The organism is Bacillus sp. 196mf (assembly GCF_003217275.1).
Lineage (GTDB): Bacteria > Bacillota > Bacilli > Bacillales > Bacillaceae_G > Bacillus_A > Bacillus_A thuringiensis_S.
The window spans coordinates 69,133-126,803 of sequence record NZ_QJTG01000008.1 but is presented as its reverse complement, the minus strand read 5'-3'; the positions used below and the strand labels follow the sequence as shown (position 1 = coordinate 126,803).

Here is a 57,671-nt window from a genome sequence, read left to right as displayed (position 1 = left end):
AATGAAAGCTTATCATTTAGAACATAACCCAGTTCTTAAATAATTTTAACAGCCAGCCTACTATCATTTAATTTGATAGTAGGCTGTTTCCATCTTCGAAATACGCTGTAGCAACTTCTTCAGGATTACGATTATTTCCACATGCTGCAAGTGCTGTAACAAATAAAGCCATTACAACTATTAACATGATTATTCCAGTTTTGAGGGGAATTAGTTAACAAAGACCAGGTATTATTTGCAACAGAACGGTCCCTCTGTACCCCTTGTTTCGTCATTTTTCTACGCCATCCAACTTGACAAATGTTTTTTTATCAAACTACAATGAAAATCATTATCAATAATATAGGGAGGATACTTTTGTCAATAAATGAAAAACAATATATTTATAGGTTAATAACCAGATCTTGTTAAGTCGTATGTACTATTTTTAGTTTAGCGTTGCCCAGAATGTACACCAATTAATCTCGCGAATTACAAGAAAACTATTATTGAAATGAGGCGTGCATTGTGAAGTTGGACGTGAATGAGTTAGCAGAGTATCTTGCCAATAATCCTTTCCGAGTAGAAGGAGTATATCGTTATGCTAAAAATCCAGGTGTGCCTTGTGCTGAGTCTACAGATTCTTTCCCAGGATTTGTATTTCCACTTACAGGGAAGACGCAATTTCAATTTAATGGTACGCCGTATATCCTTTCCCCAGGAAAAGTTATACATGGGGGTGCAAAAATGACATTAGCCCATAAAATGCTTGGTGAAATAAACTGGGAATATATTCTTGTTTTATATCAGATAAGCAATTCAGAACGAGAAGACTCTGACTTTACTCATCAGCATTTTGAATTATTAACAGGACAATCTCCTCGTCTTGTCGAATTACTTATGCGTCTTTGGGATGTGTATAATCAGCGTGGAGGCATTTCGATGCTTCAGACCGAAATGCTGTTTCGCGAAGCGTTGAATGAAGCTTTATTAAGTGTTGTCAATAGAGAAAACAACTATGAGTCGCATACTTTATTCGAACGAATATCTAGTTACGTTCGTAAATGCTATTATAAAGATATTACAATACATACGCTTACAGAACAAAATAATGTTAATCGAAATCGTCTTTCTTACGTGTTTAGAAAGCATGCAGGTATGGGGCCAGCAGAATATGTATTGAACTATCGTATAAAGATGGCTCAAAAAATGTTATGTACAAGTGGTGTGCCTGTACAACAAATTGCGCAGGCTGTTGGAATCGCAGACCCTTTTTATTTTAGTAGAGTTTTCAAGAAGCGAGTTGGCATTTCGCCTACTAAATATCGCGAGAAGTTCATCAATAATCCATACTAATGTCAACAGGGGTCCATTCTTATTTGAAAATCACTGTTCTATACTTATGGAGAGTTAAAGGAAACATTGGATTGAAAGAACTTTCATTGAAATCACTCCTTTGTACTATCTGAATGAAAAGTTCTGGCCGGAGCATTTTCTTTTTAAGCGTAATGACGACTTTTTTACTTAGATTATTGTAATATAGTGGAAGTTAAAAATGAGGAGGGATTATTATCCATTACCAACCTATTAAACTAAATGACGAGTTATCTAAAATTAACGATTATTGGTATCCATGAGTGATTGGTGAAATGAATGATGATCAAATTCAGCTTTTTAAAGCTAATGGAGATTTTATATGGCATGAGCATCCTAATACGGATAAGCTATTTATTGTGCTTGAAGGGGAGATGTTCATCGATTTCCGTGATGGACAGGTGAAAATTTCTAAGGGCGAGATGTTTATTGTCCCGAGAGGCGTTGAGCATAAACCTTTCACTGAAAAGGAATCCCACATCATGTTGGTAGAGCCTAAAAGGGAAATGGATTGATAATCGTAAAAAGATAAAAAAGGAGCGGAAATCCGTTCCTTTTTTATTTATCTTACTATTTTTAGGAGCTTAGTATGAGTAAGATGTGAATAAAGGATGAATAGCATTTTTATCAATAAAAATTTATTGGATTTTTTGTGGAATATATATGAAACGTTGTATAAAATAATCAAGAAAGCCAAAAATTATAGGGGGAAAGTTGTGAAGAAAAATAAGAGTTTAATAAGTTTTTTAGGAGTGTTTATTATGTTGTTTTCTTTTTGTTTTCAAGGAAATGTACAGGCAGATGTAAATACTGTTCAATCTGGAAAAATCAAATCAGGAAACGTAACAGTATGGGAAGTTGGAAATGTAGCGAAAGTATTAGCGGATGTGGAGCGCTTAAATTTAAATACAGTAAATGTACCGATTCAAGTGGATATCCCGAATGTGACTTCTACGAATATGGTAATTAATCAAGCGCAAAAGCAACAAGCTATTATTTTAATTCAAGAATTATTAAAGCGTAATATTCAAGTTATAGTGGAACCGTTCCCGTATATTCAGCAGGGGAATGTTGGAGAGACAGAATGGAACCCAAGTAACATTAATGATTTCTTCTGGAATTGGAAGACGGTTATTCTGCAAGATATTTTTAATTCCATTACAAGTAAATACAATGTGTATGGACTAAAGATTGCTTCTAATTTCGTGAATATGGAGTATGCAGAAGGATACTGGAGCGATACAATTAATTTTGTTCGTAATCAGTATAAAGGAAATGTTTTGTATCAAATGAACTGGTGGTTAACAGCAAGTTGGGACTCTTCTTATGAAGCGAAGTTTAAAGAAAAAATCAATCGCCCGTATTTAAAAAAGGTGGATATTGTTAGCATAGATAGTTGGTTTGAAGTTTCAGGAAAAAGGAATCCAACATATGAAGAAGTGAAACAAAGTTTATTTGCGACAAAAGTATATAATCGTGGGCAAAATGTTGTTCAGCAATTGGAACAATTACATAATGCAACAGGAAAGCCAGTTTACTTCGGTGGATTTAACGTTCCAGCACGTGAACTTGGATTACAAAATCCATGGAATCCAGATGTTTCAAATGTGTTTTCGAAAGATGTACAATTAAATGGATGGCGTGCTTACCGCGATGTATTAGAACCGAAACCATATTTTAAAGGTTTTTCAATTTGGTTTATTGGCTCTAATGATAGTACACATCCGTATCAAATACATAGTAAAGAAGCAGAGGCAGTTATTAACGGGTGGTACCGAAAATAAATTTTATAAAATAGGTAAGTTTTAAAGTTTACTACATATATTTCTAGTGAAAGGCCTTTCACCATCTTATCACCTAGGGGGCAATCATAATGAAATTTTTGTCTTACCTTACAGTAATTTTGGTGATTCTTGGCGGTTTGAATTGGTTATTTGTAGCGTTAGATTACAATGTAGTTGAGAAATGGTTTGGTTCTATGCCGGCGCTTGTGGACACTATTTATTGGCTCATTGGTCTCTCTGCTATTTATCAAATTTTTGATCGGTTCTTTACGAACGATTAGCTATTATTCTTTCATTATTAGAGTGTTAAGTACGATTATGTACTTAACACTTTTTTATATGTTCATAAAAAAGTCTGCACTTGCAAGCGATTCCATCGCGTCTTGCGCCGTAATAATAGAAAACAAATTGACCACATATTATATCTTGGGTTATAATTCAGAAAGTTTAAAAAATAATCCGATGAGAAATAGGGAGGTTATGAGGGTAATGGAGAGAGTCTATAATTTTTCAGCAGGACCATCAATACTCCCTTTGCCAGTTTTAGAGAAAGTGCAAAAGGAGCTATTAAATTATAACGGGACAGGCATGTCTATTATGGAAATGAGTCATCGATCTTCTTATTTTCAAAGTATTATAGAGGAAGCGAGTAACTTACTTCGTGAATTAATGAGCATCCCTGATGAGTATGATATTTTATTTTTACAAGGCGGTGCGTCATTACAATTCTCTATGATACCGTTGAACTTAATGAATACGTATAAAAAAGCTGGATACGTACTAACTGGCTCATGGTCTAAAAAGGCATTGCAAGAAGCCGAAAAAGTTGGGGAAGTACAAGTGATTGCTTCTTCCGAGCAAGAGAAGTTTACTACGATTCCTAAACTGGACGGTTTATTAAGTGATGAAAAACTAGATTATGTACATATTACAACGAATAATACAATTGAGGGGACAAAATATGTGGAAATTCCACATGTAGAAAGAGTGCCGCTCGTTGCGGATATGTCCTCAAATATTTTATCAGAGAGATATGATGTTTCGAAGTTTGGTCTTATATATGCGGGGGCGCAAAAGAATTTAGGACCTGCGGGTTTAACGATTGCTATTATAAAAAGAGATTTAATTGGGGGAGCAGATCGCTCTTGTCCGACAATGTTAAATTATGAAACTTACAGTAAAAATAACTCCTTATATAATACACCGCCATCCTTTAGTATTTACGTAACAAAACTTGTACTAGAGTGGTTGAAAGAGCAAGGCGGAGTATCTGCGATTGAAGAACAAAATAAAATGAAATCTTCACTTATTTATCATTTTTTAGATGAATCTAAATTGTTTACTTCACCAGTTGACCCTGCGTATCGATCACTTATGAACATTCCATTTACAACACCGTCAGAAGAACTTAATAATGAGTTTTTACAAAAGGCGAAGGAACGCGGTTTCGTTACGCTAAAAGGACATCGCTCAGTCGGCGGTATGCGTGCAAGTATTTATAATGCGATGCCAGCACACGGCGTACAACAATTAGTAGATTATATGAAGGAATTTGAGCTTGAGAATAGATAGGGAGATGGGGATATGTTTCGTGTTCAAACGTTAAATCAAATTGCAGAAAAAGGTTTACAAGTTTTTACTGAAGAACGTTATGAAGTAGGGGATAAAATCAATCACCCAGATGGGATTTTGCTTCGTAGCTACTCTTTACATCAAGAAGAGTTTTCAAAAGACTTAAAGGCGATTGCAAGAGCTGGCGCTGGTGTAAATAATATTCCTGTCGAGCGATGTACAGAAAAAGGAATTGTAGTATTTAACACGCCGGGGGCAAATGCAAACGCTGTAAAGGAACTCATTATTGCCAGTCTTATTATGTCTTCACGTAACATTATTAATGGTGTAAGTTGGACGAAAAACTTAGAGGGTGAAGAAGTACCACAGCTTGTTGAATCAGGAAAAAAACAATTTGTTGGATCAGAAATTGCAGGGAAACGTCTAGGTGTTATCGGACTTGGCGCAATTGGTGCTTTAGTTGCGAACGATGCGTTAGCATTAGGGATGGATGTTATCGGATATGATCCTTATATTTCAGTTGAAACAGCTTGGCGTCTTTCTACACATGTGCAAAGAGCATTTAGCCTTGATGAAATTTTTGCAACGTGTGATTATATTACACTGCATATTCCTCTTACGAATCAAACGAAGGGGATTATTGGGGAACACGCTGTAGAGAAGATGAAAAGAGGGATGCGTCTATTTAATTTCTCTAGAGGAGAACTTGTAGATGAAAAGGTTCTTCAAAAAGCATTAGAAGAAGATATTATTACACATTACGTAACGGACTTCCCAAATGAAAATGTAATAAAGATGAAAAATGTAACAGCGACGCCTCACCTTGGTGCATCTACGTCTGAATCAGAAGAAAATTGTGCAGTAATGGCAGCACGTCAATTACGTGAATATTTAGAGACAGGAAATATTCGTAATTCAGTAAACTATCCAAACGTAGAATTGCCGTATATCGGAAAGAAACGAATTACAATTATGCATCAAAACGTTCCAAACATGGTAGGACAAATTACAGGATGTTTAGCAGAACATCATATTAATATTGCCGATATGATTAATCGTAGTAAACATTCTTGGGCATACACAATGATTGATATCGATAACGGAATTGATGATATAATAAAAGAGAATATTGTAGAAAATATAAGCAAAATTACAGGTGTTGTAGCCGTTCGAATGATTGTGTAAAGGAGAGAGGAATGTGGCAAAAATACGACCGTTTCGGGCCATTCGTCCAGTAGAGGAAAAAGCGGCACAAGTGGCAGCTTTACCGTATGACGTATTAAATAGTGAAGAGGCAAGGGAAGTTGTAAAAGGGAATCCATATTCTTTCTTGCATGTTGATAAAGCAGAAATTGATTTAGATCCTGAACTGTCACCGTATGATGATCGCGTGTATGAAAAAGCGGGCGACAATTTAAAGCAATTTATACGAGAAGAAGTGTTCATACAAGATGAAGAGCCAGCGCTATATATTTATGAACTGACGATGCAAGGAAGAACGCAGTCAGGCCTTGTCGTTTGTACATCTATTGATGAGTATGAAGATGATACAATTAAAAAACATGAAAGAACACGTCATGAAAAAGAGCTAGATCGTATTCGCCACGTAGATGTGTGTGACGCAAATACAGGTCCGATTTTTTTAACGTACCGTACAAAAGATGAAGTAAAGCATTTAATTAGGAGCTGGAAAGAAGAACATACGCCAATTTATACATTTACAGCAGAAGACGGTGTTAAGCATGTTGTGTGGAAGATTGTAGATGAAGATGTAATTACGACTTTAGTAAACGCATTTGAAGATATTCCTAATCTTTATATTGCAGACGGGCATCACCGTTCTGCATCAGCTGCAAAAGTAGGACTTATGCGAAGAGAACAATATCCAAATTACACAGGAGAAGAGGAATTTAATTTCTTCTTATCGGTTCTATTCCCTCATGATGAATTATCGATTTGGGATTATAACCGAGTTGTGAAAGATTTAAATGGCTTATCAGAGGAACAGTTTTTAAATCAAATTACGCAGTACTTTTATGTAGAAGAAGCAACTGTTTCTCCGTATAAACCAAATGAGCCCAAATCATTTGGTATGTATGTAAATGAGAAGTGGTATAAGCTTACTGTGAAAGAGGAAACGTTTGATGCGAATGATCTTGTTAGAGGTTTAGATGTATCTATCCTGCAAGATCATTTATTAAGCCAAGTGCTTGAAATACATGATCCGCGATCTGATTCACGCATCGACTTTGTCGGAGGAATCCGTGGATTAGAAGAACTAGAACGTCTTGTAAATAGCGGTGAATATAAAGTGGCGTTTTCACTATATCCGACATCAATGGAAGCTTTATTAGCAATCGCAGATGCCGGAGAAGTCATGCCGCCAAAATCAACGTGGTTTGAACCGAAACTGCGTAGCGGGTTGTTTGTACATTCTTTAAAATAAATAGACTTCTTTAGTTAGAAAAACCGAAATGATTTTTAGTTTCGGTTTTTCTTATTTTACAAGTGTTTTTGAGGAGGGGTATGGATGAAATTGCAAGTAGGCGAAAAAATCACCTTTGAACGAACTTTTACGAAAGAGGATGTTGCGTTATTTACAGAAGTATCGAAAGATGAAGGCGTTCATCATGTTACACCAGATGAGCAGGGAAGATTTGTTGTACAAGGGCTGTTAACATCAACATTGCCTACAAAAATTGGCGGTGATTATAACGTACTAGCTCGCAAAATGGGTTTTGAATTTTTACGTCCTGTTTTTAGTGGTGATACCATTCGTTGTGACGTAACTATTGAACAATTTGAGCCTGATGAAAAAAATCGTACAAAAATTATTGCGACGTTTATATGTAGGAATCAACTTGAAAAGGAAGTTATGAAGGGGAGTTTTTCGGGGATTATTCTTTAATTAGTAAGAAAAGAAATGAATAGGTGGGGGCATGATGTCTCTAGGGTGTAGATTTTTAATTCCCCCATGAAGAAATTTTATACATTGCTGAATACTGATAATATACTCTGTTCATTTTTAACTTGAATAAACTCGTCAACAAAAAGGACATTCCTAGTATTACAAGAAATGTCCTTTCCACTAAATTATAAGGTATTTTGCTGAAATTCAAACTCTAAAATTAGTTTACTAGTTTGACCTGTAAACTGATAATTATAGGATCCTCTCAGGTTTTCTAAGTTACCGGTAGCTTTAATAATTGTTCCTGGGGAATCTAAATTTCCTTTATCAAATATTCCTTGCTCTAGAGCTGTAAATGTCCCTTGTTGCCCCTTATAAATCCCTTCAAAGTGTAAAAATCCAGAAATTTTAGCAGTAGCTAAGTGACCATCATTTATATTTGAGTCTAAATAATATAATAAGTATTCAACAAAAGCCTTTCCTTTTAATTCCCCATCAATATCATATTCGACATGAGCAATATTAAAAGGGAAATCTTTTCTAGTATCATCAATTGGTTTTTCATCCCATTTACTTACTGTAAATGTTACTTCCATACACGTAATCTCCCTCCAATTATATACTTTTAAAAAGTACCAATTCACAGACATATCTCATAGGAGTGTTTTTATTCATTCCACGCCACTTTCCAAAATAGAGAAAGATTCATTTTCACAATTAATTTCTGCCATTGCACCGTAAGGTAAAATAAACTTCGGTTCAGTATGGCCAAAATTTAAATTATAAAGAATCGGCAAATCTTCTAAGTTATGTTCCTTCATAACCTGCAATATTTCCTGTTTATATTCTTCATAGTATTGTTCATCTTTCGGTTTACCAAAAATGATTCCTTTTGCTTTTTGCAGAATACCTTGTGCTGCATAATTTCGTAACCAATATTTTATATAACTTGGTTCTGGATGATCTTCAGAAGTTTCAAAGAAGAGAATACTATTCTCCCAATGTTTTTTCTCAGGCCAAAGTTCCGTTCCTTTTGCAAATTCCAATACTTCAATACAACCACCAATTAAGCGCCCCTGTACAGTGGTAGAGCCTTGAAGTAGCTCATATCCATTGTTTTGCTGCATCGTACGTCTTGTATCCTTATTTATTTCAATCCATTCTAAATGCTCACTTGTCCATTCATAAGCTGGTTGAATCTCTCCAATCGTTTCATTTGAAAAGAGAGTACGATTTACCATTTCAATTGTATATGGATCCATCTCTACATTTTCGGCAAAGTCGGTCAAAATTGCTGGACCGTATAAAGAGGAAAGCCCTGCTTTATGGCAAAATAAATGTGAAATAGTAACGTCAGAGTACCCCATAAAAATTTTCGGGTTTTCGCGTATCACATTAAAATCTATATAGGGAAGTAACCGGATGCTATCTTCACCGCCAATATTCGCGATAATTGCTTTCACGCGTGTATCTTTAAATGCTGTCATTATATCTTCCGCACGATCCTCTGGATTGTTATAAAGGTATTCGCTACCTTTTAAGCTATTTGGCATTGGGATAACCGTAAGACTAAAAACTTCTTCTAATCTTTTTACTCCTTGTTCATATCGCCATCTTATTTCAGAATCACCTGCACCGCCCCATGAAGGACTTACTGTTGCTACGATATCTCCTGGCTGTAATCTCTTTGGCTTTATTAACATATGAATCCCGCTCCTATATAATTTAATGAACTACGGCTATACAAACCGTAGAGTTGAAGAACATTGTACATGACATTAGTTTCTCCGCCTTCAATAAGTTCACCTGCTGTAATTTGAGAATTTAGTATTAGTGCTGAATATAGGAATAATTTACAAATATTTTTTGCTAAAATTTATATTTGAAAATCACAGTATGTATCATTGCATGAGGAAAACGGTTGTTATTTTTACAACCTGTAACTATAATGATTACAGGTTGGTCGATACCAATCAAAAAAAATAAAATTATCATGAATGGAGATGTTACATATGGGTATGAAAAAAATAATTTTAGCAGGTGCTATAGGGATCGCAGCATTATCAGGAACAAATGTACCAGGATTAGAACTAACAAAAGCGAGTGCAGCTTCTATTGAATCGAATTTCTCGACGTTAGAAGGACGAGTAGTAGAAGTAGATAACGGTGTGATTGTTGTAAAATCTAAGCAATATGAGGAACCTGTTAGTGTGTATATTGATTCACTTTCAAACGTGAAAGTAGGAGATGAAGTAAAAGCTACTGGATCTATGATGCGTAATTTTACAGAATACATGGTTGCAACTGCAGTTGAAAATACAACAAACAAGTTAGGTATGCACATGAAAGAAGATGGCTCGCCCGATTATGTAATTGGAGAAGTATCAAAAGTAGGAACGATGGAAGATGAGGGAGACGGTGCTACTAAATATGTTGTAGTTGAGTATCCATCGCTAAACGGGAAGAAAGATATTATTGATGTTTTCTTAACAAAGGGACAAGTATTTAATATGGGTGAGAAAGTGAAAATTGATATGAAGTATGTAGGGTGGGGCGGAAGTTCTATTAACTGGAACACAGTTGACCATATTGAAAAAGTTCATGAAGCAAAGACGAACGTTGAAAATAATGATGATGTATGGATTTGGTCTTAATAAGGCGAGTATAAGTCGTTATTTGCAATTTTCTCCAAACAATACATGTAAAAACTAAATGTATCATGCAGTACCCATCTAATTATCATTGCGTATGACAATTAGGTGGGTACTTTTTTATTTGAAATTTGTGCAAGTCAATGTTCAGCATTTCTTTTTAAGAGTAAATTACGGGTGAAATCAAAACTTTATTTGCAGTACATAATAAATAATGTTGATTTTTTATCTTATATTAAAATAAAAACAAACCACTGTTCGATTTGAATATTCCACGATATAATGGTGAGAGTTTATGACAGAATAAATATTTACATAAGAAGTGAGGTACTGTATGAAAAAAAGAACGACAGACATTATTTTTATTATTATCGGTGCATTTCTTTTTGCGTTAGGTGTCAATTTGTTTGTTATCCCGAATGAGTTTGGTGAGGGCGGGGTAACAGGTATCACGATTATTACGTACTATTTATTTGAATGGTCACCGGGTTTAGTTAACTTAATTTTAAATGCGATTTTGTTAATAGCCGGTTATAAATTTTTAAATAAGATTACAACAATTTATACAATCATTGCTGTAGTTACAAACTCACTATTTCTTCATTTGACAGAAGGTTGGACGATCGCTTCGGATGAAATGCTCGTAAATGCCATTTTCGGAGGAATATTTATTGGATGCGGGATTGGTCTAATCATTCGTGTTGGCGGAACAACTGCAGGTACTACCATCTTAGCAAGGATGACACATAAATATTTAGGATGGAGCATTAGCTACGGTCTACTGTTCTTCGATTTAATTGTTGCGTTTTCATCGTATTTCATCATTGGTGCAGAAAAACTGATGATAACAATTATTATGTTATATGTAGCAACGAAAGTGATGGAGTTTGTAATTGAAGGTTTAAATCCGAAGAAAGCCATTACGATTATTTCTGATAATCCGAATGAAATTGCCGGGAAGGTAACTACCTTAATGGGCAGAGGGGTTACTGTGTACTCAGGTCATGGCTATTACACGAAAACTCCGAAGGAAATTCTTTATGTTGTTATTAATAAGCAAGAAGTAGTGAAGCTAAAACGGATTGTTCAAACTACAGATCCGGCTGCGTTCATCGCTATACACGATGTTCGTGACGTATTTGGAGAAGGATTCGTTGATATTTCTAAAGCATAGAAATTATTTTTCATTAAAATAATCTTAATACTAAAACGTAAGAATCTATTTTGAATAATCTTTTTTCAAAATAGATTCTTTTTCTTTTTCTTGCAAAAAATTCAATTGTTTCTTAATGTAGTGATGTAGAAGGATGAACGAGAGAGGGTTTAATGAAGATGATACATATTTTATTAGCTGATGACGATAAACATATTAGAGAGTTGTTGCATTATCATTTACAAAAAGAGGGATTTCAAGTTTTTGAGGCGGAAGATGGAAAGGTAGCGCAAGACGTATTAGAGAAGGAAAATATTCATCTTGCGATCGTAGACATTATGATGCCATTTGTTGATGGCTATACGTTATGTGAAGAAATACGGAAGTATCATGATATTCCTGTTATTTTATTAACTGCGAAAGACCAGTTAGTGGATAAAGAAAAAGGCTTCATTTCTGGTACAGACGATTATATTGTGAAACCATTTGAACCAGCTGAAGTGATTTTTCGTATGAAAGCTTTATTACGTCGTTATCAAATGCTGAGTGCAGATATTATTACGTTGCACGGAACGACAATTGATCGAAAAGGTGTGGAAGTAAACTGTAACGGTCAAACAATTTTGCTTCCTTTAAAGGAATTTGAGCTATTATCACAACTTGCTAGTTATCCTGGAAGAACATTTTCAAGAGAAGAATTAATTGAATTAGTATGGGGAATGGATTTTGAAGGAGATGAACGAACAGTTGATGTTCATGTGAAGCGACTACGAGATCGTTTCTCAAAACGAACGGATGATTTTCAAATTACGACAGTGCGCGGCCTCGGGTATAAGTTGGAGTTGAAATAAGATGAAATCACTATATTCTAGATTTGTATTTATGACGGTCGGCATTATGCTACTTAGTAGTATTATCGGCTTTTTATTAACGAACGTATATTATCAAGTGAAGTTAAAACCGTATAACAGTGAAAAGATTTTAAAGTATACTGAAGAAGTTAAATCGTTATATGAAAAGCAAAGTGAAGAAAATCAAGAGGCGTACTTACATTCTATCGCAAAGTTAGGGTATGAAATTTATATTGTCGATGATCAAAAGAATGGAAAGCGTATTGGCAATGCGTTTCGTAAGACGTCTATTAGCGATGCTACTGTTCATAAAGTATTGCAAGGAGAAACGTTTAATGGTGTTTCCACCTATCCAACTCGTCTCTTTATTACAGGGTTTTTCGATAATGAATTAATTAATAGCGTCGGTGTACCAGTGCAACACGGTGATAAACAGTACGCTTTATTTATTCGTCCTGACATTCAGAACCAATTTGGCGAAATGCGAATTTTCTTAGCGGTATTACTTGGGTTTATCGTACTATTAAGTATTATTTTTATAGCGATTGCAGCAGGTTATATCGTTCGCCCAATCCGTAAATTTACGAAGGCTACGCAAAAAATTGCGAGTGGGGAATATAAAATTGAATTAGACGTAAAACGAAAAGATGAAATAGGAACGTTATCTACGAGCTTCCAAAAGATGACGAAAAGTATTAAAGAACTAGATGAAATGAGACAAGAATTCGTTTCGAACGTTTCACATGAATTTCAGTCGCCGCTTTCTTCTATACAAGGTTTTTCGAAGACGTTGCAAACAGAAAAGATGAGCGTGGAAGAAAGAAACCATTACTTACAAATTATTGAGGGTGAAAGTAAGCGAATGTCTAGTTTATGTAAACAGTTACTCACGCTTGCATCACTAGATAAAGAAGAGAAAGTTCTACAAATAAAAGAATTCAATTTGCAGAAGCAAATTAAAGACGTCATTTTTATGCTTGAGTGGAAATGGCGTGAGAAAGATATCGCTGTTGAGTTTGATGTGCCGGACATTACAATTAAAGGTGATGAAAACTTGCTTCATCAAGTGTGGAGTAATATTTTTACGAATAGTATTAAGTTTTCAAACGATGCTGGAACGATTGAGTTTTTCGTGGAAGAGTTAGAGTCTAGTGTCATTATCTCTATATCCGATAACGGAATCGGAATGGAAAAAGAAGAGATGGAACGTATTTTTGATCGTTTTTACAAAGTAGATACAGCAAGGGCAAGAAACGTAGAAGGTAGCGGTTTAGGATTATCAATCGTGCAGAAGATTGTTGAACTGCATAAAGGGACCGTTTCGGTATATAGCACGAAAGGGGAAGGGACGACTGTTCGGGTGGAGCTTCCTAAATAGATAGAAGAGGCTGTTTGGGAACAGCCTCTTCTTTTTTTGTCGCTAGTATACGTGTAAAATGAAAAAATATGAGTCATTTTAATTGCATAATCGGATGAGTTTATGGAGTGGGATTAGGAGGAAGTTTATTTAAAAATGTAGAATCTCTACAGAGTTAGAGGGAGTGTATTAAAACTTGAACTGTGTAGGGAGGAAATTACTTTGAAACGAATTGACTTGTTATTAAACGTACTAGATTCAACATTCGATAAAGAGAGTTGGTATGCACCGTTTAAACATGCTATAGAAGGACTTACAGCCGAACAGGCTATGTGGAAACCAGCTGGAGAGACAACAAATACCATTTGGGAGAATGTTAATCATCTCACTTATTACAAAGAAAGACTTGCTGCAAACTTGGAAGGACGTGAATGGACACATAATCTTGACGGTAATGACACCTTTTATCTTACTAAGCAATCTAATAATGATACGGAATGGAAGGAAGTCGTTGAACGCTCTGAAAATGCTCAGCGTAATTTAAGACAGGTGTTAAGTGCAATTTCTGAAAGAGAGCTTGAACAAAATTCACTTGAAGGTAAATTACTGGACATCATGCTTCATGATGCTTATCATACAGGCCAAATTATTCAATTAAGGAAAATGCAGGGGGCATGGCCATCAAAGCGTTAACGGAACCTTTTAGTTGGTGCTATTGTTGAATAAATTTTAGATATTCAAACGACTTTATTGTTATATTTTTAGTGAAGTATTTTACATCCAAAATGAAATAATTATATTTTTAACCCCGTCCCTAATTTAGAACGGGGTTATGTTTGGTTTGCTATAAAGCCGCACCTTTCCCGTGTTCTTCCTTAAATCGAAGCTCAAAAGTATCCGCTGTAATTTCATCAGCTTTTGGAAAAGCCCGTAATTTCGGATGAAGTAGCCATACGAGGGAAATGAATAAAATCCCAATGCTAGCAAGCGCGAAAATGAGTTGGCTACTATATACATTCGCAGTGTATCCGCCAATTAAAGAGCCGAGTGGCATAGCAATTGTGCCCATGCTTCGTGTGACTGAATTGATACGCCCAAGATATTGGTTTGGAATTACAATTTGACCAATAGTCGCAAATAATATGTTGGTCGCACCAATTGGTATCCAAGCTAAGCCGAATAAAAAAATGGATAGCCATTGAAATGGTACAACCGTTGAGAGAAACCAAAAGAAAGCGCCAGTCGCAAAGCTAATAATGGAGACACGGCCAACATTATGTTTACCAACCCATGAACTGAATAGTGCTCCAATTAAACAACCGGCGGATATAGCGGCTAAAAAGAAACCATATAATTTTACACCACCTAAAGAATCAGCGAAAGAAGGGAGTATTGCCATCGTCATACCGATTGAAAAATTAGCGACAACGGAACCGATTAAGAAGACGCCCATTAAGGAACGAAATACGATTGAAAACCCTTCTTTTAAATCAGTAAAATATTGTTTAGTTGAAAGTGTTGTGTCTGCTTCAGTTTGTTTTGGCATTTTTAATGAAAAGAACAAAAGGGCAGTAATCGCGAATGTAAAGGAGTCGATTACATATAAAGTAATGGTGCCAAATAGTGCTACTAATATTCCAGAAAGAGTCGTACAAATTAAATCAATGCCTTGATATGCAAATGAGAAGAGTGAATTTCCTTTTAATAATTGTGTTTTATGCAGTAGAAGTGGTAAAGCTTTTGATTGTGCGGGATAGGCGAATTGTTCAATAAAGGCTACGATTGGCATGATGATGAGTAGTAGGTGGACTGTTAGTAGGTCGAAGTAGTGTGTAATAGGAATGATTAAAATAAGAATGCATTGCAAAACTTGTGTGATGACGAGGGTGTTTTTTATTGACCATCTATCAACGAATGGACCAGTAAGAAATTGTAATGCAGAAGGTAATAACGTAAGGGAACCAGCCAATCCAGAATAAAAAGGATTACCACTTAATTTGTATACGAGCCACATTGCGGCTACATAATACAAACTATCTCCTATGTTGGTGAAAATTCTTCCTAAAAATAATAAGAGGAAATTCCGGTTTTTTAATATGTCCACTTTATCTACTCCTTTATAATAAATTTATTCGGTAAAATAAATTTGACCGTTTATGTAAAAAAAATCGTATTACGATTTTTCTTCTTTTTTAATAAATTGCTGCATTGTTCTCTCAGCGATTTGAAGTGCAGTAGTAGAAATATAATAAGGTTTACTATTCGGATCTTTATCTGCACCTTTTGTAATTTCGTTTAATTCAGCCATCAATTGATGAAACTTTTTCACCCACACTTGAAATTGTTCTGGCGTAGCATCAAATTCCCAGCAGGATGAAACGTAATTCCACTTAGCTGGATCTTCACTTGCATTTCGTAATGTAAAAGCTTCTTCTGGTGCAGCGAGAATTTGGCTTTTCGTTCTTTCTATCATTTGTAAAAAGATTTGGCGACCTGATTCGCTTAATATTTCTAAATGAGGTAATAGATCTGTAGCAGGGGTGAAGCCTTTAGCGACAGATTGATAAAACTTTTGAACAATCCCATTCTTTTCTTCTGTATAAACGATCTCTATAAGACCATTCTTTTCTAATTCTTTTAAATGATAATGAATTTTCGCCCTTGAAATGCCGAATTTCTCAGATAGTAATTGTCCAGTATAAGGACGTTCGCATAGACGTATCATCATTTCGGCACGTAATGGATCGCTTAATGCTTTTAGTTGGCTATAAGTAGTTAGTGTTAATACGGGCTTCAACATGATCAACTCCTTGAATTAAATTACTCGGTCAATATTATTTGACTGAATTGTATCAAGGATTCTATTTATTTTCAATACTTTCAGAAAATTTATTTTTTTACTCTGTAATCTTCTGTTCATATTCCGTTCATATTTCTTTTTTATGATTAGTGCATAGAAAGAAAGAGGAAGGAGCGAGCGAAATGTTTTTAGCTCTGCGCGAATTGAAACAATCAAAATTAAGATACGGATTAATCGGACTCATTATGGTGTTACTATCATTTTTAGTCCTTGTTATTTCAGGATTAGCAAATGGATTATCATATGATAATGCTTCATCGATTCAAAATATGGAGGCAAATAAGTTCGTTTTAGCAGATGATGCGGAAAATAAATTACTTCGTTCACAAATTAAGAAAGACGATGTAGATAATGTAGTAAGTCAAGTAGGCGAGAAAGAGGCAGTTCCGTTTCGTGTGAAAGTTTCAACATATGAAAAGAAAGATAGTTCGAAAAAGGTTGATATCGCTATTTTCTCAAGTGAACGCGATACATTTTTAGAACCGAACATTGTAAAAGGTGAGAAGTTAGGTACAGCAAACAACGAAATGGTTGCTGATGAATCAATTAAAGAAAAAGGAATCGATATTGGGGATACAATTATCGATCCTGTTTCAAAGAAAGAATTTAAAATCGTCGGATTTACGAAAGATCAAATGTTTAGCCATACACCAGTCGTTTATGTAAATGAAGACGTATGGGGCGCTATTTCACAACCAAACCAAAAAGATTATAGTGCAATCGCACTTAACACAGATAAAGAAATTAAAAATGCTCACGTTATCGATAAAAAAGAAGTACTGCAAAGTATTCCAGGATTTAAAGAAGAGCAAGGAACGTTAACGATGATTATTGCGTTCTTACTTGTAATCGCTGCATTACTAATTGGTGTATTCTTCTACGTCATTACACTGCAAAAAACACAGCAACTAGGTGTATTAAAAGCAATTGGTACGAAGAACTCGTATTTAGCAAATAGCTTAGTCGTACAGGCGTTATTCTTATCAGTCGTTGCGATGGTAATTAGTATCGTTCTTGTACAAGGGTTAGAACAAATTTTACCAGCGGGTATGCCGTTCTTATTAACAACACCGATGATTGCACAATACGCAGCAATTTTTATCGTAATTAGTATTTTAGGAACACTTATTTCGTTATACCAAGTATTAAAAGTTGATGCATTAGAAGCAATTGGAGGCGGGATGTAATGACTTCATTATTAAAATTAGACAAAGTAAGTAAAGTGTATGGAGAAGGAAATACGGAAGTAACAGCCCTTCATCCGATGTCGCTTGATGTGAAAGCTGGAGAATTTATCGGAATCGTTGGCCCTTCTGGATCAGGGAAAAGTACGTTATTATCGATCGCGGGTGCTTTATTATCACCGTCAAAAGGAGATATTTACATTCGTGAGCAAAATATTACGAAGCTATCAGAAAAGGAAATGACAGACATTCGTTTGAAAAAAATTGGATTCATTTTCCAGTTTGCAAACCTTGTTCCATATTTAAATGTGAAAGAACAGTTACTTTACATTGCAAAGCTAAAAAAAGAAAGTAAACAAGAATCCGAAAAGCGTGCAGATCATTTATTAGCGGCATTTGGATTAGGAGAAAGAAAGAATCATTATCCAAATCAACTATCTGGCGGGGAAAAACAAAGGGTAGCAATTGCTCGTGCGTTCATGAACAACCCAGATTTAATATTAGCGGATGAGCCAACGGCAAGCTTAGACTCAAAACGCGCACGTGAAGTTGTTGAAATGATGAAACGTGAAGTGAAAGAGAGCCAAAAAGCAGCAATTATGATTACACATGATGAAAGAATGCTTGATGTATGTGATCGTATATTGACGCTTCGAGATGGACAGTTAATATAAAAAAAGGAAAACCGTACCTGTATGTGCGGTTTTCCTTTTTTTAATGGATTTATTTAGAGAATAACGTTTTAATTTTATTACGAGTAAGTAATAAAATCCCGCCTAATACAGATAGCATTCCTAGAGCCATATTGTTTGATTGCTCGCTACCAGCGTTAGGAAGTTCTTTAGCGTTATTGCTTTTAGTACCATTATCTGTTTGCGTTTGTTTAGACTGTGATACTTCATTAATCTTGTTATCAACATTTTGCTTCGTTGTATGTAACTCAGCTAATTTGTCGTCAATTTTTTTCTCAGTATGCTTAAAGTCGTTGATTTTAATATCTAAGTCTTGTTTTTTCTTTGTTAAATCGTCTGAAACAGTTTGTTTCGATTGTTTAATTTCGTTAATTTTATTTAGTAAATCTTCTCTAGCCTTTTGTAATTCAGCTAGTTTGTTTTTTACATCTTGTTTAGCTAGTTCTAAGTTAGCGGAAAGACTGTCTAAATTGCCTTTAATTTTCTTAAGTTCCTCTAACGTGTTACCAGTATTCGGCTTGTTTTCTTTTAGTTCAGCGAGTTTGTCTTCAGCAGTTTGTTTCGCTTTCTTTAACTCAGCTAATTTTTCATCTACTTGTTTTTTAACTTCCTTAAGTTCATTAACCTTTTGATCAATGTTCTCTTTATGTTGCTTCATTTCATTCACTTTTTCATCGACAGTTTGTTTATGTTCTTTAATCTCATTAACTTTGTTATCGATATTTTGCTTATGCTCTTTTACTTCAGCAACTTTATCTTCTACTTGTTTTTTATGCTCTTTAATTTCAGCAATTTTATCTTCGGCGATTTGTTTGTCTTGCTGAAGTTTTGCATCTAGTTCTTGTTTATGCTGTTTAACTTCGTTAATCTTTTCATCAGCAACTTGTTTACGTTCATGTAGTTCATTCACCTTAGTATCAACATTTTCCTTAACTTTGTTAAGTTCATTTAATGTTTGATCCACGTTTTCTTTGTGTTGCTGTAATTTCGCATCTAACTCTTGTTTATGTTGCTTAATTTCAGCTAATCGATCTCCCGTACTTTGCTGAGGAGTAGCATCATTTACTTCTGCATGAGCAGAGTTTGCGCCAGCAATCATTGCTAAAGCTAGTGTAGACGCAGCGATTGTTTGTTTTGTTTTCATATTTTTGTACCTCTTTTCTTTCATATGCATGAGCTGTTTTGTGTAAAAATGAGCATATAGAAGTAGATTCTTCCATCATTATATACCATCTGCGCCGTCTAGAGGAAGTATTTGCATAATAATCTATGATTATGTAATTTTTATAGTCTCTTATTTTGGAGTAGGGGAGAACTCTTTAGCAAGATGGACAATTTTTAATATAGTAGAGTTTACATCCTTACTGTTACGAATAACAAACAAATAATCAGCTCCATTTTCTATAGGATCTACTACGTCTTCATGTAGTGATTTAACTTGTTGGCGGTGGAGGACTTCTTTGAAACTGGAATAGTTTCCCCTAAAAATATTTGTACTTCGTTTACTAAGGCCTACTCTTTCATAAAGTACATCATCTGGAATGGCAAAATGAACGAGTATGCGTATATATTCATTTTGTGGAAATACTTCGTTTAGTAAATAGAATCTTCCGTTTTTACTGCGATTGGAGTTACAAATAATAAGGTGTAAATTTGTATGTTCTTTCGCATAATCAACAATGAATTTTGAAAGACCGTGCTTTAGTATATTTGAACCTTCTGTCGGCTGTAATTTTTCATAATGTGTGTTAATAAATTCAGCTTGGTTGTCCTGGTCCATAATAAAAGAATTAGGTAACTCTTTTTCTAGCTCTTTTGCAAATGTAGTTTTTCCACTGTGTGTTTTCCCTACTGTAATGATGACTAATCTTTTCATGACGCCCTCCATTTGTGTTGTTATAAACTGGAATATTCGGTGTAGATCGAAGTCTTCCTGCTAGAGATTACACAAATTGTTGGAGCGTTAGTAGGTTGAAAACTTGACAAAAAAACTTATTTATGCTATAATTTACCAATATAAAAATAAGGTGTATAATAGGGTTCTCCTGGCCAGGGGAACCCTATTTTTGTTGTGAAAATGAAGGAGAGTGTATGTGCGTGAAACAAGGTGAAGCAAGTGTAACGTCGTTAGTATCAGCTTTCGGAAGGGCGTATCATAGTGAATTTGATAATCCTAAAATCTTTGATGATTATGTAGCTAAAGATTTCATTTCACAAAAAGAACGCAACAATATTGAAACGAACATGGTTCAAGGGATTCACTTTTTCAATAAAGACATTGCAGAGCAGTTTCAAGACAATCCAAAAGAAATATTAAAATGGATTACGCAAGTTCAGTTATCACCAACACCTTTAGCACGTGCTGCATATTGTGAAAGAGTATTCTTACATGAAATTACATTAGGAGCGAAACAATACGTCATACTCGGTGCAGGCTTAGATACGTTCAGTTTTAGACACCGAGAATTAGAAAATAAAATAGAAATATTTGAAGTGGATCATCCTTCTACGCAGGCGTTTAAGAAGGAAAGAATAAAAGAAGTAGAAATTGAAGTTCCAAATAACCTTCATTTTGTTTCAATGGATTTTACGAAAGGATTTTCCTATGAACAGTTACGCAATGAAGGATTTGAAAATAAAAAGACTTTCTTTAGCCTTTTAGGTGTTACGTACTATTTAACGAAAGAGGAACTTGCTAGTTTATTAGAATGTTTATTCGAGATGGTTCCGGCAGGTAGTTCTATCGTTTTTGATTATCCCGATGAAAATTTGTTTACGGAAAAGGGACTGTCCAATCGAGTTGAAAATATGGTGAAAATGGCTGCGGTAGGCGGAGAACCAATGAAATCATGTTTTTCTTATGCCGAAATGGAAGCACTGTTAGAGAAGGCGGGCTTACTTATTTATGAGCATTTATCGCCAGAAGACATAAATACATTATATTTTGAAGGACGAAACGATTATTTGAAAGCTTTTGAGACGGTGCATTATGTGCATGCGGTGAAGAAATAGATGATTTGTGGGCATAGGGAGGAATCTCTGTGTCTTTTTTTATAAAAAAAGGAAATGAGCTGTAGTGGTGGAAAATATAATTATAAATATATAATATCTATAAATTAATGTTTTGTAGAAACTAAAGGAAAGGGGAAATAGAAGATGTTGAAATTACAAGGGAAATACAATGAAGCAAAAGTGTTTACTACGAATGTAGAAAAAACTGCAGCAGGTCAAATTATTGATCTTTGTAACCAACAATTCGTAAAGGATAGCAAGATCCGTATTATGCCAGATACACATGCGGGCGCAGGTTGTACGGTTGGGACAACAATGACAATTCAAGATAAGATTGTTCCTAATTTAGTCGGGGTTAACTAATCGGCTCAGACTTTAAACTACTCACTCAATTGACTGGGAACCCTAACGATAAAAGGCGAGGGCAATCAGCAGCCAGTGGTTATGGTGACATAATCGAATGGTTCAGAGACTTGTACCATGTTAGCAGACTAAGGTACAGAATTATTCCTCATCCATTTTGAATTGAAGAGGAATAATTAATACGGTGAGCCTACAGTAGAGACTGCATATCTCGATGACTGTAGAGAAGGTATAGTCCACTCTTTCAGGAAACTGAGAGGTAAGTACGATATTGGTTGTGGCATGGAAGTTGTTATGATTAATAAGAAAAAAGAGGAAATCAACTTCGATCACTTAGACGAAACGATACGTAAATTTGTCCCAAGTGGTTTTCGTATTCGAGATAAGGAACATAGATTTTCAAAAATGATTGATTTTGATAGTGTAAGAGCCCCGTTTACATTGCAACGTGCTCAAAAAAGTATTGGTACACTTGGCGGGGGCAATCATTTTGTCGAACTGAATGAGGATGATAAAGGAAATGTATACATTGTCATTCATAGTGGTTCGCGTAATTTAGGGAAACAGGTAGCAGAGTATTATCAAAACTTTGCTTACGAGCAACTTATAAACGTTAAATCTATTAAAGAAGAAATCATTGAACGTTTAACGAAAGAAGGTAGACAACAAGAAATACATGAAGCTTTACGTGAAATTAAGAAACCGGTGATTCGCAAAGAATTAGCTTATTTAGAAGGACAAGGATTTAAAGATTACATGAATGATATGAAAATTGCTCAAAAATATGCGGAGTTAAATCGTAAAGCAATGATTGATGAAATCGTCACTAAAATGGATTGGAATGTAACCGATCAATTCACTACAATTCATAACTACATCGATATGGAAAATATGATTCTACGAAAAGGTGCTATTTCAGCTCAGAAAGATGAACGAGTAATCATTCCAATTAATATGAGAGACGGTTCTATCATTGCATTTGGTAAAGGAAATCCAGATTGGAACTTTTCTGGCCCTCATGGAGCAGGACGTATTATGAGCCGTAAGAAGGCGAAAGAAGTACTTAACTTAGAGGATTTTCAAAATACAATGACAGAGGTTTGGACTACATCTGTTGCAGAAAGTACTTTAGATGAAGCACCAATGGTATATAAGCCAATGGATGAAATTATTAAGAATACAAAAGAAACAATTGATATTAAACATATTATTAAGCCGATTTATAATTTTAAAGCGAACTAGAAGGGGAGTAACGTTTATTAAATGAAGAGAACTTGAAAAGAGAGCGTATTTTGTGGCGGTTATATAACAAAGATTAAAAAGACAACATATCAAACGAAGAGATTCATCATATTCATTTACATTTATGTAATGTTAAAGACTAGAAAGCTAGATTGGCGCGAATTACTAATTGTGGAGTGTGAAAAAAAGACAAAATCTCTTAAAAAACACTTAATTTTTTATTCCATCTATCTTTACAATCCCTCCTTATAATGTGAATTGGACAAGCACCTAAGAGAAAGCAGAACATGTCAGTTTGTACATTCTATTATTAGGGGGAGAATTTGTATGAAAAAGACAGTTGCTTCGTTAGCAGTTATGGCGGCATTATTACCGACGTTTTCAGTGCATGCGGAAGGGAAAGAGCAAGCGCGAAAATCAGCTACAACTTTTAATGTTATTAGTGATATTCAAGGTGATTTAGGGGATTTTGATCATGTGCTAAAAGATATGAACAAAGTGACGCCACTTTCTAGAGCGCTTATTATGAATGGGGATATAACGCCGACTGGACAACAGTCACAATATGAGGATGTAAAGCGTGTGTTAAATAAAAATAAGCATCCAGAAAATGTATGGTCTACTGTTGGGAATCATGAGTTTTATGCTGGTAAATGGACAGCGGATGGGAAACTCTCTCAAAGTACATGGCCAAATGGTGTAACGGAAGAAACACTATTTGGTCGCTACTTACAATTTAGTGGACAAGAAAAGGTATATCATAAAAAAGAATTAGATGGCTATCCACTTTTATTTTTAGGAACTGAAAAATATATGAAATACCACGATTCAAAAATGTGGGACGAAGTATATATGAGTGATGAGCAATTAGGTTGGTTAAAACAAAATTTAGAAGAGTATAGTCAAAAAGATAAAAATAAGCCAATCTTTATTTTCTCTCATCACGTTTTACCTGATACAGTATCTGGATCAAGACAATCACCATATTTACAAGATTATTTAAACGTGGATAAATTGTACGATATATTAAAAGACTATCCGCAGGTTGTTTTCTTCACGAGTCATACACATTGGGATTTAAACTTACCTGACTGGGCTGGTAAAAAGAAAATTACAGGCGGAGATGAAAAAGGTTTCACTGTTGTAAATACGGGCGGGATTGAAACAGGCTGGATGTCAGCAGGGCCAAATGGAGGAGAGAAAACTGCTCCAGATGGCTATTCATTTAAACAAGGGTTACAAGTGAAAGCATATGGTAACGATGTAATTGTGACAGCTTACGATTACAAACGTGATAAGGATATAAAGAAGTTATTAATTAGTGATTCAAAAATTGCGCAGATGGCACCAAATGTAACGGCAGATGATCGTAAAAATATAATTGTCGGTGCAAATGAATATATGGAGTATTCTATAGAAGGAACGAATGAGTGGCATACGTATAGTCAAGCAAACCCTCCGAAATTTGATGGAGATAAAGTCGTATACGTACGCCATAAAGGTGAAATGAATTTAGAGCCGGGATTAACGCAGTTACTTCGTTTTTCGGTAAATAAGTGATTGGAGGGAGTCTGCATTTGAATGTGTGGGCTCTTTTTTTGTTGATGAGAAAGGGGTTGCCTGTCTGTCGTTTTTTGTCGATAGATCGATATATTAAGAAAATCGTTGATATACTGCAAGTTACGATCGATATATTTGAAAAATCGTTGATATATTGTAAGTAATGAACGATATATTTAAAAAATCGTTGATATAAATTTCATGTACCGTAATTAAGCTAAAATCATTAATACGGTTTTACTTATCAAAATGAAATTCTAATACATTTTTAACCGAGAAAGATGACTTCACCATTTTTACGTGTAATAATAGTAACGTTACATATATTGCGAAAGAAGTACAAAAGGAGCGTTACAATGAATTTAGCTAAATTCCCGAGAAAAAAATATACAGAATCATATACACCAATTGAAAAGTTAAACAATTTTTCAGAAGCACTTGGTGGCCCGACTATTTATTTTAAACGAGATGATTTACTTGGTTTAACAGCCGGTGGTAATAAGACGAGAAAGTTAGAATTTTTAGTTGCGGATGCACAGGAAAAGGGTGCAGATACGTTAATTACAGCTGGTGGTATTCAGTCAAATCATTGCCGCCTGACACTTGCTGCTGCGGTAAAAGAAAAAATGAAATGTATTCTTGTATTAGAGGAAGGGCTTGAGCCAGAAGAGAAGAGAGACTTTAACGGAAACTATTTCTTATATCACTTATTAGGTGCTGAAAACGTCATTGTTGTACCGAACGGAGCAGACCTGATGGAAGAGATGCATAAAGTAGCACAAGAAGTAAGTGAAAAAGGTAGTACACCATATGTAATTCCAGTTGGTGGATCAAACCCTACGGGCGCAATGGGATACGTTGCTTGTGCCCAAGAAATTATGGCGCAATCATTTGAGCAAGGAATTGATTTCAGTTCAGTTGTTTGCGTAAGCGGTAGCGCTGGTATGCATGCGGGTTTAATTACTGGTTTTTCTGGAACGCAAAGCCATATTCCTGTAATCGGGATTAACGTAAGTAGAGGAAAAGCTGAGCAAGAAGAGAAAGTAGCAAAACTTGTAGATGAAACTTCAGCACACGTTGGTATTCCAAACTTTATCCCGCGCGACGCTGTTATGTGCTTTGATGAATATGTAGGGCCAGGCTATGCGTTACCAACGCCGGAAATGGTAGAGGCAGTTCAGTTACTTGCGAAAACAGAAGGTATTTTACTTGATCCAGTGTATACAGGTAAGGCAGTAGCGGGATTAATCGACTTAATTAGAAAAGGTAATTTTAATAAGGAAGACAATATTTTATTCGTACATTCAGGTGGTTCACCAGCTTTATATGCGAATACGTCTCTATTTGCGTAAGTGTAAAAAGCATTGGGTATCCAATGCTTTTTTGTTATATACTGGAATTATCGAGAGGTAGGAGGATGATATGAATTCAAATTTAAAATGGATTATATATACGGTACTCGGCATTTCTATTCTATTAATCTTATTTGTGGCTTATGGGGTGTATTCTTATTTTACATTTTAAAAGCGTAATGGAAGTGAACTATTATATACACTAAAGGCGGAGAGCGCTATGCAAATGAGAAATTTGTATTTAGTCTTCAGCGTGATTTGTTTATTTGTAGTAACCAGCTGTTCAAATAATATAGGAAATCATAATCAAACAATCGAAGTGCAAAAATATGCTGGTGATAATCATTATGAGGATTTGAAGGTAATTACAGACAAGAATAAAGTATTGCAAGTAAAGAAAATATTAAATGATACTAACTTTGAAAATAAAAAGGTGGAAATGTCTCGTTCAGCTGATTATCAGTTTGTTTTTCAGTTTAAAAATCCGAAAATAGAAGCGAAAGCTGTTTTATATCAAATGTGGATTAGTCCTAATAAGGATAAATTAGAAATAATGGCGGGGGATAATCAGTACGCTCAATTAGCAGAGAAAGACGCAGCTGCTTTTATGAAGATTGTTACTGGTGAGAAGTTAGCTGAATAAAAGTATATGGTAGATTTTGCTCTCTAATTCCCCACTTATTTTTCGCTTTGAGGGATAATTAGTGAGAAATATCGAATGAGAAGTAATCGTGAAATAGTAAAGAATATATTCACGGCTAAAAGAGGAGTTGTTTAAAAAACTCTCCGCATCGTTATGTAATGTTAATAAGAAGAAGTAGAAGGTAGAAGTAAATCTAAATAAAACCCAAAAGGGATAAATAGGAAAATGTAGAATCTTTATATATAAGATGTTCTGAATTTTTAGATATAAGGTAGAGTGGAGGAAGAAAGATGATTCAATTTCCTATGGAAGATGCTGAACAATTTTTTAGATCCTATAGTATTGGTAGGTTTACAGTTAGTGAAGATGAAGGGAAATTAATTTTTAGTACAAACTTAAATGGTCATTCTAATTTATGGGCGATGGATTTACCCAATTTATCCCCTTATCCATTAACATATTGTAATCAATCAAGCAATTTTATTAAAATGGATTCTTTAAATCGATTTATTTTAGCTGGATTTGATAAAGATGGGGATGAAAATTATCATATTTATGCATTAAAACCAGAGGGTGGTGGATTGCTTGAATTGATTCCAGCAGGAGAGACAGAAAAGGATTACTTTGTGCATTTAACAGAGGATGGGGAACGATTATACTATGTCACAAGTAAAGATAACCCAATGTTCTTAAACTCTCGTTGTTATAATATACGCACAAAAGAAGATACGCTGTTGTTAACTGGTGTGGAGACACCTACATATGTAGAGGCAGTAAGTCCGAATGAATCAAGTTACATTGTTTTAAAGTCATATAGTAATACATATAATGTAGGATATGTAAAAAAAGGAGAAGAACTTATTTGTTTAGTACCTTCCATTGAGAAAGAACATACTGTAGGCTCCATTTCTTATATTGATGAAAATACAGTGATTTTCGTTACAAATTATGAAGAAGAGTTTTCCTATGTAGCTTCTTTTGATTTAAATAAACAGGAATTCAAACCAATCTGTAAAATAGAGAAGGAAGATATTTCCGATATAAAATGGCATGCTGAAACAAAAAATGGCTACATTGTTTCGTCGAAAGGTGTTACAGATAGGTTATATAAATTTGTATGGGATAAAAAAGAGTTAATTCTATTGAATTCTCCGGTAGATACGATAAGTCAAATTGAAATTACAAAATCGGAAAATTTATATTTACTAGGTGAAAGTGCGAAGAAAACAGCAAACATCTATTACAAGAAGAATAGAGATACAGAATGGGCAGCATTAACAAAAAACTATGTTATTGGTTTATCTGAATCTTCTTTTGTTGAACCGGATGTTATAACATATGCCTCTTTTGATGGGTTAAACATAGAAGCATTATTATTCCGGGCGAAAGGAGAAGTACAAAACGGATATACAATATTTTGGCCTCATGGTGGTCCACAAAGTGCTGAGACGAAAGATTTCAGAGCATTATTTCAATATTTATTAAGGCAGGGATATAATATTTTTGCGCCAAACTTTAGAGGTAGTACAAGATATGGTTCAACGTTTACAAAAATGATTGAAGGTGATTGGGGAGAAGCACCGCGTTTAGATTGTGTAGCAGGGATCGAATGGTTATTTGAACAGGGGATATCAACTCCTGATAAGTTATTTGTTATGGGCGGTAGTTATGGAGGATATATGACCTTATTGCTTCACGGGCGTCATTCAGAGTATTTCCGTGCAGCCATTGACATTTTTGGACCTAGCAATTTATTTAGTTTTATCGAATCTATGCCTGAAAATTGGAAACCGCTCGCAGTTAATTTAATAGGTGATATTAATAATGATAAAGATAAGCTTATACAAGATTCACCAATTACTTACTTAAATCAAATGAATAAACCACTCCTTATCATCCAAGGGGCAAATGATCCACGAGTTGTAAAGGAAGAATCGGATCAAATTTTTCAAGCGTTGCAAAAACAAGGAGTAGATGTAGAATACCTAGTATTAGACGATGAAGGGCATGGATTTTCAAAAAAAGAAAATGAAATATATGTATATCGTCGCATAACAGAATTTTTAGCAAAGCATAAGTAAAAGAAATGGCATTTTACGGGTTATGATCATATCGCTATCAGGCTAAAAATGCAGAGAAATGACAATGAAATTATTGAATAAACAAGAATGAAACAACTTAATTGTTACGTAACAAAAACGCTATTCTTTCCCTAGAATCATAGGAAGAGATGGCGTTTTTGTTATGAACTTATTGATTTTGTATGAACTGGAATTGTTGTCTAAAGAGTTGCAACAGATTTTTTTATAAATTGAAAGACAAGGAGACGAACTTGGATGGAGTATTGGAAGCACACAATAAATATATTGAGGAGTACATGTTTGAAAACATTAAATCAATGGAAAATGAAATATTTTGTTGGAATGTCTGAGCTGCGGACCAATTCTATCACTTTAATTAACTAAAAGAAGAACTTCCCCATCCCGATTAGACTACTGATCATTCCTATTCCACTCATGGTGCCTTTTCCTGCTGTAAGTAAGTTTCCAAGCATTCCTGGCTGACCGTTACCTCCGTTATTTCCCCATCCCATTGGGGCCCACGGACTACCCCATCCTGGAGGGTTTCCAAAAACACCCGAGTTATTGGTATTGAAATGAAAAGGCTTAGTTGGCGGCGATAGTAAAGCGGCAAGATGCCCTTGTGCGAACATCCCTGTATGATTGAATGGTTGCGCCCAGGGGAAGGAAGGTTTTTGAAAATTAAAACCTTCATGACCTGGTAGTGGAGTCCAATTATCGGGATGTCCTTGGGGCATCATCCCTGCATAATTGATTGGCTGCCCCCAAGAGAAGGGAGGGGGTTGGGGACTGAACCCCGTATAATTGGCTGGTGAATCCCAACTAACTGGATAGACTCGGTAACTCCAATTCTCAGGAAGCTTCAAATCATTCATTACCTCAGATTTAGTTATTTCGGGCTGTGAATATAATGAAATTTGGTTAGTATATTGTTCCCCGTTTCCCTTTGAATTCAAATACCAATATTGGTGCATACGCTTATTCTCCTCACTTTAAAAATGTAATGTTAGACTTAGCCTATGTAATATTCCTTTTTATGGATGGTTACATAACTAGATCTACAAGCCTGTATTTAAAGGAATGGGTGTGTGGACTTGTTGATTTAAAGTTTCACTTTATTTTAGAAGGGTATTTTCAGTTGCTTCTTTTATATATTTCAGCCTAATTTAAATTTCGTTAACAAACATTTTTATAAAGGTTTAATCAACAAAAAGATTTTAAAATGTTATGTTGGGCAAGTGGAATTGCTAAAAAGAGAATATCCATTCGAAGAGTTTGGCAAAATACTGCAAGGGTAATGTTTTCTTGTGCAAATATGTAAACGATTTAAACGAATCAATGAAATTTATAATGAAGGGGCAATTAAATATATGAGTGAAACATTACATAAAAGAAAACCACCATATTTAATGCTTGTAATTCTTTTTATTGGGGCATTTGTTTCATTTCTAAATAACTCGCTTTTAAATGTAGCCTTGCCATCAATAATGAAAGATTTAGACATTCAAGATTATTCAACGATCCAGTGGCTTTCTACAGGGTATATGCTTGTAAGTGGTATATTAATTCCGGCATCAGCATTTTTAATAACGCGTTTCTCGAATAGAAGCCTATTTATTACCTCTATGGTGATTTTTATTCTTGGTACTGCCTTAGCGGCTGTAGCGCCGAATTTTGGTTTATTACTTACTGGTCGGATGGTTCAAGCGGCAGGCTCTTCAGTTATGGGGCCTTTGTTAATGAATATTATGCTAGTAAGCTTTCCGAGAGAAAAAAGGGGAACAGCAATGGGGATTTTTGGACTAGTTATGATTACAGCTCCAGCAATTGGACCGACACTATCAGGTTATATTGTAGAGTATTATGACTGGCGTTTGCTTTTTGAAATGATTTTACCGTTAGCAATCATTAGCTTACTGTTAGGGATTTGGAAATCTGAGAATGTCATGAAACAAAACAAAAATGCAAAACTTGATTATCTCTCATTACTATTATCTTCTGTCGGTTTTGGCGGTTTGTTATATGGATTCAGTTCTGCAAGCTCCGATGGTTGGACAAATAAAGTTGTCTTAACAACCTTAATCATAGGTGCTATTGCCCTAATTGCTTTCATTATTCGTCAATTAAAAATGGATGAGCCGTTATTGGATTTACGTGTTTACAAGTACCCAATGTTTGCACTTGCGTCTGTAATTGCAATTGTTAACGCGGTGGCCATGTTTTCGGGTATGATTTTAACACCAGCTTATGTACAAAACGTCCGTGGTATTTCGCCGCTGAGCTCTGGGCTGATGATGCTTCCAGGTGCGGTTATAATGGGGATTATGTCACCAATTACAGGTAAACTATTTGATAAATATGGTCCTCGGATTCTTGGCATAGTGGGGCTTTCCATTACAGCTGTTTCAACTTATATGCTAGCAAACCTGCAACTCGACTCTAGTCACACACATATTATTCTTATTTACACACTGCGGATGTTTGGGATGGCGATGGTGATGATGCCACTTATGACAAATGGTCTTAATCAATTACCAACTCGTTTAAATCCGCACGGTACAGCTGTTAATAATACAGCTCAACAAGTGTCCGGTTCGATTGGTACTGCTATCCTTGTTACGATTATGAACTCTGTAACAAAAACAAAAGCTGAAAGTTTAATGTCTGATATAGATCCAACAACCTTTACAGAAACTACGAAGGCAATAGTAACTCAGAAGGCTTTATTATCTGGAATTCAATATTCATTTTATGTAGCGCTTGGCATGAATGTTGTTGCACTACTATTAGTTTTTTTCGTTAAACGTGTAGATACAAGTGCGGAGGCTGTCGAGAAGTTAAATCGGTAGAGAAGAATAAAACGCTAGATAAAGATTCCTACAAGTTTTTTTGCTGCTAAGGCGCCGGTATTTAAAGCTAGAAAAAACTAAAAGAAGCAGGGAAATAATTATATAGTAAAAGAGGACCTGATGTTCATATCAGGTCCTCTTTCATTAATAACAAGGTATACTTGCTTATCGTATTGGTTTAACTAAACTACTGATTTTTCGAATACTACAATCTTAAGCTCGTCAACTTCTCTATTTTTGGGTGTTTTAGAAGAAAATGAATCAAAATAATCTTTTTTATAAACAAATACAAGAGATGAGATCCGTTTGCAATTTCTCATAAACATTACAAGTTTAGATTATCTTTTAACACCAACATTAAAAGGCTCCAATTATATTTATTCGCTTCATTTTAATTTAGTATTTTTCTACAAGTTATAAATCTAATTGCCAAGCTTATACTCAATATCATAATCATGAATAGTTAGGGAAAAGATAAAATAAGGTAATCAATTACATATCTTTATCCCAGGCGATTAGTTGCTATTTCTTCTTTATTAAATGGGATATGTTATCCCGCATTAACGGGCAGTAAGACCCCCACCTCAAAATTTAGCGGAAGCAAAGAAGTTAGGTGGGGGACCAACTGCCCGTAAAAGCCCGATTGGTTCAACTAATAATCAGTGGGGGATGAACAAAACCCCCACTGATTAAAGTTTCACTTTATTTCATGCTTTTTTGAAAGGGTGTTTTAAATGGAAAAAAAAGTATCTGCCATTCCTCAGCCGAAAACATATGGACCGCTGGGTAATCTCCCATTAATCGATAAAGATAAACCGACGCTATCCTTTATCAAGATAGCGGAAGAGTATGGTCCCATTTTTCAAATTCAAACTTTAAGTGATACCATCATTGTCGTTTCTGGACATGAATTGGTAGCAGAAGTTTGTGATGAAACACGGTTCGATAAAAGTATAGAGGGTGCTTTAGCAAAAGTTCGTGCCTTTGCTGGGGACGGATTATTTACTAGCGAGACTCACGAGCCTAACTGGAAAAAAGCTCATAATATTTTGATGCCTACATTTAGCCAACGGGCAATGAAAGATTACCATGCCATGATGGTCGATCTTGCTGTACAACTCGTTCAAAAATGGGCACGGCTTAATCCGAATGAAAACGTAGATGTTCCGGAGGATATGACTCGTCTTACGTTAGATACAATTGGTCTATGTGGTTTTAATTACCGATTTAATAGCTTTTATCGTGAGACCCCTCATCCTTTTATCACTAGCATGAGCCGTGCTCTAGATGAGGCGATGCACCAATTGCAGCGGCTAGATATAGAAGACAAACTCATGTGGAGAACGAAACGTCAATTTCAACATGATATCCAATCTATGTTTTCTTTAGTAGATAATATTATTGCTGAACGTAAAAGTAGTGGAAATCAGGAAGAAAATGATTTACTTTCCCGTATGTTAAATGTACAGGATCCGGAAACTGGTGAAAAATTAGATGATGAAAACATTCGTTTCCAAATTATCACTTTTTTAATAGCTGGACATGAGACAACAAGTGGATTGTTATCTTTTGCAATTTACTTTTTATTAAAGAATCCGGATAAGTTGAAAAAAGCCTATGAAGAAGTAGACCGTGTTTTGACGGATCCTACTCCAACATACCAACAAGTTATGAAACTGAAGTATATACGGATGATTTTAAATGAATCGCTACGTCTATGGCCTACCGCTCCAGCATTCAGTCTCTATGCAAAAGAAGATACAGTGATTGGCGGGAAATACCCAATTAAGAAAGGAGAAGATCGTATTTCTGTTCTTATTCCACAGCTACATAGGGATAAAGATGCATGGGGAGACAATGTAGAAGAATTCCAACCTGAACGATTTGAAGAGCTGGATAAGGTTCCTCATCATGCTTATAAGCCATTTGGAAATGGCCAGAGAGCATGTATCGGTATGCAATTTGCACTTCATGAAGCGACTCTTGTAATGGGAATGCTTCTTCAACATTTTGAATTAATCGATTATCAAAACTATCAGCTGGACGTAAAACAAACATTAACGCTAAAGCCCGGTGATTTTAAGATTAGGATTCTACCCCGAAAACAAACTATTAGTCATCCTACTGTTCTTGCACCTACAGAGGACAAGCTGAAAAACGATGAAATTAAGCAGCACGTCCAGAAGACACCTTCTATTATTGGGGCCGATAATCTTTCACTTCTTGTTCTGTATGGCTCGGATACAGGTGTAGCAGAAGGTATTGCAAGAGAATTAGCAGATACAGCTAGTTTAGAAGGAGTTCAAACGGAAGTGGTAGCTCTTAACGATCGAATTGGAAATTTGCCAAAAGAAGGAGCGGTACTTATTGTGACTTCTTCTTATAATGGAAAACCGCCAAGTAATGCAGGGCAGTTTGTGCAATGGTTGGAGGAACTAAAACCAGATGAGCTAAAAGGGGTTCAATACGCAGTTTTTGGTTGTGGAGATCATAATTGGGCTAGTACCTACCAACGGATTCCAAGATACATTGATGAGCAGATGGCTCAAAAAGGAGCAACAAGATTTTCTAAACGCGGAGAAGCAGATGCAAGTGGTGATTTCGAGGAACAGCTTGAGCAATGGAAACAAAACATGTGGTCTGATGCGATGAAGGCATTTGGATTGGAGCTCAACAAAAATATGGAAAAAGAGCGCAGTACTTTGAGTCTGCAATTTGTTAGTCGTCTTGGAGGATCTCCTCTTGCACGAACATATGAAGCAGTTTATGCATCTATACTAGAAAATCGTGAACTCCAATCACCCAGCAGTGATAGAAGTACACGACATATCGAGGTATCTTTGCCAGAAGGCGCTACATATAAAGAAGGAGACCACCTTGGAGTGTTGCCAGTTAATAGCGAGAAAAATATCAACCGAATTTTAAAACGTTTTGGATTAAATGGGAAGGATCAAGTTATACTGAGTGCAAGTGGACGAAGTATAAATCACATACCTTTAGACAGTCCTGTTAGTTTATTGGACCTTCTTAGTTATAGTGTTGAAGTTCAAGAAGCTGCCACTCGAGCACAAATACGAGAAATGGTAACATTCACAGCATGTCCTCCTCATAAAAAAGAATTGGAAGCATTATTAGAAGAAGGAGTTTACCATGAACAAATACTAAAGAAACGGATTTCAATGTTGGACCTTCTTGAAAAGTATGAGGCTTGTGAAATCCGATTTGAACGCTTTTTAGAACTTCTTCCTGCGCTCAAACCGCGTTACTATTCTATTTCAAGCTCTCCACTCGTTGCACACAATCGTCTGAGCATTACGGTCGGTGTTGTTAATGCGCCTGCATGGAGTGGAGAAGGGACATATGAAGGCGTCGCTTCTAATTACTTAGCTCAGCGTCATAGTAAAGATGAGATTATCTGTTTCATTCGAACGCCACAATCAAACTTTGAATTGCCTAAAGATCCAGAAACACCAATTATTATGGTTGGGCCAGGTACTGGAATTGCACCATTCCGTGGATTCTTGCAAGCGCGTCGTGTTCAAAAGCAAAAAGGTATTAACTTAGGACAAGCGCATCTATATTTTGGTTGTCGTCATCCTGAAAAAGATTATCTCTATCGTACAGAACTAGAAAATGATGAAAGAGATGGATTAATCTCTTTACACACAGCTTTTTCTCGTCTAGAGGGACATCCAAAAACATATGTACAGCATTTAATAAAACAAGATAGAATCAATTTAATTTCGTTATTAGATAATGGAGCTCATCTTTATATATGTGGTGATGGAAGTAAAATGGCTCCGGATGTAGAAGATACCCTTTGTCAAGCGTATCAAGAAATTCATGAAGTCAGTGAACAAGAAGCAAGAAATTGGTTGGATCGTGTGCAAGATGAAGGGCGATATGGAAAAGATGTTTGGGCTGGTATATGAATGTTTCTTAATTAGTTACGTATTAACTAATGAATTTTTTTCGAATAAATTTCACTTTATTAGTATAGTGTATTTAGATGAATAGTGATTAACCGGACTATTTAGTATCTACTAAATAAAAAACAGGACCTGATATTCATCTATCAGGTCCTGTTTCACATAGACATTATACATGGATATTTTCCACACATTATCAATGTTTGTAATGTAGTTAGTCTTGTGGGTCAGCAATAAAATCAGATATTATTTTTTCGATATCGAAAGGAGTAATCCCTTTATCCAAAGAAAAAATGCTTTCTGCTTCTTCGATTTCTTGAACGAGTTCACCTCTAGCTTCAATATGTAATCGGAACAAGTCATATAAATTCGGTTTAACTAAATTAGTTAAAGCCTTTCCAACTAGTATCATACCTTTTTGATTAGCCTCGATGGTATTATCATAAGTTAGATCTCTTGTAAGAGACAAATCTGTCCAAATCAATTTTCGTTCCTTTAAGTCTAAAATAACTGGAATAGAGATTTGGGTGTCGGCAGTAATATCCACTTTATCTTGAACAGTAGAAGGTTCAAATACTTCACCTGAACCAGGATATTGACGAACCATCCAACCAGTAAAGCATTCTGGTAAATCTTTATATGGTTGATCTGTATAAGAAAGCAAAGTCATAACTACATAGCGTCCACCATATTTCAGTACAGACGGAATATCGAAATCAATGAATTCAGATGCTCCCTTTGGTGCAGAAGTAATATCTCCGCTATGGTAGGCTTTGAAATTTTTTGAACGTAAGTTCGTGAAGGATACATGTTCTTTGTATTGCCAATCTTCGTCGTACATTGCAGCAGACAAATCAATGTCAACACGTCCTGTATGTTGTCCATTCACATAGCCTTCTTTCCACCATAGGAAAAAACGAATCGTATCTCCTTCTGGCAAATCTACTTTACTTCCTCGAGATAATGTGCGAAGCGCTTTGCTGGCTGAACGTTGAGAGAAGGGAACTAAGTGATTTTTTAACTGTTCATCCAAAAATACTTTTCCGAGACTTGGAAGTTCTGCGAAGCGATTTTTTAAAGTATCTTCACACATTTTTACAATCATTAAACAAATATCCTCTGAGATAAATGGAAGTGTATTTTCGATACCTATAGCTTTTGCTACATTTCCCTTTGGAAAAAAGGTACGAAATTCATTTTTATCATTTCGATGCTTAAAATGAGCTGTGAGTTGAAGTAATACAGGAGTAGAAACGTTTCCTATTATACTTAGAAAATCTTCGAGAATATTGAAAACATCTGTTGACTTATCACTACATAAACGGATTAAATGATCCAAGCGTCTGGCAAATTCCCCCGGGCGAGTTTTTAAAAGATTTTTTGCTGTCATGATATCACGATTCAACAAAGCTGCTTCTATTTTTCCATTAAATGTTTCAACTTTAATGTTGTTGCGAAGCATCTCAAATGCTCGGTGGGTTTTTGGGAAACGAGTATGATATTCTGCTGGATGAAGAATTTCACCTAAACGAATCCAACGTTTTTTGTATCGAATCATATCTTCGGTAATGTTTCCGCATTGCTCTAACAATCCTAAAAGGAAGCGTCTTTCTACTCGGTTAAACTTCTTGAATCGAACGGAGGATGCTAAACTCACATCACCTTCAGATAAAGCAACTGCAAGGCGAAGAACATCAGTTGCTGTTTTAAAATACTTTGCAGCAGCATCGGCTGATATTTTTCTGTTTATTAATAAAACCCCAAGTATAAAAGACATATTTTCCTTATGAGGAATTACATTAGGTAGAAAACAGGAAACATCTTCAGTGTGTGTAATAGCCCATTCTACATCTGTCTTATCAGTTGAGGAAATAGAGCTGTTTGCACTAATCAATTGAGAAATCATTTGATTGAAATCTTCTTCACTTCCTAAGTCAATAACTTTCAAATCAACGCTATCTAAAAGAGGAAGTCGTTCTTCTACTTTTGATACAGGTAGGCACAACGTCACATAATGAATAACGGCATTGATGTATAAATCAGCGTCACTTAAATCCATCATTTGTTGCGGAAAGTTTGGATACATAGGAGTAAACTGAATATGTGCACCAACCATTTCTTTTAAATGTTTTACCAACTCTTTGTAAAACGATGTGAATGCATCAACCGAAAGTGTTTGCAACTCTTCTATTAAAGGCTCGGAAAAAATAAATCCTAAACTTTCCAAGTTTTTTAAAACAGTGGCTAAATACATGTTCGGTAGTTTATTTTCTTCTCTTTTTATAATTACTTTCAAACTTCTTCTTATGTAAATAGAATTTTTCATGAGAACGCCAGCTATTCACTCCTTATAAAAGAGGGGGAATAGTCCGACTGTCCTCCTTTCAGTGGTAGATTTTTATTTTTACATGCATAAAGACACTAATTGTAGAGAAATGCACAGAGGATACATAGTTATTTTTTAGTGAAAAATTAGAGGTATAACATTTAGTTGTTAAGTGGTAATTTGTTAATTAAGAAAAGAAAACCTCTACATCAATGGTTGATAAACTAAAGTTTATTCAATCCCAAAGAAGAAAGAGGTTTTATAGTCTAATTATTTTCATAGGAAATTGACAACTCTAAAACAATTTGAAATTTCTACAAAGAAGGAAGAATTGTCATAGCCTATGTGTTTAGCAGGAAAGTAACATCCCTATTTCGCCAAAGAAGTTAGAAGGAAGGAACGTCATAGCCTGCTTTATTAGTATATTCTCATGCGAAGAGCAATTCAAGTATACTGTCTGATTTTTTATATTTTTCTTAAAGGGGAATTTTCATTTTTGATATATTATGGAATGGAGTTGAATGAGTATTATAAATACAAAAGGTGAAATTAAAAAAACAAAAAGAAAAGTATTACTAACTATACTTACTATGTTCGTAATTATAATTGGATTTGGATATTGGAAACTTTTTAGTTTGCAAGGTGTTCCAAAAGGGGAATTAATTCGAACAGTGAAATCTCCAGATGGAAAATATCTCATCAAGATTTATTTTCATAATGCAGGATCATTAAGTGCGGATGCTGTTAGGGGTGAATTAGTTAACCTTGATACAGATTCAGAGAAAAATATATATTGGAATTATCCAGATACCGATCCATATATTGAATGGGTAAATAAGAATATTGTTAGAATTGGAGATCAAACTTTATATTTTTCGCAGAAAGAAACCTATGATTGGCGTGATGATGATAAGCACGTTAAAGAAATGCCTAAACAGTTTATTAGATAAAACAAGAAAATTTAAATGTATTTAATCTTATTTGTTTAACTATAGATAGTATTATATGAGTGAAAAAGTCCATTTAAATCTTCTAAATGGACTTTTTTAGGTTTCTAGATACGACTACTGATAAAAATGGAACAAACTTGTTACTTAGGTTGTCTATTAAGTATACGTATAAAACAGGTGTTCATGATAGTTCAATCATTTTATGAAAAGTGAGATGCAAGAAGAGTGATATCCGATACACTCTTTAATTGTATCGATATGTATAACACCTAGAAAAACTATATATTCTTGAAAGAGGTTGAAAATGTATGATAGTCTTAAACAAGTTTTTTAACATTTTACATTACAAAAAGATGGTACCTGTAGTATTTCTTTCATGTGCAACGCTTATAGGCTGTTCCGATGGTAATACTCAATCTGAATTACCTAAACAAACAAAACAAACAAATCAAACCAAACAAGAAACTACTGGTAATGATTCTTTTGCTAAACTTGAAAAAGAATTTGATGCTAAACTCGGTATTTATGCATTGGACACTGATACGAATCAAACCGTTACGTATCAATCAGATAAACGGTTTGCATACGCATCTACCCACAAAGCTTTAGCTGTGGGAGTACTTTTACAAAAGAAATCAATAGAAGATCTAAATCAAAGAGTTTTGTATACTCGTGAAGATCTTGTTAATTACAATCCAATTACAGAAAAGTATGTTGATAGGGGTATGACTCTGAAAGAGCTTGCAGATGCTTCCCTTCGATATAGTGATAATACTGCGCAAAATCTTATTCTTAAACAATTAGGTGGACCTAGTGAATTCAAAAAATCACTGAGAGAAATAGGAGATACCGTTACAAATCCTGAACGTTTTGAACCAGAGTTAAACGAAGTGCATCCAGGAGACGTACATGATACTAGTACCCCAAAGGCATTAGCTACTAGTCTTCAGTCTTTTGCGCTAGGAGATGTACTTTCAACTGAGAAACGGGATTTATTAATAGATTGGATGAAAAGGAATACTACGGGAGACAACTTAATTCGTGCTGGAGTTCCAGGAGGATGGGAAGTAGCTGATAAGACGGGATCGGGATCTTATGGAACCAGAAATGATATCGCAATTATTTGGCCACCAAATAAAAAGCCAATTGTTCTTGCGATACTTTCTAATCATGATAAAGAGGATGCTAAATACGATGATAAGCTTATTGCAGAAGCAACCAAAATAGCGCTGGGTGTCTTAAAAGCTAAAAATAAATAATAATAGTATTAGTTATTGAAATTTTCCTGTTTTTCCGTCACAATACTGTGACGGTCTTTTTGTGTATTTTACAAAAGATCGTCTTAAGTAAAGAAAGAAGATAGAAACCATCTCTATTAAGTTTATTAACTAAGTAACAACAAATATATGCTTTATTGAATACTTATTGCATTTAATGTGGAGGAATAAAATGGAGTCGAAAATTCTTATTGTTGATGATGATAAAGAGATTAGAAATCTTATCTCGGTATATCTGGAAAATGAAGGCCTAAAAACTCAAAAGGCAGAAGATGCTATACAAGCTTTACAACTGTTAGAAGAAAAGGACTTTGATTTGATTATTTTAGATATTATGATGCCGAATATGGATGGCATTGAAGCATGTATGAAAATTAGGGAAGATCGCAATATGCCTATCATTATGCTATCTGCAAAATCTGAGGATATAGACAAAATTCAGGGCCTAGCCTCTGGTGCAGACGATTATTTATCAAAACCGTTTAATCCCTTGGAATTAATCGCTAGGGTAAAATCCCAATTAAGAAGGTTTAAAAAATACAATTCATCAATAGAACATAATAAAAGCATTCTAGAAATTGGTGACTTAACCGTGAATACAGATACACGTCAAGTATGGATAAGAGGAAAAGAAACAAGGTTAACTCCAAAAGAGTTTGCTATTCTCGAACTACTTGCCCGCAACAAAGGGAGTGTCCTGAGTGTAGCAAAAATATATGAAGCAGTTTGGGAAGAGGTTTTTTATAAATCAGACAATACCGTCATGGTGCATATTACAAAAATAAGAGATAAAATTGAAGAGGATTCTAAACATCCCATTTACATTAAAACTGTTTGGGGAATTGGGTATAAAATATGAAGAATGTTAGTTTCAGAAATAAGATCATTACAAAACTTCTTGGTGCTGTTGCAATTAGTTTTTTTATTTCATTTGGTTTAACAATCCTCATTTTGGTATACGTCATAGATCCATTATTTGTAAAACACGAAGAATTTGGTATGTTTGAAGGCAATTTGGCATTGTTTTTCTTATTCGCGTTCGCAATCTTTACCTTTATCATACTTTTTTTGATATTGGTTCGAAAGAAAATAGTATATTTGAAGCTCATTTCGGATAATGTAAATGATATTGCCAATGGAAAACTGGGTTTGACAATTGGGATTAAGGGGAAGGACGAATTGACCCAACTTGCTCAAAATATCAACTATATGTCCAAGGAATTGGAAAATACATTTGAACAAGAAAGACGATTAGAACGTACAAAAAATGAACTTATAACGAACGTATCTCATGATTTACGCACACCGTTAACATCTATTATTGGCTATATAGATTTATTAAAACGAGGGCAATACAATAGTAAAACACAATTACAGGAATACCTTGAAACCACGTATTCAAAGGCACAGAGACTGAAATATTTAATTGATGAGCTGTTTGAATATACTCGTTTATCAGGCGTAGATGCTAAGTTAAATCTTAATGAAGTCGATTTATCAGGTTTGTTGGAGCAAATAGTTGGAGAATACATTCCTATATTTGAAAAGGAACGCTTAATCGTTCAAAAATCAATTACACAAGAAACAATACCTATTTTCATAGATGCAGAAAAAATGGTACGTGTATATGAAAATCTGTTTATGAATGCGATAAAGTACAGCATGAAACCATCCGAATTATCTATATGTCTTGAACTAATAGGTAACAAGGCAATTTTGAAAGTATCAAATAAAGTCGAGAAACCGCCTGTTAGCGATCCGAATAAATTGTTTGAAAGGTTTTTCAGGGGTGATAAGGCAAGAAAAAATGATCAAGGAAATGGACTGGGGCTTGCTATTTCAAAAAGAATTGTTGAACTTCATCATGGTAATATACATGCAGAATATAAAGAAGGTTGGATATCCTTTATTGTTGAACATCCAATCGAATAGATTGGCTTATGGAATTACAGGTTCCATAAGCTTTTTTTTTATAAACCTTAAGAATTCTTAAGGTTTTTTCAGGGTGTTTCCTAATTTTTATAGTTTATCATGTATGTATTCAAAGCGATGAGGTGAGTGGAGAAATTAAAATAAAATTTTCTTTACAGCTTCCAAGTGGATACATCGTGACAGCCTTATGGAAAAGGTAGATGCAACATGACTATTTTGTTAGTAGCAAATATGAATAGCAACTTATTTTAAAGAAATGAAAAAACAAACGTAGGAGGATATATATGACGAAACCAGTTGTAGACGTGAAAAACGTCCAAAAAGTTTACGGTAAAAAAGGTGATAACCAATCACACGCGTTAAAAGGTGTTTCATTCTCAATTCATGAGGGGGAGTTTGTCGGAATTATGGGGCCATCTGGTTCTGGTAAAACAACATTATTAAATGTAATTTCAACGTTAGATAAAGCGACAGGCGGTGTTGTTGAAATTGCGGGTACGGATATTACGAAAATGAAGCAAGGTGAGCTTTCTGATTTCCGTTCGCAAAAATTAGGATTCATTTTCCAAGACTTTAACTTATTAGAAAATTTATCTATTTACGAAAATATTGCACTTCCACTTTCACTTCAGGGTGTCCCATCACGAAATATTGGACAGAAAGTAGAAAAGGTAGCTGATATGTTAGGAATTTCAGCAATCCTTCAAAAGTATCCATCTGAAGTATCTGGTGGACAAAAACAGCGTTCAGCAGCAGCACGTGCGTTAGTGCATGAGCCAGCAATTATTTTAGGGGACGAGCCAACAGGAGCGCTTGATTCTAAAAATGCAACAAGTTTACTGGATGCGATGACAAACTTAAATAAAGAACAAGGTGTATCCATTATGATGGTGACGCATGATCCTTACAGCGCAAGTTACTGTCAGCGTATTTTATTCATTCAAGATGGTGAGTTATATAAAGAAATTCATCGCGGTGGTACCCGTGAAGAATTCTATAAAGAAATTTTAGACGTGCTTGCAAACTTAGGCACACAAAAAGCGTAAGGAAGGAAGTTCAATCATGTTATTTAAACTTTCTATGTCAGGCCTAAAAAGTAAGTTGCAAGATTACATTGTTTTACTTGTTGGTCTTATTGTCTCTATTTCAACTTTTTATATGTTTCAAACGCTAGCATCCAATAAAACGTTCCTTGAATCTAATTCTTCTATTAGGGATATTGTCGCTGTCTTTAAAATTGGTTCCTTTTTGTTAGCGGTTATCACATTTTTCTATATTTTATATGCAAACTCTTTCTTATCAGCTCTTCGTCAAAAAGAATTTGGTATGTATATGATGTTAGGAGCAAAAAAGCATAAAGTTACATTACTTATGTTTATCGAAACAATCGTATTAGGCGCTGTGTCTCTTGCGATTGGAATTACAATTGGTGTAGGACTTGCAGAAGGTATCGGTCAACTATTAATGAAACAACTCGAGTTTGCTGGTGAAGGTTATAAAGCATTTTATCTACCATCAATAACTATTACTTGCGTCTACTTCTTTGTACTATTTATATTATCAGCAATTATGAATAGTATTAAATTATCGCGTATTTCTGTACTGCAACTTGTACATGCAGATGCACAAACTGAACGTGTCGCCGTAAAAGGAAAAATGACCGTTGTAGTTGCATTCCTTGGTATTCTTTTATTGGGTATTGGTTATGCATCATTGATTTATATGTCATATGTAAATCCGCTAATTGCTTTGGGATTAATGGCCGTTGGATTAATCACAGCAACCGTTGGTACTTACCTTATATTTGGATCACTTCTCCCAGTTATGATTAACAAGCTAAAGAGTAATAAAAAACATAGTGAAAAAGGCTTAAATGCTTTTACTTTTGCACAATTAAATTTCCGCATTAATGGTCTAACAAATGTGCTTGCAACAGTAGCAATCTTAGTGGCTCTTGGTGCTGGTGGAATTGCTTGTGGTATGGCATTTAAAAACAACATCCTAAAAACGACAGATCAAATGCGAATTTACGATTCAGTCATTCATAATCCAACAGCGGAAGAAAAGAAAATTTTGGGTGGTATCTTATTTCAAGAAAAACATGAATATCATTACAAAGTTGATGATAGGTATGTTTATTATCTTAAAGAAGATGTAGAAAAAAATCGTCCTTTCTTGCAAGGTATGAAAATAGAGAAAGTTTCAGAGGAAATACCCATTGGTGCATTTTCAATAAAACGGGTTCAAGGAGAGACGAACACAAAACAATGGATCCAGGCTTTCAGAACGATCCAGCCAGATTATATGTATCCTGATTATGAAATGAAAATTGTAGATCAAAACATATACGATGGTATGAAGGGTAAAGAAAGTACTGTGTTTATGGGGAGAACAGATGATTTTGGATCATACATAAAAGAATGGAAAAAACTTGATGAATTACAGATGGCAAAATATAAAAATGTGAGAGCGGAAGAATTGGATAGTAAGTATCAAGCGTATATTGTGAGTCATAATTTTGCCAGCGGACTAATATTTATGGGTTTTTTCGTTGGAGTTGCATTTTTAGCAATGATGGCAAGCTGCTTAATGTTTAAAATTCTATCCGGTGCATCCAAAGATAGTACACGTTATCAAATGCTTCGTAAAATCGGTGTTCGCAGGGAGTTATTAATACAATCGATTTATAAAGAGTTATTCTTCGTATTTTTAGTCCCAGCAATTGTGGGTATTGTTCACGTATTAGTTGGTATAAACATGTTCAGCGTTCTTTTGGCTGATCCGTACTTTCGTATTTGGCTACCAATTATTATTTTCGTAGTGATTTACTCGATTTACTACTTGATTACAGTTCAATTGTATAAAAGAATTGTACTTCCGAAAGAAAAATAGTTTTACAAAACATACAAAATGTTAAACTCAAAAAAACCAGTGATATCCTACACATGTACTAGTATCACTGGTTTTTTATATGGAAATTTGATGGTCAATTTGACAAATTATAAAAAATTACAAGCTCAGTTTTACATTTTTCCAACGATATTTTTGTAAAATTATCTTTCTTTTCCCTCTGTTTGATTGGCTTGGAACTCCATTTTTAACGCAATACTATCCCCTTGGAACACGTTCTGATCTGTGCCGTTGTCTTCAAATACAAACTTTATCCAAAACCAATCCATTTTCCCAGGTTTTAACCCCCCTGTTTCAGTCCACTTAGAATGAAATACTTTTTTGGAGACAATCTCTGAACTTTGTGATTTTAGTTCTGCAAGGGTTGTCTCGTATGCAGGGCTTTTTGCAGGATCCCAATCCCAAAGAAATTGTACTTTAATATGTTTACCGAAATCTTCTGTAGTATTATTTTGTTTTAAGTCGTTTACAGTATAGTCTATTTTCATCATGATATCTTTAATATCTAAGGAACCACTATTTTTTAAATTGAATTTTTTTAATATTTTGTCCCCAGGTTTTAAATTTTCTAAGTTAAGTGAAGTAGTTGGTTGCATAGCTAAATCCAATGTACCTGCAGCAAATGTATTATTTGTCACAACTTGATCGCTAAAATATGCATATGTTCCCCCACCAATTAAAGACATACCAAGAGCGGCTGAAACCACTCCAACACCTAATTTCTTTTTCAATGACATTTTTTGTTCCTCCCATATCATTTTTACAATTTTTCTCCCTAATTAACTAAAACGCTCCCCTTGATACAGGTATAGCATCAATTGTAAGAATTTTGTATTGAAATAAGAATATTACTTATTGAGAAAATTATGTTGTTATTTGTTTTCTATAAATTAAACGTACTCAAAATAGAAAGTTTGAATCCGGAATTTTCTTATTATATAGCGCTGCGGCCTTTTCATGTTTCGAAGCCACGTGTAATAACAATCGATAAGAATCCGGCTTATTCTATAGCAATTGAGTAGTTGAAAAAAGAAAAAGGCATACCTGATAGTAAGCAACTTAGACAACAAAAGTAATTGAATAATATAGTAGATGGACTTGTAACATAAAATACGATTTCGTTAGGAATATATATGTTTTATTCTCTTTTACGTTGTTTTTGCACCAGGACCAAAATACAAAGGGCGCAAGAAGAGCTACGTAACGTTAAGAGGAAATAAAGAAAGCGTAGCTATATAGAAAAAAGCGGTATGGAACAAATGAAACTTGTATCATGTCTATATATTGAAACCATATTAAAAGTGAGGGCAGTTTTATGTTTATTCAAATGAGTTTGAGGTGTAGAAATGGGACAGAAGTTTATTGAAAAATGTAATCATGACGAGCTCGACTATGTTATTAAAGACTATTGGCAAGATGTATGGAATTATTCATTTATTATTACAAAAGATCCACACTTATCAGATGATATCACACAAGATGTCTTTATAAAGGTTTTTAAACATTGGCATTCGTTTCGAAAGGATTCATCTATTAAAACGTGGATATTAAAAATCACAAGAAATACAGCAATAAACTATTTAAAATCCGCTTATTTTAAAAGGATATCTTTAGTGGGATTTTTTAGTGACGACAAGCAGTCTTCTTCGGCAGAACAACAGTTTTTTAAACAAGAGGAACTAAATGAAGTGTGGGATGTTGTATTAAAACTACCTAAAAAACACCGTGAAATACTAATATTAGACGCAAAATATGAATTATCTTATGAAGAAATGGCTGAAACATTAGGTGTGTCAATTGGAACAGTCAAATCTAGATTAAGTAGAGCGAGAAGTAAAGTTTCAAAACTAATAGGGGAGGGTAGAAGTGATGAACAGTAAAAAAAATCCTGACTGGTATAGTAAATTGAAAAAAGGACCAATGGAGCATCGGAAAGATGAAGAAGAATATATTGATAAAATAAAGCAATCGGTATATCAAAATAGTAAAGTAGATTCTGTAACATATAAGAGACCATTTCGAAAAAAAGCATTGCCTGTTGTAGTTGTTTTGGTTTGTACAATGTTATTTTTCATTGTTCAACAACCTTGGCTTGATGATAATAAATCACCGGTACAAAGTAGTACTCAAATTGAGCCGAAAACAAAAGATGAATCTGCTCAAGATGCATCATTGAAACAATTTATGAATGATTTATATCAAAGTACAAATTCAAAAAATGAAAATGATTTGTATAGAGCATTAAATGAGGAAGTTCTATTTAAAGGGAAGAGTTATAAGAAGGATGAATTGAAGTTTAATGAAGATATTTTTCATGAGTTGCAAGTCGCTCTTACAATGGGGGGAGAGTTTGCAAATGATACAAAGCAAATATATAAAGTACCAAGTGGATTGACAGAAAGTGACCAACCAAAGCAGGCGCATTATATATATGCAACTGTTACTGGAAATAAAACGAAGATTTTAGCTGAACCAAAACGAGAAGCACATGTTTTATACGAAGTAACTAATGAAATGGTAAAAGCTTGGATTCCAGAAAAAGTACAGAATGAGGAATATATAAAAATATCGACATTTAACGGTAATACTGGGTATGTACAAAAAGAATATGTTTTAACGGATATTAAATATTCATTTGTGTTCGAAAAGGATCATGAAGGTATGTGGAAAATAATAAATATAGATTCTATATGGTAAAAGAGGAAGGTTCACTTTAATGAACCTTCCTCTTTGTTTTTATTTTCTTATTGAAGTGTATGCCAGAACTCTAAAACTTCTGCTGTAACGAGAGCAGCGATGTTTTTTTCTGAATTACTACCCGGAATAACGACAGAAATTGCGATTTGTGGATTTTCGGTAGGAGCATATGAAATGAAAAGAGAATGATTTATCATTCTTTCTTGCTCATTAGGAGAACCTGTACTACCCGTTTTACCTGCGACATGAAAGGGTAAATTTTTAATCTCCTCTATATTCTGACCCATTCCACCTTGCACGACACTCCAAAATTCCATAGGATAACGATTTGAACTTTCTAAAAGGGGTTTAAACTTTTTGGTTTCTTTACCATCTTGACCAATAATAGCACTTACAATTTGAGGTTTATATTTATCACCTTTACTTGCCAAAGTTGCTGCATATTGAGCGAGTTGAAGGGGGGTATGCACTTCATTTTCTCCCCAAGAGGCATTTAATAAAGCGGAGAGCCCCTTTTCAAACGTATTAGATGGATGGAATTCATATTGTCCGTCTTCTTCAAAGGGTAAATCAATCCCGGTTTTAGAACGTAGGCCGAATTGCATTAAATAATCTGTCCATATATGTGCCACTTTTTCTATATTCCCATTATTTTGGTTGAATAAGGGCAGAGCTACTTTTGCTGTCATAAATGTGTTAGATGAATTAATGATAGCCTGCCTTGGTGTAATCTCACCTGTTGGCGTTCCAGGTGCATTCGAAATGTTATTTTGATTATCATACTGAAAGGTACCCTTATCTAAATAAGTATCTTCAGGTTGAAAAAGCTTTTCGTTTAATCCAATTAAAATAGTAAGAGGTTTTATAGTAGAGGACATATTTACATAAGATTCACCATACTTTAATTTTTGAATTGTTTTATTTTGCGAAAGTGATTTAAAGTTTTCATTTTTAGATGATACATATGTATTTGGATTAAATACTGCCGAGTTGGCCATAGTTAAAATTGCACCAGTTTTTACATCGCTCACTACAGCATAACCACCTTTAGCATCAGGTAATTTCTTAATTTGGGATCTTAATGCTTCCTCTGTTTTTTGCTGCAATTTAGAGTCTAAGGATAGCCGGACATCTTTTCCTTTTTGTACGTTTTGAATGTTCCAGAAGAACTTTTTATTACCAATCTTAAAAATAAGAGTTTTTCCTGGTTTTCCTTTTAAATCATTTTCATATTGCAACTCAATCCCACTTTTTCCAACAAGCATATGCTTTGATTTAAGGTCATTTTCTACATACCCAATTACCTGCGAACCAATTTCGTGTTTAGGATAATATCGAATCCATTCATCATTAATTATTACATTATTGGGTTTGTTTTTGTTTATGAATGCAAGTTCATTCTCAGTTATATCAGAGTATAACGGTATATCATTCATAGTCTGCTTTTTACAAGATTGTTGTAATTGAGATTTTATGTTCTTTGTAGAAATATCATGTTGAAACTCGCTTGAAAATTGATTAAAAAAAGCTAATGTGTTTGATGTGTCTTGTTTCGATAGCTTTTCATTATTAGAAGTGCAATATAGAGACTTAATTTTCTTATTTGTAGCTAGTATTGCACCATTTTGATCAAAAATCTTTCCTCTTTCAGCTGAAGAAGTTGCGATAGTAATTGAAATGAAGTTGATTTTTAATAAAATTAGTAAAATCAAACCTAGAATAGAAAGAACCGCAAAAAATCTCCATCTTTTTGTATGTAACATATAACCCTCCCTTATGTAGCCTATTTCATCTTATATTTAATTATTTTTTTTGTAAATGTGGAACAACTTTATTGTTTAGGTTGTCTATTAAGTATTACAGCATGAAGAAAGGAATAATTAGTATGAAAAGTTACTAACAAGTCTATTTATAAGTTTAATATGAGTCATTATACAGTTTAGCATCTCTAATGTAAGCAACAAAAAAATAGAGAGAAAAACAAGAAAGGCGATTTTTCAATTACTGGGCTGTACCCTATGCCCATCAAGCTAATATTTTCAGGAACCCCAAAACAAAAACTTTATCTCTTGACAGTTATTTATGTAAATTTAGCTCGTATTTTTGAACGGCATGACGATTTTATCTTATTCAGCCTTGTTTAAAATTACTTCCCTAACGAATAAATCCTATATCTTTTGCGAGCCTTTGAAGGTCCAAAGCTCGATTGTTGAATTAGTAATCACTGTACAAAATTATATTCATAAAAACAGAGGTGTAAAATGAACACTATTTTTAATCTAATCGCTAGCTATGCGATTACTACGATTCTACTCACATTCTTGTTACTACTTTTATTTGTTTTTAGTTATTTTGTATTATACAAAAAGATATGTAAAGGAGAAAAAAAACTTACTGTAAAACAAATTATATTGTTTGTTTTAATAACAGGATATTATTCCCTTGCATTATCAGCTACTTCATTTGGTCGTTCAGATGATATGGCCTTTGTAAGAACCATTGATTTTGACGTACTTAGTGTTTATAAAAAAGCATGGAATACATTTTCATTTACTTCCTTTTTCCATATCATTGTGAATATAGGTATGCTTTTTCCTTTAGGAATTTTATTCCCATTATTTAGTAAGGTTTTTCAAAAAACAAAATGGATGTTAATCATCTCAATTATAGCAAGTTTATTGATTGAAATTCTTGAATTCACACTGCAACGAGGAAGTATGGAACTAGCGGATTTACTTCATAATACTTTAGGCATGATGCTAGGATATTCTGTGTTAAACATAGTTCTTATATTTTTGAAAAAAAAATCAAACAGATACCAAAATAATCAAATATTTATACCTTCCCATTACAGTAAGTTTCGTCGCACTAGGAATAATGATTTCGTATCAAATGAAGGAATTTGGAAATATGCCTATTGATCCCATTACAAAAAATGATATGTCTCAAGTTACTATGAAAACATCAATACAGTTAAAAGACGAAGGGAAAAAAATGCCTGTTTACAAATATTATGGTACAAAAAAATCACATATTCGAGATGTTGAAATTCTTTCTCCAAAGGAGGCATTTCAAAAATTGAAACAAGGAGAGTTTGATCCTATAGGATCCTTCAAAGCAGGTGATACATTATTCATTACAAAATATAATATAGATTACTATACTGATACAAAAGGTTTCTCACAGCCTATATATGTTTTTGAAGTTCAGTTAAATGATAGGGATAGTTGGTTTCAACCTATTTCCGCAAAGAAATAACGTAAATTTGGTTTAATTGCCAAGCTATTTAAGAAATAAACAGAGACCTGAATGTATGAAGAAATATTATGAAGGGCATGAGGATTGGTATGAAAATAAGACGGAAGCAGTTAAGCAACGATATGAGTGGTTAGAAGAAACTTGCCGACTTGAAATGAAATCGTTTAAAGAATTGCAATATAAACGAATTACTGGAACGGATGGAGAAAAAAGATTCATTAATGACATTGATGATTATTTTAAACATTATAGTATAGAAACTTATGATATGGATTGGGTAGAAAAAGAATGTGTAAACGTGATGTTCTTCTTCATTTTAGATGAAGCTAAACAGTATCAAAAATATTATCCTCATAATCTTGGGAAATCAAGAGTATCTTGTACAGCTCTCCTTATACCTAATTATAAATGTTTATGTTCAATCTTAGATTTCCTGCTTGGAGGAATAAAATGATCTTGAACAAAGTTTATATAAATAATCCTACAAACCATTGCAATATAAAATACTGCACAAAAGAAGATTAAAATGTATTTAAATGTCTTGTTTATATTGGTACCTTCCTAAAAGGAACTAATTTGGATTTTAATATTGTATGTAAAAAGGAAAGGATAGTTGAACAGGAGAGTATACCTGTTTACATCTATCCTTTTTTACAACAATATGACCACATTTACTACTACAACAAATTTTCATATAGTTATTGAACTATTTTTTGAATAACTAAATTAACCTTTTCGTTAACTTTAATTACGAATAAATGGTCCCCTTCACCTTCAATTGGATCAACTACATCTTCATTAAAAGATTCAGCATGTTGTCTACCATGTCTATTAAACTAACAGTTTTTATTTTCCCTAATTCTTTTCCATACCTAAGGTACCCAAAAGTCCACTGGATTCCCGAGGCTACTATCCACATTTGTGTCTCTAAAAAGACTTTTTGTGCCACTAGACGTAACTGTAGATTCCTGAACAAGAAAAATCATGAAAATACACACAAAGTTAGATTATCATCCATTACATTACTGTTTTGCTTCGTTCGAATAGAAAAACTCGGAAGAACGCCACTTGTTCGATATCTCCTCAATGTGATAAGGTGTCGTTCTGCAGCATCCGCCTATTAAACGTGCACCTGCTTGGTACCATTCTTCAGATTGAATATCCAACGTGTTACATTGTTCATGACCATGCCATGTTTTTGTTTCTGGATTATAAGTTTCACCAGAGTTTGGATAAACAATAATTGGTTTTTTTGTGTTTGCCCGTAACTCTTGGATTGCACCAGTCACAACAGTTACGGGTGCACAATTGATGCCTATCGCTACAATTTGTTCACTTTTCTCAAAAACTCGTGCACACTCCACTAGTTTCATACCTTCACTAATCTCTTTCTCATTTTTTAGCGAAAAGGAAAGCCACGCATATGTTTCTGGAAACTCACGCAATAATGTATCTAATACTCTTGCTTCTTGCAGGCAAGGGATCGTTTCAAATGCCAATAGATCTGCACCTGCTTCGATTAACGCAGACATTCTCGAACGGTGAAAGTCTGCTAATGTTTTATCTGTCACAACATAGTTACCTACATACTCTGAACCATCTGCAAGGTAAGCTCCGTACGGCCCAACTGATGCAACAACCAATGGTTTAGGCCTATTCGTTTGCGTATTTTCCTTCCAAAAATCATCTCTTGCCTTTCTTGCAAGTAACACCGTTTTCTTAATTAATTCCAAAGCTTCCTGTTCTTGTATTCCACGCGCGGAAAACCCACTAATAGTAGCTTGATAGCTTGCTGTTATGGCACAGTCTGCTCCAGCACGAAAATAGTCCGAATGCACCTGATAAATTAGTTCCGGGTTTTCTAGTAACACACGTGCCGACCAAAGGGGATCGTCCAAATTACATCCATGCGCCTCCAATTCAGTAGCTAATGCTCCGTCAAGAAGCATAATGGAATGTTGGGATAAAATAGCATCAATTGGGTTGATTTTGTTCGACATAATCTACACCCCTCTTTTTTAGATTTTTTGTTAGATAATAACTTCCATAGCAAAACAAAATAAACGGTATGCCGCAATATAAGGCAATTCTCTGTGTTGGATCGAATGCAATTCCAATACACGATGCCAGACAAAGGATAAAAGAAGCAATTGGTACTAATGGATATAGTGGTGTGCGATAAATCAAGTCCTTTTCAGAATTTCCTTCTTTCAAAAATTGTCTGCGAAATAGGAACTGGGAAGCGCTAATACTCATCCAAACTATAACTACTGCTAGACCGGAAATGGAAACAAGTACGATATAGACAGTATCTGGTGCCACAATACTTGAGAGCAAAGCCAAAGCTCCACCCATCATACTGAAAATGACGGCGTTGATTGGAACACCTTGCTTCGTCATTTTCCCAAAAATCGGGGATATCGTATTCTTATTAGCAAGCGACCAAAGCATTCTAGAAGAGGCATAAAGGCCTGAGTTTGCCGCAGATAAAATGGCTGTTAAGATAACGAAATTCATTATGTCAGCTGAATATGGCACCCCAATTCGTTCTAGAACTGCAACAAAAGGGCTCTCTAATACCCCTGCATCGGAAATAGGCAATAACGCAGATAAAACAAAAATCGTTCCTACAAAAAAGATGATCAATCTCCACAGAGTAGTTCGAATGGCCTTCGGTATCATTTTTTCTGGGTTCGCTGTTTCTCCAGCTGCAATGCCTATTAATTCTGTTCCCGAAAAAGCAAAATTAACCGCAAGCATGGTCATCATAATGGCCGTAGCACCATGAGGAAATAAACCTCCACTTGTAAAATTAGAAAAGAATGGTGCTGCTTTTGAATGAGTCATTGGAAGAAACCCTAGCATTGCCGCTACTCCTAAAACAATAAAAATCACAATAGCTATAACCTTTATCGATGAAAACCAAAATTCGGATTCGGCGAAAAATTTAACAGTCAGGACATTTAATACAAAGATCAAAATGGCAAAAAGAGCACTCCATACCCAAATATTAACCGATGGAAACCATCGCTTCATAAGTAATCCTGCGGCTGTAAATTCAGACCCTAAAGCAACAGTCCAAGTTAACCAATACAACCAGGCTACTGTATACCCTGTACCAGGTCCAATGTATTTAACTGCATAACTATGAAATGCGCCCGTTTCAGGCATATGTACGGAAAGCTCGCCTAAACATAGCATAACTAGATAAACTACTAGCGCACCAATCAGATAGGATAGAATTGTTCCAAACGGGCCAGCTTGTTGAATAGTGTAACCCGAGCTTAAGAATAAGCCAGTTCCAATCACCCCACCAAGTGATAGCATGACTAAATGACGTGCTTGCATTTTTCTTTGAAATTCTCTCCCATTTTTGTTCTCCATTTCTACTCTCCTTTAGTTACTATCCAGAAAAAACAAAAACGCACTCTAAAAAAGAGGGCGTTACTGACAAATAAAAACGGAAGCTCTCATCTATCAGGATTATCACCCGCTGGAATTAGCACAGTGTCTACTTAAGCAGACCTGTTGCTGAGGTTTCATAAGGCCAGTCCCTCCACCTCTCTGGATAAGAAATATTTTTTTATAACCTTATCAATCCATTTAATAACTGTCAAGATAATTCTGTTTTTTAAAAAAATATCTATTATAGAAATACAAAAAATAGAGTATTACTATAACTGCAACCCACTCCTTCTCGGGTATTATTTAAAAATCGAACATACACAACCTGATTTATTTATGATACGGTTCACAAGCACTGCCTCAAAATTTAATGCACTTCTAAATATCTTCTTACTTCTTTGGCTATGGGGTCACCATACATAACCATCAACTCAGGTGATTTTAATACCCTCAAATATCAAAAAAACGTTATCTTTTCTAAACAAGCTAAATTAGAAAGGATGATGTTTTCTTATGAATCTCTCGATTCAAGATGAATTATTACCATTTGCAGAATAATTACAACGATATGTTACACCTGTATTCTTAGAAGAACTTGCAAGGGAAATAGGATTTATAAGGCGAAGACTTAAGTTTTCTGGATCAGAATTAGCTGCTATTTTCATTTGGATTAGTCAACGGGCGGCAAGTGATTCCTTGGTTCGATTATGAGTGGGCTTCATGCAGCGGCAGGGCTTAGCCCTGAGGGAATTAATAAAACTCCTGTTGAAGTTTCTAATTGACTACAAAGTTGAGTAATAGAGGTAGTAGCGGTTTGTTGATTTAACCATACACACAAATATAAAAAATGATGCCCATGGCACTTGCGTTTTCATTTCATTCCGCCTGCTTCTATAGCTAATTGATTAAGTGTAGTGGGAGACATATATCGATATAACTCTTTAGCAAATAAAGACAACTCTTGTTTTTGATAAATATTTATAAAAAGCACGTCACCTTTTCTCATTAACATAAGTGAATAGTAACGTGCTTTTAACTTCAAGAATAGTCTAAATCCTTAAGTTGATGGATGTGGGGTACCACCACATGCCCATCAAGCTAAAAATGGATTTTCTATGAAATTCCATTTTTTTGTTGTGCCACTATTACCGTTTCTGTTTCGTTATCAGATAAGCTCAAATTTCTTCCTCATCTTAAAGTGGAACAAATTTATTACTTAAATTGTCTATTTAGTACCCTTTTTAAATATGAATATATTTCTTAAAGTGACTTCAATAATTTTAAGTAAATCAAAAGGAGAATTGAAAGGCAGGAGAATATAGCATGTCAGAAAATTATCGTTCTCGAGAGGAGCGACGACAAGTTAAAAAGAACAAACAGCCAGCAGCTAAAAAACAAAAACCAAAAGGCAAGACATCATTTTTTCGTAAGTTTTTAATTAGTTGTTTATTAGTTGGTATTGTAGGGTTAGTCACAGGGGTTGCTACTTTTTTCGTTATGATCAAGGATGCGCCAAAACTCGAGAAAGCAAAACTTGTTAATCCGTTATCCTCAAAAATTTATGATAAAGATGGGAAATTGATATATGAATATGGGAAAGAAAAACGAACGAATATTATGTATGGTCAAATTCCTAAGTTAGTAGAAAATGCGTTTTTAGCGACAGAAGATGCACGTTTTTACGAGCACAGTGGCGTAGATTTTAAAGGTACTGCACGTGCAGTTTTAGTCAGCCTAAAAGGGGATTACGGCTCTCAAGGTGGAAGTACGATTACGCAGCAAGTTATTAAAAATTATTTCTTATCGATGGAAAAAACGTCAAAGAGAAAGGCACAAGAAATATATTTAGCGTATAAGCTAGAACAACAGTATTCAAAACATGAAATTTTAGAAATGTATTTAAATAAAGTTTACTTAGGTAACCGTTCATACGGAATTGCAACAGCAGTACAAAATTACTATGGTAAGGAATTGAGAGATTTAACACTACCAGAAGTTGCAATGCTTGCTGGCTTAATGAAAGCGCCTAATAACTATGATCCAACGAAAGAACAAAATATCAAAAAAGCAACAGAAAGAAGAAATGTTGTACTTCAATTAATGAATCGACATGGTTATATTACAAAAAAGGAAATGGAAGACGCATCAAAAATTCCAGTAACAGAAGGACTTAAGAAAGCAACTGAACAAAAAGAAATGCCATATCCTGCTTTTATGGATGCGGTTGTGAAAGAAGTTGAAAAAGAAATGCCAGATGCAAATATTGGATCTGACGGTTTAGAAATTTATACAACATTAGATCCAAAGGCACAGGATTTTGCGGACAAGCTTTTAAATAGCGGTATTATTAATTATCCAAATGAGAAATTCCAAGGGGCTTTCACATTTATGGATACGAAAACAGGAGAAGTACGTGCAATTGGTAGTGGACGTGGTGAAAATAAAGCTGTTTTTAAAGGACATAATATTGCAATTGAATTAAATCGCTCAGCAGGTTCCACGATGAAACCAATTTTTGATTACGCTCCTGCAATTGAATATTTAAAATGGGCTACTTACCATCAAATTGATGACTCTCCATATAAGTATTCAACAGGACAAGAAGTTAGAAATGCAGATAGAAAGCATTTAGGACCAATTACAATGCGTGATGCATTGAAAACTTCCCGAAATATCCCGGCTATTAAAACTGCAAAAGAAGTAGGAATTAATAAATCAAAAGCTTTCTCTGAAAAGCTAGGTATTACATTTAATGTAGCACCGACCGAATCAACAGCGATTGGTACAAATGAAGCGTCACCAACTGAAATTGCAGGCGCTTATGCGGCATTTGGTAATGATGGTAAGTACACGAAACCACATTTTGTTAAGAAAATCGTTTATCCAGATGGTAAATCAAAAAGCTTTGAGCAAAAGCCAAAACGAGTTATGAAGGATTCTACAGCATATATGATTACTGATATGCTTCGTACTTTTGTTTCATCTGGATTGGGTACAGCAGCTAATATAGGTTCTTTAGATGTAGCCGGTAAAACAGGGACAACAAACTATTCTTTAGAACAAATAGCACAATATAATCTACCAGAAAGTGCTAATCGTGATAGTTGGTTTGCTGGTTATACACCACAATATACGATGGCTGTATGGACCGGATATACAAAGGATAGTAAAGATGATTATATTAGTAGTAAAAATACGAAAATTGCTCAATTGATTTTTAAAGAAATGATGAGTAAGTTTGCTACAGATAAATCGCAATTTAAAATGCCGAACAGTGTGGTTCAAGAAGATAGCGAATTACGTATTAAAGGTGAGAAGCGTGATACTTCTCCAAATGCGAAAATAGCCAATACGACTGAACAGCCAAATGAAAATAAGCAAAAAGAAAAGCAAAAGAAACAAGAAGAATTAAAGAAACCAGAAGATCAAAAGCAAAGTGAGCCAAACAACGGTAGTGGAGAAGGAAATACAAAGCCGCCAAACAACGGTAGTGGAGAAGGAAATACAAAGCCGCCAAACA

Annotated in this window: 46 protein-coding genes, 4 pseudogenes and 1 riboswitch; of the genes and pseudogenes, 37 read left to right on the top strand and 13 right to left on the bottom strand. The window is 34.7% G+C overall.

From position 1 onward, the window contains the following. Window positions 1-507: 507 nt before the first annotated feature. The 8 genes from ATL10_RS14050 (at window position 508) to ATL10_RS14010 (ending at window position 7,617) form a co-directional block, all read left to right on the top strand. Window positions 508-1,335, top strand: a complete 828-nt coding sequence (locus ATL10_RS14050; RefSeq protein ID WP_110497039.1) for a helix-turn-helix transcriptional regulator — start codon at window positions 508-510, stop codon at window positions 1,333-1,335. A 293-nt stretch (window positions 1,336-1,628) separates the two neighbouring features. After that, a complete protein-coding gene (locus ATL10_RS14040; protein WP_000997182.1) occupies window positions 1,629-1,868 on the top strand; it encodes a cupin domain-containing protein in 240 nt (79 codons plus the stop codon). Between the two features lie 201 nt (window positions 1,869-2,069). Continuing rightward, window positions 2,070-3,137 carry a glycoside hydrolase family 113 gene (locus ATL10_RS14035; protein WP_142669958.1) on the top strand — a complete coding sequence of 356 codons (1,068 nt, stop codon included), beginning with the start codon at window positions 2,070-2,072 and terminating at the stop codon, window positions 3,135-3,137. Window positions 3,138-3,226: 89 nt separating this feature from the next. After that, entirely contained in the window at window positions 3,227-3,418 is a 192-nt protein-coding gene (locus tag ATL10_RS14030; protein ID WP_000670804.1) for a DUF378 domain-containing protein, read from the top strand. Between the two features lie 208 nt (window positions 3,419-3,626). After that, a complete protein-coding gene (gene serC / locus ATL10_RS14025) occupies window positions 3,627-4,709 on the top strand; it encodes a 3-phosphoserine/phosphohydroxythreonine transaminase (protein ID WP_075720042.1) in 1,083 nt (360 codons plus the stop codon). 12 nt (window positions 4,710-4,721) lie between these two features. Then, window positions 4,722-5,894 (top strand): 3-phosphoglycerate dehydrogenase family protein, encoded by a 1,173-nt coding sequence (locus ATL10_RS14020; RefSeq protein ID WP_000490222.1) that lies wholly within the window; start codon window positions 4,722-4,724, stop codon window positions 5,892-5,894. 13 nt (window positions 5,895-5,907) lie between these two features. After that, window positions 5,908-7,155, top strand: a complete 1,248-nt coding sequence (locus ATL10_RS14015; protein ID WP_001063081.1) for a DUF1015 domain-containing protein — start codon at window positions 5,908-5,910, stop codon at window positions 7,153-7,155. Window positions 7,156-7,239: 84 nt separating this feature from the next. Beyond that, window positions 7,240-7,617 (top strand): hotdog family protein, encoded by a 378-nt coding sequence (locus ATL10_RS14010; RefSeq protein ID WP_075720234.1) that lies wholly within the window; start codon window positions 7,240-7,242, stop codon window positions 7,615-7,617. Window positions 7,618-7,802: 185 nt separating this feature from the next. Here the strand turns inward: ATL10_RS14010 and ATL10_RS14005 are convergent, their stop codons facing one another. After that, window positions 7,803-8,213: a DUF3224 domain-containing protein gene (locus ATL10_RS14005; protein WP_090977593.1), complete on the bottom strand. Its 411-nt coding sequence runs from the start codon at window positions 8,211-8,213 to the stop codon at window positions 7,803-7,805. Between the two features lie 75 nt (window positions 8,214-8,288). Beyond that, window positions 8,289-9,320: a S66 family peptidase gene (locus ATL10_RS14000; RefSeq protein ID WP_000905881.1), complete on the bottom strand. Its 1,032-nt coding sequence runs from the start codon at window positions 9,318-9,320 to the stop codon at window positions 8,289-8,291. A 309-nt stretch (window positions 9,321-9,629) separates the two neighbouring features. Here ATL10_RS14000 and ATL10_RS13995 point away from each other — a divergent pair, with 309 nt between their 5' ends. The 5 genes from ATL10_RS13995 to ATL10_RS13975 all read left to right on the top strand — a co-directional run bounded on the left by ATL10_RS13995 (window position 9,630) and on the right by ATL10_RS13975 (window position 14,322). Beyond that, the gene (locus ATL10_RS13995) at window positions 9,630-10,271 is read left to right on the top strand and encodes an ATP F0F1 synthase subunit alpha (protein ID WP_110497035.1); all 642 of its coding nucleotides are present in this window, start codon (window positions 9,630-9,632) and stop codon (window positions 10,269-10,271) included. A gap of 331 nt (window positions 10,272-10,602) precedes the next feature. Then, window positions 10,603-11,442, top strand: coding sequence for a YitT family protein (locus ATL10_RS13990; RefSeq protein WP_000747488.1), 840 nt, complete (start codon window positions 10,603-10,605; stop codon window positions 11,440-11,442). A 152-nt stretch (window positions 11,443-11,594) separates the two neighbouring features. After that, window positions 11,595-12,272, top strand: a complete 678-nt coding sequence (locus ATL10_RS13985) for a response regulator transcription factor (RefSeq protein ID WP_110497033.1) — start codon at window positions 11,595-11,597, stop codon at window positions 12,270-12,272. Between the two features lies 1 nt (window position 12,273). Further along, a complete protein-coding gene (locus ATL10_RS13980) occupies window positions 12,274-13,650 on the top strand; it encodes a sensor histidine kinase (RefSeq protein ID WP_098284693.1) in 1,377 nt (458 codons plus the stop codon). A gap of 201 nt (window positions 13,651-13,851) precedes the next feature. After that, window positions 13,852-14,322 (top strand): DinB family protein, encoded by a 471-nt coding sequence (locus ATL10_RS13975; RefSeq protein ID WP_000821001.1) that lies wholly within the window; start codon window positions 13,852-13,854, stop codon window positions 14,320-14,322. 151 nt (window positions 14,323-14,473) lie between these two features. On the opposite strand, the gene ATL10_RS13970 is transcribed toward ATL10_RS13975, so the two are convergent. Together ATL10_RS13970 and ATL10_RS13965 are read right to left on the bottom strand one after the other, a co-directional pair. Beyond that, window positions 14,474-15,733, bottom strand: coding sequence for an MFS transporter (locus tag ATL10_RS13970; protein WP_098282897.1), 1,260 nt, complete (start codon window positions 15,731-15,733; stop codon window positions 14,474-14,476). A gap of 69 nt (window positions 15,734-15,802) precedes the next feature. Then, a complete protein-coding gene (locus ATL10_RS13965; protein ID WP_072939518.1) occupies window positions 15,803-16,426 on the bottom strand; it encodes an ArsR/SmtB family transcription factor in 624 nt (207 codons plus the stop codon). 185 nt (window positions 16,427-16,611) lie between these two features. Between ATL10_RS13965 and ATL10_RS13960 the strand changes: the two genes are divergently transcribed. Both ATL10_RS13960 and ATL10_RS13955 read left to right on the top strand, forming a co-directional pair. Next, window positions 16,612-17,676: an ABC transporter permease gene (locus tag ATL10_RS13960; protein WP_072939034.1), complete on the top strand. Its 1,065-nt coding sequence runs from the start codon at window positions 16,612-16,614 to the stop codon at window positions 17,674-17,676. Beyond that, window positions 17,676-18,347, top strand: a complete 672-nt coding sequence (locus tag ATL10_RS13955; protein ID WP_000202606.1) for an ABC transporter ATP-binding protein — start codon at window positions 17,676-17,678, stop codon at window positions 18,345-18,347. Before ATL10_RS13960 ends, ATL10_RS13955 begins: the two co-directional genes overlap by 1 nt. Before the next feature lie 49 nt (window positions 18,348-18,396). Here ATL10_RS13955 and ATL10_RS13950 read toward each other — a convergent pair whose 3' ends face one another. Further along, a complete protein-coding gene (locus ATL10_RS13950) occupies window positions 18,397-19,509 on the bottom strand; it encodes an LPXTG cell wall anchor domain-containing protein (protein WP_072939030.1) in 1,113 nt (370 codons plus the stop codon). A 150-nt stretch (window positions 19,510-19,659) separates the two neighbouring features. Then, window positions 19,660-20,241: an AAA family ATPase gene (locus ATL10_RS13945; RefSeq protein ID WP_072939027.1), complete on the bottom strand. Its 582-nt coding sequence runs from the start codon at window positions 20,239-20,241 to the stop codon at window positions 19,660-19,662. Window positions 20,242-20,456: 215 nt separating this feature from the next. Here ATL10_RS13945 and ATL10_RS13940 point away from each other — a divergent pair, with 215 nt between their 5' ends. The 7 genes from ATL10_RS13940 to ATL10_RS13905 all read left to right on the top strand — a co-directional run bounded on the left by ATL10_RS13940 (window position 20,457) and on the right by ATL10_RS13905 (window position 28,618). Continuing rightward, entirely contained in the window at window positions 20,457-21,377 is a 921-nt protein-coding gene (locus ATL10_RS13940; RefSeq protein WP_100910126.1) for a class I SAM-dependent methyltransferase, read from the top strand. A 144-nt stretch (window positions 21,378-21,521) separates the two neighbouring features. Further along, a complete protein-coding gene (locus tag ATL10_RS13935) occupies window positions 21,522-21,740 on the top strand; it encodes an RtcB family protein (protein ID WP_110497031.1) in 219 nt (72 codons plus the stop codon). A gap of 282 nt (window positions 21,741-22,022) precedes the next feature. Continuing rightward, window positions 22,023-22,982, top strand: a complete 960-nt coding sequence (locus tag ATL10_RS13930; RefSeq protein ID WP_000454386.1) for an RtcB family protein — start codon at window positions 22,023-22,025, stop codon at window positions 22,980-22,982. Window positions 22,983-23,309: 327 nt separating this feature from the next. Beyond that, window positions 23,310-24,542 carry a DUF4073 domain-containing protein gene (locus tag ATL10_RS13925; RefSeq protein WP_110497029.1) on the top strand — a complete coding sequence of 411 codons (1,233 nt, stop codon included), beginning with the start codon at window positions 23,310-23,312 and terminating at the stop codon, window positions 24,540-24,542. Between the two features lie 356 nt (window positions 24,543-24,898). Beyond that, on the top strand, window positions 24,899-25,894 hold the full coding sequence (gene cuyA, locus ATL10_RS13920; protein WP_090977601.1) for a D-cysteate sulfo-lyase: 996 nt from the start codon (window positions 24,899-24,901) through the stop codon (window positions 25,892-25,894). Between the two features lie 220 nt (window positions 25,895-26,114). Next, window positions 26,115-26,537 (top strand): YhfM domain-containing protein, encoded by a 423-nt coding sequence (locus ATL10_RS13910; RefSeq protein WP_001178454.1) that lies wholly within the window; start codon window positions 26,115-26,117, stop codon window positions 26,535-26,537. A 290-nt stretch (window positions 26,538-26,827) separates the two neighbouring features. Next, entirely contained in the window at window positions 26,828-28,618 is a 1,791-nt protein-coding gene (locus ATL10_RS13905) for a S9 family peptidase (protein ID WP_097822309.1), read from the top strand. A gap of 380 nt (window positions 28,619-28,998) precedes the next feature. On the opposite strand, the gene ATL10_RS13900 is transcribed toward ATL10_RS13905, so the two are convergent. After that, on the bottom strand, window positions 28,999-29,592 hold the full coding sequence (locus tag ATL10_RS13900; protein WP_000554433.1) for a hypothetical protein: 594 nt from the start codon (window positions 29,590-29,592) through the stop codon (window positions 28,999-29,001). Between the two features lie 396 nt (window positions 29,593-29,988). On the opposite strand from ATL10_RS13900, the gene ATL10_RS13895 reads away from it, so the two are divergent. Both ATL10_RS13895 and cypD read left to right on the top strand, forming a co-directional pair. Beyond that, window positions 29,989-31,467 carry a DHA2 family efflux MFS transporter permease subunit gene (locus ATL10_RS13895; RefSeq protein WP_016098696.1) on the top strand — a complete coding sequence of 493 codons (1,479 nt, stop codon included), beginning with the start codon at window positions 29,989-29,991 and terminating at the stop codon, window positions 31,465-31,467. 734 nt (window positions 31,468-32,201) lie between these two features. Beyond that, window positions 32,202-35,399: a bifunctional P-450/NADPH--P450 reductase gene (cypD, locus tag ATL10_RS13890; protein ID WP_090977605.1), complete on the top strand. Its 3,198-nt coding sequence runs from the start codon at window positions 32,202-32,204 to the stop codon at window positions 35,397-35,399. A 211-nt stretch (window positions 35,400-35,610) separates the two neighbouring features. Here cypD and ATL10_RS13885 read toward each other — a convergent pair whose 3' ends face one another. Then, complete coding sequence (locus ATL10_RS13885; RefSeq protein ID WP_100910129.1) at window positions 35,611-37,722, bottom strand: TerD family protein; 2,112 nt, start codon at window positions 37,720-37,722, stop codon at window positions 35,611-35,613. A gap of 521 nt (window positions 37,723-38,243) precedes the next feature. Between ATL10_RS13885 and ATL10_RS13880 the strand changes: the two genes are divergently transcribed. The 6 genes from ATL10_RS13880 to ATL10_RS13855 all read left to right on the top strand — a co-directional run bounded on the left by ATL10_RS13880 (window position 38,244) and on the right by ATL10_RS13855 (window position 44,773). Further along, window positions 38,244-38,672, top strand: coding sequence for a DUF5412 domain-containing protein (locus ATL10_RS13880; RefSeq protein ID WP_100910130.1), 429 nt, complete (start codon window positions 38,244-38,246; stop codon window positions 38,670-38,672). A 308-nt stretch (window positions 38,673-38,980) separates the two neighbouring features. Next, a complete protein-coding gene (bla, locus tag ATL10_RS13875; protein WP_097822314.1) occupies window positions 38,981-39,931 on the top strand; it encodes a class A beta-lactamase in 951 nt (316 codons plus the stop codon). Window positions 39,932-40,121: 190 nt separating this feature from the next. Next, window positions 40,122-40,808 carry a response regulator transcription factor gene (locus ATL10_RS13870; protein ID WP_100910131.1) on the top strand — a complete coding sequence of 229 codons (687 nt, stop codon included), beginning with the start codon at window positions 40,122-40,124 and terminating at the stop codon, window positions 40,806-40,808. Then, entirely contained in the window at window positions 40,805-41,881 is a 1,077-nt protein-coding gene (locus ATL10_RS13865; protein ID WP_100910132.1) for a sensor histidine kinase, read from the top strand. The genes ATL10_RS13870 and ATL10_RS13865 overlap by 4 nt, the downstream gene beginning before the upstream one ends. A 284-nt stretch (window positions 41,882-42,165) precedes the next feature. Beyond that, window positions 42,166-42,927, top strand: a complete 762-nt coding sequence (locus tag ATL10_RS13860) for an ABC transporter ATP-binding protein (protein WP_110497027.1) — start codon at window positions 42,166-42,168, stop codon at window positions 42,925-42,927. Between the two features lie 16 nt (window positions 42,928-42,943). Next, window positions 42,944-44,773 carry an FtsX-like permease family protein gene (locus ATL10_RS13855; protein WP_000897819.1) on the top strand — a complete coding sequence of 610 codons (1,830 nt, stop codon included), beginning with the start codon at window positions 42,944-42,946 and terminating at the stop codon, window positions 44,771-44,773. Window positions 44,774-44,934: 161 nt separating this feature from the next. Here ATL10_RS13855 and ATL10_RS13850 read toward each other — a convergent pair whose 3' ends face one another. Next, window positions 44,935-45,528: a TasA family protein gene (locus ATL10_RS13850; protein WP_000053759.1), complete on the bottom strand. Its 594-nt coding sequence runs from the start codon at window positions 45,526-45,528 to the stop codon at window positions 44,935-44,937. Window positions 45,529-45,732: 204 nt separating this feature from the next. Between ATL10_RS13850 and ATL10_RS13845 the strand changes: the two are divergent. The 3 genes and pseudogenes from ATL10_RS13845 to ATL10_RS13835 form a co-directional block, all read left to right on the top strand. Beyond that, window positions 45,733-45,864 (top strand): annotated as a pseudogene (locus ATL10_RS13845) (IS6 family transposase); the annotation flags it as partial. A gap of 273 nt (window positions 45,865-46,137) precedes the next feature. Beyond that, window positions 46,138-46,671: an RNA polymerase sigma factor gene (locus tag ATL10_RS13840; protein WP_000529862.1), complete on the top strand. Its 534-nt coding sequence runs from the start codon at window positions 46,138-46,140 to the stop codon at window positions 46,669-46,671. Beyond that, window positions 46,661-47,488, top strand: coding sequence for an anti-sigma factor (locus ATL10_RS13835; protein ID WP_100910133.1), 828 nt, complete (start codon window positions 46,661-46,663; stop codon window positions 47,486-47,488). Before ATL10_RS13840 ends, ATL10_RS13835 begins: the two co-directional genes overlap by 11 nt. A 47-nt stretch (window positions 47,489-47,535) precedes the next feature. Here ATL10_RS13835 and ATL10_RS13830 read toward each other — a convergent pair whose 3' ends face one another. Further along, window positions 47,536-49,251 (bottom strand): peptidoglycan D,D-transpeptidase FtsI family protein, encoded by a 1,716-nt coding sequence (locus ATL10_RS13830; protein ID WP_110497025.1) that lies wholly within the window; start codon window positions 49,249-49,251, stop codon window positions 47,536-47,538. A gap of 498 nt (window positions 49,252-49,749) precedes the next feature. Here ATL10_RS13830 and ATL10_RS13825 point away from each other — a divergent pair. Beyond that, window positions 49,750-50,746 (top strand): annotated as a pseudogene (locus tag ATL10_RS13825) (VanZ family protein). 55 nt (window positions 50,747-50,801) lie between these two features. After that, window positions 50,802-51,200 (top strand): hypothetical protein, encoded by a 399-nt coding sequence (locus tag ATL10_RS13820; protein ID WP_100910136.1) that lies wholly within the window; start codon window positions 50,802-50,804, stop codon window positions 51,198-51,200. Between the two features lie 568 nt (window positions 51,201-51,768). On the opposite strand, the gene mmuM is transcribed toward ATL10_RS13820, so the two are convergent. Both mmuM and mmuP read right to left on the bottom strand, forming a co-directional pair. Continuing rightward, window positions 51,769-52,746, bottom strand: coding sequence for a homocysteine S-methyltransferase (gene mmuM, locus ATL10_RS13810; RefSeq protein ID WP_098015682.1), 978 nt, complete (start codon window positions 52,744-52,746; stop codon window positions 51,769-51,771). Then, window positions 52,721-54,130 (bottom strand): S-methylmethionine permease, encoded by a 1,410-nt coding sequence (mmuP, locus tag ATL10_RS13805; protein WP_110497023.1) that lies wholly within the window; start codon window positions 54,128-54,130, stop codon window positions 52,721-52,723. Before mmuP ends, mmuM begins: the two co-directional genes overlap by 26 nt. An 83-nt stretch (window positions 54,131-54,213) precedes the next feature. Next, window positions 54,214-54,321: riboswitch (SAM riboswitch) on the bottom strand. 343 nt (window positions 54,322-54,664) lie between these two features. Between mmuP and ATL10_RS13800 the strand changes: the two are divergent. Further along, window positions 54,665-54,909, top strand: a pseudogene (locus ATL10_RS13800) (IS4 family transposase); the annotation flags it as partial. Here the strand turns inward: ATL10_RS13800 and ATL10_RS13795 are convergent. Then, window positions 54,885-55,133: pseudogene (locus ATL10_RS13795) on the bottom strand (IS4 family transposase); the annotation flags it as partial. The pseudogenes ATL10_RS13800 and ATL10_RS13795 overlap by 25 nt on opposite strands. A gap of 341 nt (window positions 55,134-55,474) precedes the next feature. Here ATL10_RS13795 and ATL10_RS13790 point away from each other — a divergent pair. Next, window positions 55,475-57,671, top strand: a 2,197-nt coding sequence (locus ATL10_RS13790) for a transglycosylase domain-containing protein (RefSeq protein ID WP_258375774.1), incomplete at its 3' end; no start/stop codon positions are given.

What these genes read in the sequence shown, in the direction of transcription:
- ATL10_RS13885 (WP_100910129.1), bottom strand. Translation starts at nt 37,722, where the DNA reads ATGAAAAATTCTATTTACATAAGAAGAAGTTTGAAAGTAATTATAAAA.
- ATL10_RS13865 (WP_100910132.1), top strand. Translation starts at nt 40,805, where the DNA reads ATGAAGAATGTTAGTTTCAGAAATAAGATCATTACAAAACTTCTTGGT.
- ATL10_RS13900 (WP_000554433.1), bottom strand. Translation starts at nt 29,592, where the DNA reads ATGCACCAATATTGGTATTTGAATTCAAAGGGAAACGGGGAACAATAT.
- ATL10_RS13910 (WP_001178454.1), top strand. Translation starts at nt 26,115, where the DNA reads ATGCAAATGAGAAATTTGTATTTAGTCTTCAGCGTGATTTGTTTATTT.
- ATL10_RS13940 (WP_100910126.1), top strand. Translation starts at nt 20,457, where the DNA reads ATGTGCGTGAAACAAGGTGAAGCAAGTGTAACGTCGTTAGTATCAGCT.
- ATL10_RS13935 (WP_110497031.1), top strand. Translation starts at nt 21,522, where the DNA reads ATGTTGAAATTACAAGGGAAATACAATGAAGCAAAAGTGTTTACTACG.
- ATL10_RS13925 (WP_110497029.1), top strand. Translation starts at nt 23,310, where the DNA reads ATGAAAAAGACAGTTGCTTCGTTAGCAGTTATGGCGGCATTATTACCG.
- mmuP (WP_110497023.1), bottom strand. Translation starts at nt 54,130, where the DNA reads ATGGAGAACAAAAATGGGAGAGAATTTCAAAGAAAAATGCAAGCACGT.
- mmuM (WP_098015682.1), bottom strand. Translation starts at nt 52,746, where the DNA reads ATGTCGAACAAAATCAACCCAATTGATGCTATTTTATCCCAACATTCC.
- ATL10_RS13895 (WP_016098696.1), top strand. Translation starts at nt 29,989, where the DNA reads ATGAGTGAAACATTACATAAAAGAAAACCACCATATTTAATGCTTGTA.
- ATL10_RS14020 (WP_000490222.1), top strand. Translation starts at nt 4,722, where the DNA reads ATGTTTCGTGTTCAAACGTTAAATCAAATTGCAGAAAAAGGTTTACAA.
- bla (WP_097822314.1), top strand. Translation starts at nt 38,981, where the DNA reads ATGATAGTCTTAAACAAGTTTTTTAACATTTTACATTACAAAAAGATG.
- ATL10_RS14010 (WP_075720234.1), top strand. Translation starts at nt 7,240, where the DNA reads ATGAAATTGCAAGTAGGCGAAAAAATCACCTTTGAACGAACTTTTACG.
- ATL10_RS14040 (WP_000997182.1), top strand. Translation starts at nt 1,629, where the DNA reads ATGAATGATGATCAAATTCAGCTTTTTAAAGCTAATGGAGATTTTATA.
- ATL10_RS14005 (WP_090977593.1), bottom strand. Translation starts at nt 8,213, where the DNA reads ATGGAAGTAACATTTACAGTAAGTAAATGGGATGAAAAACCAATTGAT.
- ATL10_RS13995 (WP_110497035.1), top strand. Translation starts at nt 9,630, where the DNA reads ATGGGTATGAAAAAAATAATTTTAGCAGGTGCTATAGGGATCGCAGCA.
- ATL10_RS13980 (WP_098284693.1), top strand. Translation starts at nt 12,274, where the DNA reads ATGAAATCACTATATTCTAGATTTGTATTTATGACGGTCGGCATTATG.
- ATL10_RS13870 (WP_100910131.1), top strand. Translation starts at nt 40,122, where the DNA reads ATGGAGTCGAAAATTCTTATTGTTGATGATGATAAAGAGATTAGAAAT.
- cypD (WP_090977605.1), top strand. Translation starts at nt 32,202, where the DNA reads ATGGAAAAAAAAGTATCTGCCATTCCTCAGCCGAAAACATATGGACCG.
- ATL10_RS13985 (WP_110497033.1), top strand. Translation starts at nt 11,595, where the DNA reads ATGAAGATGATACATATTTTATTAGCTGATGACGATAAACATATTAGA.
- ATL10_RS13830 (WP_110497025.1), bottom strand. Translation starts at nt 49,251, where the DNA reads ATGTTACATACAAAAAGATGGAGATTTTTTGCGGTTCTTTCTATTCTA.
- cuyA (WP_090977601.1), top strand. Translation starts at nt 24,899, where the DNA reads ATGAATTTAGCTAAATTCCCGAGAAAAAAATATACAGAATCATATACA.
- ATL10_RS13960 (WP_072939034.1), top strand. Translation starts at nt 16,612, where the DNA reads ATGTTTTTAGCTCTGCGCGAATTGAAACAATCAAAATTAAGATACGGA.
- ATL10_RS13880 (WP_100910130.1), top strand. Translation starts at nt 38,244, where the DNA reads ATGAGTATTATAAATACAAAAGGTGAAATTAAAAAAACAAAAAGAAAA.
- ATL10_RS13840 (WP_000529862.1), top strand. Translation starts at nt 46,138, where the DNA reads ATGGGACAGAAGTTTATTGAAAAATGTAATCATGACGAGCTCGACTAT.
- serC (WP_075720042.1), top strand. Translation starts at nt 3,627, where the DNA reads ATGGAGAGAGTCTATAATTTTTCAGCAGGACCATCAATACTCCCTTTG.
- ATL10_RS13835 (WP_100910133.1), top strand. Translation starts at nt 46,661, where the DNA reads ATGAACAGTAAAAAAAATCCTGACTGGTATAGTAAATTGAAAAAAGGA.
- ATL10_RS13860 (WP_110497027.1), top strand. Translation starts at nt 42,166, where the DNA reads ATGACGAAACCAGTTGTAGACGTGAAAAACGTCCAAAAAGTTTACGGT.
- ATL10_RS13950 (WP_072939030.1), bottom strand. Translation starts at nt 19,509, where the DNA reads ATGAAAACAAAACAAACAATCGCTGCGTCTACACTAGCTTTAGCAATG.
- ATL10_RS14000 (WP_000905881.1), bottom strand. Translation starts at nt 9,320, where the DNA reads ATGTTAATAAAGCCAAAGAGATTACAGCCAGGAGATATCGTAGCAACA.
- ATL10_RS13955 (WP_000202606.1), top strand. Translation starts at nt 17,676, where the DNA reads ATGACTTCATTATTAAAATTAGACAAAGTAAGTAAAGTGTATGGAGAA.
- ATL10_RS13850 (WP_000053759.1), bottom strand. Translation starts at nt 45,528, where the DNA reads ATGTCATTGAAAAAGAAATTAGGTGTTGGAGTGGTTTCAGCCGCTCTT.
- ATL10_RS13855 (WP_000897819.1), top strand. Translation starts at nt 42,944, where the DNA reads ATGTTATTTAAACTTTCTATGTCAGGCCTAAAAAGTAAGTTGCAAGAT.
- ATL10_RS13930 (WP_000454386.1), top strand. Translation starts at nt 22,023, where the DNA reads ATGGAAGTTGTTATGATTAATAAGAAAAAAGAGGAAATCAACTTCGAT.
- ATL10_RS14030 (WP_000670804.1), top strand. Translation starts at nt 3,227, where the DNA reads ATGAAATTTTTGTCTTACCTTACAGTAATTTTGGTGATTCTTGGCGGT.
- ATL10_RS13820 (WP_100910136.1), top strand. Translation starts at nt 50,802, where the DNA reads ATGAAGAAATATTATGAAGGGCATGAGGATTGGTATGAAAATAAGACG.
- ATL10_RS13945 (WP_072939027.1), bottom strand. Translation starts at nt 20,241, where the DNA reads ATGAAAAGATTAGTCATCATTACAGTAGGGAAAACACACAGTGGAAAA.
- ATL10_RS13905 (WP_097822309.1), top strand. Translation starts at nt 26,828, where the DNA reads ATGATTCAATTTCCTATGGAAGATGCTGAACAATTTTTTAGATCCTAT.
- ATL10_RS13990 (WP_000747488.1), top strand. Translation starts at nt 10,603, where the DNA reads ATGAAAAAAAGAACGACAGACATTATTTTTATTATTATCGGTGCATTT.